Origin of the sequence: Kitasatospora sp. NPDC048540 (genome assembly GCF_040651175.1) — a bacterium.
Taxonomy (GTDB): Bacteria; Actinomycetota; Actinomycetes; order Streptomycetales; family Streptomycetaceae; genus Kitasatospora.
Window position 1 is genome coordinate 1 of sequence record NZ_JBEZIR010000072.1, and the last position, 43,091, is coordinate 43,091.

The 43,091-nt window shown below is 75.8% G+C and carries 37 protein-coding genes and 3 pseudogenes; 28 read left to right on the forward strand and 12 right to left on the reverse strand.

The annotated features are described in order from the left end of the window. Window positions 1-975 (reverse strand): annotated as a pseudogene (locus tag AB0D08_RS25245) (FUSC family protein); the annotation flags it as partial. Between the two features lie 222 nt (window positions 976-1,197). On the opposite strand from AB0D08_RS25245, the gene AB0D08_RS25250 reads away from it, so the two are divergent. Beyond that, window positions 1,198-2,055, forward strand: coding sequence for an MBL fold metallo-hydrolase (locus AB0D08_RS25250; RefSeq protein WP_033822328.1), 858 nt, complete (start codon window positions 1,198-1,200; stop codon window positions 2,053-2,055). 228 nt (window positions 2,056-2,283) lie between these two features. Beyond that, on the forward strand, window positions 2,284-3,204 hold the full coding sequence (locus tag AB0D08_RS25255) for a LysR substrate-binding domain-containing protein (RefSeq protein ID WP_082526781.1): 921 nt from the start codon (window positions 2,284-2,286) through the stop codon (window positions 3,202-3,204). Between the two features lie 63 nt (window positions 3,205-3,267). Here AB0D08_RS25255 and AB0D08_RS25260 read toward each other — a convergent pair whose 3' ends face one another. Both AB0D08_RS25260 and AB0D08_RS25265 read right to left on the reverse strand, forming a co-directional pair. Then, entirely contained in the window at window positions 3,268-3,732 is a 465-nt protein-coding gene (locus tag AB0D08_RS25260; RefSeq protein WP_359891856.1) for a hypothetical protein, read from the reverse strand. Window positions 3,733-3,945: 213 nt separating this feature from the next. Next, window positions 3,946-4,806: pseudogene (locus AB0D08_RS25265) on the reverse strand (amino acid decarboxylase); the annotation flags it as partial. Window positions 4,807-5,056: 250 nt separating this feature from the next. Between AB0D08_RS25265 and AB0D08_RS25270 the strand changes: the two are divergent. Next, on the forward strand, window positions 5,057-5,251 hold the full coding sequence (locus AB0D08_RS25270; RefSeq protein WP_233289167.1) for a LapA family protein: 195 nt from the start codon (window positions 5,057-5,059) through the stop codon (window positions 5,249-5,251). Window positions 5,252-5,389: 138 nt separating this feature from the next. Then, window positions 5,390-6,313: a hypothetical protein gene (locus tag AB0D08_RS25275; RefSeq protein ID WP_063794427.1), complete on the forward strand. Its 924-nt coding sequence runs from the start codon at window positions 5,390-5,392 to the stop codon at window positions 6,311-6,313. On the opposite strand, the gene AB0D08_RS25280 is transcribed toward AB0D08_RS25275, so the two are convergent. Further along, a complete protein-coding gene (locus AB0D08_RS25280; RefSeq protein WP_033822331.1) occupies window positions 6,297-6,908 on the reverse strand; it encodes a response regulator transcription factor in 612 nt (203 codons plus the stop codon). The two genes, AB0D08_RS25275 and AB0D08_RS25280, sit on opposite strands and share 17 nt — an antisense overlap. Before the next feature lie 410 nt (window positions 6,909-7,318). On the opposite strand from AB0D08_RS25280, the gene AB0D08_RS25285 reads away from it, so the two are divergent. From AB0D08_RS25285 to AB0D08_RS25315, 7 genes are all read left to right on the forward strand, one after another. Then, window positions 7,319-8,380, forward strand: coding sequence for a 3-oxoacyl-[acyl-carrier-protein] synthase III C-terminal domain-containing protein (locus AB0D08_RS25285; RefSeq protein WP_033822332.1), 1,062 nt, complete (start codon window positions 7,319-7,321; stop codon window positions 8,378-8,380). Window positions 8,381-8,383: 3 nt separating this feature from the next. Further along, window positions 8,384-9,322, forward strand: a complete 939-nt coding sequence (locus AB0D08_RS25290; RefSeq protein ID WP_033822333.1) for a hypothetical protein — start codon at window positions 8,384-8,386, stop codon at window positions 9,320-9,322. Then, complete coding sequence (locus tag AB0D08_RS25295; protein WP_359891799.1) at window positions 9,319-11,343, forward strand: fatty acid CoA ligase family protein; 2,025 nt, start codon at window positions 9,319-9,321, stop codon at window positions 11,341-11,343. The genes AB0D08_RS25290 and AB0D08_RS25295 overlap by 4 nt, the downstream gene beginning before the upstream one ends. Beyond that, window positions 11,340-12,383 carry an NAD-dependent epimerase/dehydratase family protein gene (locus AB0D08_RS25300; RefSeq protein ID WP_359891802.1) on the forward strand — a complete coding sequence of 348 codons (1,044 nt, stop codon included), beginning with the start codon at window positions 11,340-11,342 and terminating at the stop codon, window positions 12,381-12,383. The genes AB0D08_RS25295 and AB0D08_RS25300 overlap by 4 nt, the downstream gene beginning before the upstream one ends. Window positions 12,384-12,466: 83 nt before the next feature. Beyond that, a complete protein-coding gene (locus tag AB0D08_RS25305; RefSeq protein ID WP_359891805.1) occupies window positions 12,467-15,949 on the forward strand; it encodes a non-ribosomal peptide synthetase in 3,483 nt (1,160 codons plus the stop codon). Continuing rightward, entirely contained in the window at window positions 15,946-16,731 is a 786-nt protein-coding gene (locus AB0D08_RS25310) for a formyltransferase family protein (RefSeq protein WP_359891808.1), read from the forward strand. Before AB0D08_RS25305 ends, AB0D08_RS25310 begins: the two co-directional genes overlap by 4 nt. Before the next feature lie 22 nt (window positions 16,732-16,753). Continuing rightward, on the forward strand, window positions 16,754-17,587 hold the full coding sequence (locus AB0D08_RS25315; RefSeq protein ID WP_033823455.1) for an alpha/beta hydrolase: 834 nt from the start codon (window positions 16,754-16,756) through the stop codon (window positions 17,585-17,587). 104 nt (window positions 17,588-17,691) lie between these two features. On the opposite strand, the gene AB0D08_RS25320 is transcribed toward AB0D08_RS25315, so the two are convergent. After that, window positions 17,692-19,131, reverse strand: a complete 1,440-nt coding sequence (locus tag AB0D08_RS25320; protein WP_359891811.1) for an MFS transporter — start codon at window positions 19,129-19,131, stop codon at window positions 17,692-17,694. After that, on the reverse strand, window positions 19,128-19,838 hold the full coding sequence (locus AB0D08_RS25325; RefSeq protein WP_359891814.1) for a TetR/AcrR family transcriptional regulator: 711 nt from the start codon (window positions 19,836-19,838) through the stop codon (window positions 19,128-19,130). The genes AB0D08_RS25320 and AB0D08_RS25325 overlap by 4 nt, the downstream gene beginning before the upstream one ends. 68 nt (window positions 19,839-19,906) lie before the next feature. Here AB0D08_RS25325 and AB0D08_RS25330 point away from each other — a divergent pair, with 68 nt between their 5' ends. Then, entirely contained in the window at window positions 19,907-20,311 is a 405-nt protein-coding gene (locus AB0D08_RS25330; RefSeq protein WP_033823457.1) for a PPOX class F420-dependent oxidoreductase, read from the forward strand. 72 nt (window positions 20,312-20,383) lie between these two features. Beyond that, a complete protein-coding gene (locus tag AB0D08_RS25335) occupies window positions 20,384-21,142 on the forward strand; it encodes a Mut7-C RNAse domain-containing protein (RefSeq protein WP_359891818.1) in 759 nt (252 codons plus the stop codon). A 53-nt stretch (window positions 21,143-21,195) separates the two neighbouring features. Here the strand turns inward: AB0D08_RS25335 and AB0D08_RS25340 are convergent, their stop codons facing one another. Next, complete coding sequence (locus AB0D08_RS25340; protein WP_199520443.1) at window positions 21,196-22,203, reverse strand: NADP-dependent oxidoreductase; 1,008 nt, start codon at window positions 22,201-22,203, stop codon at window positions 21,196-21,198. A 295-nt stretch (window positions 22,204-22,498) separates the two neighbouring features. Here AB0D08_RS25340 and AB0D08_RS25345 point away from each other — a divergent pair, with 295 nt between their 5' ends. The 8 genes from AB0D08_RS25345 to AB0D08_RS25380 all read left to right on the forward strand — a co-directional run bounded on the left by AB0D08_RS25345 (window position 22,499) and on the right by AB0D08_RS25380 (window position 34,003). Next, complete coding sequence (locus AB0D08_RS25345) at window positions 22,499-23,806, forward strand: diacylglycerol kinase family protein (protein WP_033823459.1); 1,308 nt, start codon at window positions 22,499-22,501, stop codon at window positions 23,804-23,806. 101 nt (window positions 23,807-23,907) lie between these two features. Next, complete coding sequence (locus tag AB0D08_RS25350) at window positions 23,908-24,249, forward strand: hypothetical protein (RefSeq protein ID WP_033823460.1); 342 nt, start codon at window positions 23,908-23,910, stop codon at window positions 24,247-24,249. An 89-nt stretch (window positions 24,250-24,338) separates the two neighbouring features. Further along, window positions 24,339-25,961 (forward strand): NAD(P)/FAD-dependent oxidoreductase, encoded by a 1,623-nt coding sequence (locus tag AB0D08_RS25355; RefSeq protein WP_359891823.1) that lies wholly within the window; start codon window positions 24,339-24,341, stop codon window positions 25,959-25,961. A 120-nt stretch (window positions 25,962-26,081) separates the two neighbouring features. Then, window positions 26,082-27,272: an FAD-dependent monooxygenase gene (locus AB0D08_RS25360; protein WP_359891825.1), complete on the forward strand. Its 1,191-nt coding sequence runs from the start codon at window positions 26,082-26,084 to the stop codon at window positions 27,270-27,272. Between the two features lie 459 nt (window positions 27,273-27,731). Then, a complete protein-coding gene (gene fusA, locus AB0D08_RS25365; protein ID WP_359891828.1) occupies window positions 27,732-29,849 on the forward strand; it encodes an elongation factor G in 2,118 nt (705 codons plus the stop codon). 228 nt (window positions 29,850-30,077) lie between these two features. Continuing rightward, window positions 30,078-30,749, forward strand: a complete 672-nt coding sequence (locus tag AB0D08_RS25370; protein ID WP_033823463.1) for an enoyl-CoA hydratase-related protein — start codon at window positions 30,078-30,080, stop codon at window positions 30,747-30,749. A 269-nt stretch (window positions 30,750-31,018) separates the two neighbouring features. Further along, window positions 31,019-32,635, forward strand: a complete 1,617-nt coding sequence (locus tag AB0D08_RS25375; protein ID WP_359891831.1) for a SpoIIE family protein phosphatase — start codon at window positions 31,019-31,021, stop codon at window positions 32,633-32,635. Window positions 32,636-32,776: 141 nt separating this feature from the next. Then, window positions 32,777-34,003, forward strand: a complete 1,227-nt coding sequence (locus AB0D08_RS25380; RefSeq protein ID WP_359891834.1) for a cation:proton antiporter — start codon at window positions 32,777-32,779, stop codon at window positions 34,001-34,003. A 7-nt stretch (window positions 34,004-34,010) separates the two neighbouring features. On the opposite strand, the gene AB0D08_RS25385 is transcribed toward AB0D08_RS25380, so the two are convergent. Further along, window positions 34,011-34,691: a response regulator transcription factor gene (locus AB0D08_RS25385; protein WP_359891836.1), complete on the reverse strand. Its 681-nt coding sequence runs from the start codon at window positions 34,689-34,691 to the stop codon at window positions 34,011-34,013. Next, window positions 34,688-35,911: a histidine kinase gene (locus AB0D08_RS25390; protein WP_359891839.1), complete on the reverse strand. Its 1,224-nt coding sequence runs from the start codon at window positions 35,909-35,911 to the stop codon at window positions 34,688-34,690. Before AB0D08_RS25390 ends, AB0D08_RS25385 begins: the two co-directional genes overlap by 4 nt. Window positions 35,912-36,240: 329 nt before the next feature. On the opposite strand from AB0D08_RS25390, the gene AB0D08_RS25395 reads away from it, so the two are divergent. The 3 genes from AB0D08_RS25395 to AB0D08_RS25405 all read left to right on the forward strand — a co-directional run bounded on the left by AB0D08_RS25395 (window position 36,241) and on the right by AB0D08_RS25405 (window position 38,020). After that, complete coding sequence (locus AB0D08_RS25395) at window positions 36,241-36,927, forward strand: DUF2306 domain-containing protein (RefSeq protein WP_359891842.1); 687 nt, start codon at window positions 36,241-36,243, stop codon at window positions 36,925-36,927. 263 nt (window positions 36,928-37,190) lie between these two features. Further along, window positions 37,191-37,562: a hypothetical protein gene (locus tag AB0D08_RS25400; protein ID WP_033823467.1), complete on the forward strand. Its 372-nt coding sequence runs from the start codon at window positions 37,191-37,193 to the stop codon at window positions 37,560-37,562. Then, window positions 37,562-38,020 (forward strand): metalloregulator ArsR/SmtB family transcription factor, encoded by a 459-nt coding sequence (locus AB0D08_RS25405; RefSeq protein ID WP_082526926.1) that lies wholly within the window; start codon window positions 37,562-37,564, stop codon window positions 38,018-38,020. Before AB0D08_RS25400 ends, AB0D08_RS25405 begins: the two co-directional genes overlap by 1 nt. A 123-nt stretch (window positions 38,021-38,143) precedes the next feature. Here the strand turns inward: AB0D08_RS25405 and AB0D08_RS25410 are convergent, their stop codons facing one another. Together AB0D08_RS25410 and AB0D08_RS25415 are read right to left on the reverse strand one after the other, a co-directional pair. Beyond that, window positions 38,144-38,473 carry a putative quinol monooxygenase gene (locus AB0D08_RS25410; RefSeq protein ID WP_359891846.1) on the reverse strand — a complete coding sequence of 110 codons (330 nt, stop codon included), beginning with the start codon at window positions 38,471-38,473 and terminating at the stop codon, window positions 38,144-38,146. 483 nt (window positions 38,474-38,956) lie between these two features. Then, entirely contained in the window at window positions 38,957-39,700 is a 744-nt protein-coding gene (locus tag AB0D08_RS25415; RefSeq protein ID WP_359891849.1) for a hypothetical protein, read from the reverse strand. Between the two features lie 187 nt (window positions 39,701-39,887). Here AB0D08_RS25415 and AB0D08_RS25420 point away from each other — a divergent pair, with 187 nt between their 5' ends. Beyond that, entirely contained in the window at window positions 39,888-40,088 is a 201-nt protein-coding gene (locus AB0D08_RS25420) for a hypothetical protein (RefSeq protein WP_149038460.1), read from the forward strand. Window positions 40,089-40,127: 39 nt separating this feature from the next. Here AB0D08_RS25420 and AB0D08_RS25425 read toward each other — a convergent pair whose 3' ends face one another. Continuing rightward, window positions 40,128-40,547 carry a MarR family winged helix-turn-helix transcriptional regulator gene (locus tag AB0D08_RS25425; RefSeq protein WP_033823468.1) on the reverse strand — a complete coding sequence of 140 codons (420 nt, stop codon included), beginning with the start codon at window positions 40,545-40,547 and terminating at the stop codon, window positions 40,128-40,130. Between the two features lie 62 nt (window positions 40,548-40,609). Here AB0D08_RS25425 and AB0D08_RS25430 point away from each other — a divergent pair, with 62 nt between their 5' ends. From AB0D08_RS25430 to AB0D08_RS25440, 3 genes and pseudogenes are all read left to right on the forward strand, one after another. Then, a complete protein-coding gene (locus tag AB0D08_RS25430; protein WP_359891853.1) occupies window positions 40,610-41,410 on the forward strand; it encodes an alpha/beta fold hydrolase in 801 nt (266 codons plus the stop codon). Window positions 41,411-41,588: 178 nt separating this feature from the next. Further along, a complete protein-coding gene (locus tag AB0D08_RS25435) occupies window positions 41,589-42,848 on the forward strand; it encodes an SLC13 family permease (RefSeq protein WP_033823469.1) in 1,260 nt (419 codons plus the stop codon). Then, window positions 42,845-43,091, forward strand: a pseudogene (locus AB0D08_RS25440) (hypothetical protein); the annotation flags it as partial. The gene AB0D08_RS25435 and the pseudogene AB0D08_RS25440, both read left to right, overlap by 4 nt.

The window sequence follows — 43,091 nt, forward strand, 5'->3', positions numbered from 1 at the left end:
GTGCACTTCCGATCCGGCCCGGTCGGTCGCGGCGCCGACCGCGGCGAGCAGCTCGGCACCGGCGTCGGCGGTGGTGCCGGCTCCGGCGCCGCTACCGGTATCGCTATCGGCGTCGGCATCGGCGGTGGCGTCGGGGCGGCCCGGGTCGCCGGGCGGGGTCAGCGGGGGCATTTCGAGGAGGCGGGCCAGCAGGACGCGGGCCGCGCACCCGGCGTCGGCGAGGGCACGGGCCCGGACGCCCGGCGAGGCGGGGCGTTCGGCCTCCGGGGTGCGGGACGGGCGCAGGGCCTGGCCGGCCGAGGCGGCGGCCTCGCGGGTGTCGGCGGAGAGGGTGCAGAGTGCGGCGGTGAGTTCGCCGGTGCAGCGTCGGGCCAGGTCGGCGGCGTCGGCGATCAGGGCGGGGTAGCCGGGGCCGGTCGGGTCGGGCAGCAGCAGGGCCTCGGCGGCGATGAGCAGCAGCAGTCCGAGGGTGGCGCCGCCGAGGCGGTCGCCGAGGGTGTGCGGCTCGTACGGCGGGAAGCACGGGAGGATGTAGAGCAGTTGGAGGCCGGGGGCGGCTCCGGCCGGGCGGGGGCCGGCGGCCGCCGCGAACGCCAGGACGAAGCCGATCACCAGCATGCCGAGGACCGCGGCCCAGGTGCGGACCGCGAGCAGGGTGCCGAGGCTGATCAGCAGCCAACTGGCGGGCAGGATCCGCCAGATGACCGCGGCACGTTGCCGGCCGGTGCCCGGGATCCGGGACAGGCCGGCCAGTGCGACCGCGGCGAACAGCGCGTACGTGGCCGCCACCGGCAGGTCCAGCCCGTACAGGCACCCGTAGAACCCGGCGCAGGCGGCGGCGGTCACCCGTACGGCCCGGCGGGCCGCGGCCGGCAGCGGTGCGGTGCCGTGGCGCAGCTCTGCGGCGGCGGCCCGTAGGCGGCGGCGTACGGGTGTCCGGCCGGGCGGCGCGTCGCGGTCGGGGGCGGTGTTCATCTGCCCAGGGTCGGGGAGCGGCGGGCCGGCGTCCGTGAGGGGCAGGCCTACGGCGGCGAGTTCGCCCGTTCGGGCGCGGGGCGGGCCGGACCGGCGCCGGGACGGCGTCCGACGAGGGACGAGGGCTGCGCGGTGCGGCCGGGCACTGGACGGGACGGGTGGTCAGCCGGGACAGTGGGCCCCTACTCGCCGGTAGGCGTCCCAGGACCTGACGGAGGCGGCATGACCATCCATCACCTCGACTGCGCCGGGATGTGCCCGGCGGGCGGCCGGGCGCTGCTCGGCAGCGGCGGCGCACTGACCGCCCGGGTCGTCGGCCACTGCCTGCTGGTCGAGACCGGGGACGGGCTGGTGCTGGTCGACACCGGTTTCGGCACCGGCGACGTCGCGGACCCGGCCCGGCTGGGCCTCGCCTTCCGGGCGGCGATGCGGCCGCGTCTGTCGCCCGCCCGGACCGCCGTGCACCAGGTACGCGCCCTCGGGTACGACCCGCAGGACGTCCGGCACATCGTGGTCACCCACCTCGACCTCGACCACGCGGGCGGGCTGGGCGACTTCCCGCAGGCCGAGGTCCATGTGCTGGCCGAGGAACTGCGGGCGGCCCGGGCCAGGGCCACCCGCGGCGAGCGGGACCGGTACCGCCCCGCCCAGTGGGCGCACGGCCCGCGCTGGGTGGAGCACCGGGCGGACGGGGAGGCCTGGTACGGCTTCGCCGCGGCCCGGCCGCTTGCGGGGGCGGTCCCCGAGGTGGTGCTGGTCCCGCTGCCCGGGCACAGCCGTGGGCACTGCGGCGTGGCGGTCCGCCGCCCCGGCGGGGGCTGGCTGCTGCACTGCGGCGACGCCTACTTCTCGCACCGCGAGGTCTCCCCCACCGCCCCCGGTTGCCCACCGGGTCTGGCCGCCTTCCAGCGCCTGGTGGCGACCGACCACCGGGCCCGGCTCGCCAACCGGGACCGGCTGCGCGAACTCGCGCGGGGCCACGGCACGGAGATCGACCTGTTCGCGGCGCACGACCCGTACGACTTCGACCGCCTGCGCGGCGCCCACGACACGACGGCCGACGCGGGGCGGCCGCGCTGAGGTCGGCCCCGCCGGCGCCCCGGGCCGCACGGCTACGGGGGCGGGGTGGCGGTGGCGGCGCCGGTGGCGGCGTGTCCGCGGGCCGGGCGGGCGGTGTGCTGTCCTATGCTGCCGGAATCCTGCCCGCCCGGTGCGGTCGTCGTCCCCGCCCCGGGCCGGGCACGGCCCGGGCGACGGCGGGGCGCCCGGGCAGTCCTCCGTCGTCAGCCGCCCACAGCAAGGCCCGCCGTGCTCGAACTGCGCCACTTCCACGTCCTGCGGGCCATCGCCCGGGAGGGGTCGCTCGCCGCGGCCGCCAGGTCGCTGCGGCACAGCCAGCCCACCGTGACGCACCATCTCACCACCCTCGAGGCGCACTTCCGCACCCGCCTGGTCGACCGCGGGCCCCGCGGCGCCACCCTGACCGAGGCCGGCGAGGCGCTGCTGCCGCACGCCGAGGCCGTCCTCGCCCGGGTGGGGCAGGCCGAACAGGAGCTGCGCGGTCTCGTCGAACTGGGTTCGGTCACCCTGCGGGTCGGCACCTTCCCGACCGCCGGTGCGCTGCTGCTGCCGCCCGCCGTACGGCAGGTCCACGGCCACGGCGTGCGGATCTCGCTCACCGAGGGCGAGCTCCCCGCACTGCTCTCCGCGCTCCGTGACCGCGAACTCCACCTGTCGCTGGTGTTCTCCCAGCCCGGCGACCGGCTCGGCCTGGACGAGGACTTCGCCGTCCACCGGCTGCTGGACGATCCGCTGTTGCTGATCCTCCCGGCCGGCCATCCGCAGGCCGCAGCCGACCGCGTACCGCTGACCGCCCTGCGCGACGAGGGCTGGATCGTCGGTACCACCGACGCCGACCCGTGCGACCGGCTGCTCAGCCGTGCCTGCGCCCGCGAAGGTTTCGAGCCGCTGCACGCGCTGCGCACCGACGACTACGGGGTGATGCAGGGTTTCGTCGCGGCCGGTCTCGGGGTGGCCCTGGTCCCGAGGCTCGGGCTCGGGCGGCCGCGGGAGGACATCGTGGTGCGCGAGTTGGACGGTCTCGCGCTCACCCGCCAGATCGGTGTCGCGATACCGCGGTCCGGGGTGCTGGAGGCCGCCCGGACGCTGCTCGCCGCCCTTCAGGCGCAGGCTGCCGTACTGGACGCCGGGGCCGTGGCGGACCGCTGAGCCCGGAGCGCCGAGCCCGGAGCGCCGGGCCGAGGCCCGCCCTCCGGTACGGCCCCGCGGTGGTCAGTGGTGCCGACCGGGGTCCTCGGCGACGACCCGCAGTGTGGTGACGCCGGGGTCGGCGGCGCCGCGGACGTGGCCGCCGGGGGTGGCGGCGGTGTACTGGAGGAACTCGACCAGTTCGCGGGTGATCACCTCGCCGGGCAGCACGTTCGGGATGCCCGGCGGGTACGCGGCCAGGGTGTCGGCGCTGACCCGGCCGACCGCCCGCTGGGCGGCCACCGTGACGCTCGGCGCGAGGAACGCGTCCCTGGCCGTCAGCCTGACCGGCCCGGGCGCGGGCAGCCGGATCCCGGGCGCCGCGGGACCGCCGAAGGTGTCCGCGCCCGCGGGACCGGCCAGGGGCTCCGCAGGTACGAGCGGCGGCCCCGGCAGCGCGTGCAGGGCGGCCAGGAAGCGGCTCGGGTCGGGGGCGGAGCCGGCTCCCAGGACCGCGACGATCGCCGAGTCGGTGGCGACCTCGACCATGATCCGGTGCTCGGTCAGCAGGAGGCTGCGGGCGTGGTGGCCGGATATCCCGCCCCTGCGGGTGTCGATCGGCACCCGCAGCGGGTCGGCGGCCACGATGTCGGGGAACGCGCCGAACCCGTCGCTCACCACGGCGAACCGGCCGGCCGCCCGGACGCCGGCCCGGATCCGGTCGGCCGCCTCGACGGACTCGCCGATGGCCGGCCCGCCGGTCGCCAGGGCCCGCCGGGCGAGGTCGAGCGAGGCCAGCAGCAGGGCGCTCGCGCTGGTGGACTGGGTGAGGTGGAAGATCCGTTCCAGCTGCGGCTCGAGCCGGTCGGCGAACGGCCCCTCGCCGAGGTGCAGCATCGCTGACTGGGTCAGGCTGCCGCCCAGCTTGTGGGTGCTGGAGACGACCAGGTCGGCGCCGTGCGCCAGGGCACCGGCGGGCAGCGCCGGGTGGAAGCCGAAGTGTGAGCCCCAGGCCTAGTCGACGATCAGCGGGACGCCGGCCCGGTGCGCGGTCGCGGCCAGCGCCTCGACGTCGGCGACCGCGCCGAAGTAGCTGGGGGTCACCACGTACGCGGCGGCGGCGTCCGGGTGGGCGGCCAGCGCCTCGGCGAGGCCGGCGGCGGTGACGCCGTGCGCGATGCCCAGCCCGGGGTCGACCGAGGGGTGGACGAAGGCGGCCCGCAGCCCGGAGAGCACCAGCCCGTCGACCACGCTGGAGTGGACGCTGCGCTGCACCACCAGGGTGTCGCCGAGCGAGCGGGCCGCCAGGACGGCGATCCGGTTGCCCTGCGAGGCGCCGTTGGTGAGGAACCAGCTGCGGCGTGCTCCCCAGGCCTCGGCGGCGAGGGTGCGGGCCCGGTCCAGCGGGCTGTCGGGGCCCAGATCGATGCCGTCCACCAGTGGCGGCACGTCGAGGCGCAGCGGCGCCTCGCCGAGCAGGGCGGCGAGGCCGGAGGCGCGGGTGGCGTCGGCGCCGTGGCCGGGGACGTTGAGGCGCTGCCAGTCGGCGCCGGTGGTGGCGAGCAGGGCGTCCGCGTAGGGGGCGGTGTGCTGGGAGGGGCTGATGGTGCCGGAGTGTGTCACGCGGTCGAGGCTGGCAGCCGCCGGGGTGCGGCGGAACCAGGGAGTTCTCTGGGGAGGTCCAGCTTTTCTCTATAGCTCGGGATGATGGCTCGGGCCCGGGGCGGCGGCGGTGTCCGCCGGATCGCGGGCCCGGGACGGTGGCCGAGCCGGTGGCCGGGACCGATGGGACGGATCGGCCCATACTGGGAGCATGGCGCGGAAAACCTCTGAGTCGCACCCCCCGTCGACGCTGTCGGTCAAGGGGCGGGAAATGCGGCTCCGCACGATCGGTATCGGCGTTCTCACGGTGCTCGCCGTCTGGTTCATCGCGGTCAACACCGACTCGGTGTCGATCCGGCTGTGGGTGCCGACCGTCACCCTCCCGCTCTGGGTGGTGCTGACCGTCACCCTGCTGACCGGGCTGGTGATCGGCTGGTTCCTGGCCCGCCGGCGGGCGAGACGCTGAGCCGCGGCAGCCGGGCGGGCGAACCGCCCTGCCCCGCGCCGCTGACCCGTCCACCGCTGACCCGTCCACCGCAGACCCGTCCACCGCCGGTCGGCCGGCGGCCGCGTGCCGCCGTCGCGTCCGGGTAGAGGCACAGGCATGGGACTTCTCCGCAGGCGCTCCGGGCCGCCCGATCCTGACCCGTCCGATCCCTCCCCGACCGATCCCTCCCCGGCCGGCGCTTCCGGCCCGCCGCCCGCGGATGCCCTGGCCCCGCAGGCCGCGGCGGGCGAACTCGCCGCCCTCTCCACGGAGCTGGAGGAGGAGTCGGCCACCGCCCGCAAGCGCGGTGTACGGCGCACCGCCGACCTGGTGGCGAGCACGGCGCGGGCGCTCGGGCGCGGCGGGACGTCCGCCGCCAAGGGCGCGGGGTACGGCAGCCGGGCGCTGGCGGACCGGCTGCTGGTGCAGGCACCGCGGATCCCGATCCGCGATCTGGCGACGATTCGGGCGCAGCACCCGGGGGCGGACGGGCCGGAGGCGCTGGCCGACCTGCTGGTGACCGGTGCGCTGCGGGCCTCGGGTGCGGTGGGGGCGAGCATCGGGGCGGCCGCGATGCTGCCGGTGCCGCCCGCGATGCCGGTGGAGATCGCGGCGGAGACGCTGGTGGTGGCGGCGGTCGAGATCAAGCTGATCGCCGAGCTGCACCAGGTGTACGGGGTACCGGCCACCGGGACGGCGTCGCAGCGGACGGTCGCCTATGTGACCGCCTGGGCCGACCGGCGCGGGATCGACTCCTCCGCCCTGTCGCACCCGTCGGGGGCGGTGGCGCTGGCGGGCCTGGCGGTCGGTGCGGAGGTGCGGCAGAAGGTCCGCAAGCGGCTCACCCGCAGTACGCTGCGCAAGCTGCCGTCGATGATCCCGATGCTGGTGGGTGCGGGGATCGGGGCGATGCTGAACCGGCGGGACACCGGCCGGCTGGCCACCCGGGTGCGGGCGGACCTGCGGGCCAGGACGGCGTCGGATCCGGGCTACTGGGCGGCGGCCGATCCGGGGCGGGGCACGGTCAGCGGCCCGGGATGATGTCGTTGGCGATGGCGAACCGGGTGAGGTCGGCCCGGCGCCGGGAGCCGATCTTGTCGCGGAGCCGGTCGAGGTGCGAGTGCACGGTGTGTTCGCTGATGCCGAGGCGTTCGGCGATGCCGTGGTCGGTCTCGCCGTTGGCGAGCAGTTCGAGGATCTGCCGTTCACGTTCCGTCACCCGGCACACGGCCTGTGACCACGGGCGGACCGCGAGCACGGCCGACACGTACTCGCAGCCGTTGGCCACCAGCCGTACGGCGGCGAGGAGTTCGGGTTCGCCGGCCTGCCGGCTGAGGCAGCCGCGGGCGCCGGCCTGCATCGACGGCCCGATGGCGCCCTGTTCGTCGGAGCAGAGCACCAGGACGGCCGCGCCGCGTTCGGCGAGCCGGTGGACGACGGCCGCCAGGTAGGAGGGCCGTAGCTGGAGGTCCAGCAGCACCACGTCGCCGGGCATCAGCCGGTCCTCGGCCTCCTCGGCGCCGCGTGCGTCGACGGCGAGTTCCAGGTCCGCGGCGGAGTCGATCACCCCGGTCAGGCCGCACCGGTAGAGCGGGCAGTCGCCGACGACGGCGACCCGGATCGGTTCAGCACTCATGGGTGGGACCTCGGGACGGGCGGACCGCGCCGTGCCGGGCCGCCGCGGGGGCCGGCCGCCCTCGCACCTCCCAGTCTTCACCCGGCGCCCGGCCGCGGCACCCGGAGCGTCCGGCCCTCCCCTGCCCGCCCGCGCCTCACCGGCGTGCGCGCTGGCATGCGTGCTGGCATGTGCGCTTGTCATATCTGAGTGACAGTCATCACTGAATCACTTCTGGTTACCCGTCGGCAACATACCGTCAGGTAACGTTCCGTTGTGACCAGATGACCGGCCGCAGGGCCCGTCCGCCGTCGGCGTCGCCATCGACCCGACCCCGGGGCCCGCCCGGGCTGCGGACGCCTGCCCGGCGCCGCCGACGGGTCCGGTCCGAGCGGGGTTCCGCCGACCGTCGAGCAGATGAAAGAGGAAAGATGACCTCCGACGCACGGGGCAGTCGCTTCGAGGCCCTTGGCGCGTACATGCCACCCACGGTGCGGTCCACCGGGGAGCTGCTCGCCTCCGTGACCGCGATGCCGGACGTGGACCTGGAACGGATCACCGGCGTCGCCGAGCGCCGGGTCTACGACCCGCGGCCCGAGGCCGGCGAGGACTCGTTCGGGCTGGCCCTGAAGGCCGCCCGCGACGCGCTCGGCCACTCCCGCTACGACCCCGCCGACCTGGACGTGGTGGTCTCCGCCTCGATCACCCGGTTCAAGGACGGCGACGACTTCTACTTCGAACCCTCCTTCGCCGGGATGCTCGCCAAGGAGCTCGGGGCGCGCCGCGCGGTCCACTTCGACGTCTCCAACGCCTGCGCCGGGATGATGACCGGCGTCCACCTGCTCGACCGGATGATCCGCTCCGGCGCCGTCCGCACCGGCCTGGTGGTCAGCGGCGAGCAGGCCACCAGGGTGGCCGAGACGGCCGCCCGGGAGATCGCCGACTCCTACGACCCGCAGTTCGCCTCGCTGTCGGTCGGCGACTCGGCGGCGGCCGTGGTGCTGGACCGGGCCGTCGACGACGCGGACCGGATCCACTACATCGACCTGATGACCTGCGCCGAGTACGCGCACCTGTGCCTCGGCATGCCCAGCGACCGGACCGAGGGCATCGCGCTCTACACGGACAACCGGCAGATGCACAAGCAGGACCGGCTGCGCATGTGGCCGGCCTTCCACCGGGACCAACTCGCCAAGCTGGGACGGACGTTCGCGGACGAGGAGTTCGACTACATCGTCCAGCACCAGGTCGGCACCCGGTTCGTGGAGTACGCCAACCGCACCGGCGAGGCCGAGTTCGGCACCCCGATGCCGCACTCCCTCTCGGTGGTCGAGGAGTTCGGCAACACCGCGACGACCTCCCACTTCCTGGCACTGCAGCGGCACCTGAAGGCCGGCACCGCCCGCCGCGGCGCCCGCTACCTGCTGGTACCGGCCGCCTCCGGGCTGGTCACCGGCGCCCTGTCCGCGACCATCACCCATCTGGGGGTCTGAACGATGGCCATCGTCATCACCGCCGCCGCGGTCGTCGCACCGCCGCGCGCCTCGGCCGCCCGCGCCGTCCAGCTCGCCGGCGAGGCCTCCCTGGCCTGCCTGGCCGAGGCCCGGCTGTCGCCGGACGCCGTCGGCGTCCTGATCAACGTCGGCGTGTACCGCGAGCACAACACCTTCGAACCCGCCGTCGGCGCCCTGGTTCAGAAGGAGGCCGGGATCAACCTCGACTACCTGGCCCACCCGGTGCCGGGCGCCGCCTTCTCCTTCGACCTGATGAACGGCGCCTGCGGGGTGCTCAACGCCGTCCAGGTCGCCGAGTCCATGCTGGTCGCCGGGGGTGCCGAGCGGGTCCTGGTGACCGCCGCCGACGTCCACCCCGGCGGGCGCGGCGCACCGGACGCCGAACACCCCGACGATGACTACCCGTACGCCGACCTCGGTGCGGCCCTGCTGCTGGAGCGGTCGGCCACCGCCGACGGCTTCGGCCCGGTCCGCACGGGCGGGTCCGACGACCCCTCGGCGACCGCCGGATACCTGCCGACCGCCGGGATGCGCGCCGACGGCCGCAACCGGATCACCGTCCGGCGCGACCCCGGCTTCGCCACCCAACTGCTCGACCTGGCCGCCGACACCGCCCTCGGTTACGTCCGCGACGAGGGGCTCGACCTGCGGCGCACCCTGGTGATCGGGTCACGGCCGACCAGCGACTTCGGACTGCGGCTGGCCGGACGGCTCGGCCTGCCCGAGGACCGGGTGCTCACCCCCGACCCGCCGGGCGCCGGGGCCGGGCTCCCGCACACCGCCGCACCCATCCTCGGCTACCTGCGGGCCATCACCGGAGGCCTGCCCGAGGACGTGGACCAGCTGCTGTTCGTCGCCGTCGGCGCCGGCCCGAGCGCGGCCTGCGTCTCCTACCGCCCCCAGGAACGGTGGACCCGATGACCACCGTGCACCCGAACGCCACCGCGGCCACGCCGGGGCCGCAGTTGCTCACCGGCGCCCACGGTCTCGCCGAGCAACTGGCGCACAACGCCCGCACGTTCCCCGGCAAGACCGCGATCGTCCACCCGGACGGCCGGAACGCCGACGGATCCGTCCGCTACCGCGAACTGACCTACGGGCAACTGCAGGAACAGGTCGACGTGCTGGCCGATGCGTTCGCCGGGATCGGGATCGGCCACGGCACCCGGACCGTGCTGATGGCCGCCCCCGGACCGGACCTCTTCGTGCTGCTGTTCGCCCTGCTGCGGCGCGGCGCGGTACCGGTCGTGGTCGATCCGGGCATGGGGGTGCGGCGGATGCTGCACTGCTACCGCGCGGTCGGCGCCGAGGCGTTCGTCGGACCGCCGCTCGCCCACGCGGTCCGGGTGCTGGGCCGGCGCACGTTCTCCGGGGTCCGGGTGAAGGTGACCCTCGGCCGCCGCTGGGGCTGGGGCGGGCACACCCTCGCGGCGCTGCGCACCGGCGGCCCCGGCGGCCCGCCGGCGGAGCGGGCCGAGGTCGGCGGCGAGGACCTGATGATGATCGGGTTCACCACGGGCTCCACCGGTCCCGCCAAGGGCGTGGAGTACACCCACCGGATGGCGGCCGCGATGGCGGCCGCCGTCCGGGCCGCACACGACCGCGACCGCGGCGAGGTGTCACTGGTCACCCTGCCGCTCTACGGCGTGTTCGACCTGCTGTTCGGCTCCACGCTGGTGCTGGCGCCGCTCGCCCCCTCGAAGGTCGGCCGGGCCGACCCCGGGCCGCTGGTGGCGGCGATGCTCCGGTACCGCGTCTCGACCATGTTCGCCTCCCCCGCACTGCTGCGCCGCCTCGCCGACCACCTGGCCGCGCACGGCACCGAACTGCCGGACCTGCGCTGCGTGGTGTCCGGCGGCGCGCCCGTCCCCGCCGAGGTGGTGGGCACGCTCCGGCGCGTCCTGGACCCCGGGGCCGCGATCCACGTCAGCTACGGCGCCACCGAGGCGCTGCCGATCACCTCGATCGAGTCCGCGGAGATCCTGGCCCGGACCGCCGCCATGGGCCCGCTCGGCGCCGGCACCTGCTTCGGCCGCCCGGGCCCGGGCACCCGGGTCCGGATCGTCGAGATCTCGGACGGCCCGCAGCCGTCCTGGTACGACGGTCTGGAGGTGCCGGAGGGCACCGTCGGCGAGATCGTGGTGAGCGGCGGTCAGGTCAGCGCCCGCTACCACGCCGCACCCGCGGCCGACGCCGCGCACAAGATCCACGAGGAGGCCGACGGCACCCGCTGGCACCGCACCGGCGACCTCGGCCGGCTCGACGCCGAGGGCCGGCTGTGGTTCGCCGGGCGCCGTACCCAGCGGGTGCGCACCGCCGACGGCGACCTGTACACCGTGGCCTGCGAGGGCGTGTTCAACGCCCACCCGCTGGTCCGGCGCACGGCACTGGTCGGCGTCGGGGCCGCCGGCGCCCAGCGCCCGGTGGTGTGCGTGGAGACCGACCCCGGGCTGACCGACCGCCAATGGCTGCAACTGACGGCGGAGTTGCGGGATCTCGGGGCGGCCAGGCCGCAGACCGCGGGGCTGGACCTCTTCCTTCGGCACCCCGGGTTCCCGGTCGATGTCCGGCACAACGCCAAGATCGGACGGGAGCAGCTCGCCCGCTGGGCCGCCGGACGCCTGGACGGCTCCGGCCGGTGGCGCGGCCGGGCGCTGCGCGCGGTACCGCTGGCCGGCTGGGCCTACCTGGCGGCCGGGCTGCTGCACCCAGTCGACCAGCCCGTCCTGGCCGCGCTGTGGTGGATCGACGCCTTCCTGAGCGTCGTGGTGCACGCCGCGCAGATCCCCGCGGCGCTCCCCCGCGGGCGGGCGGCCGGGCACGGCCCGGCCGCGACCACCGCGCTCACCATGCTGTACGGCGCCACCTGGTGGCGGCGGCTGCCCGCCGCCGCCCGCCCGGTGGCACCCCTGGCGCCGGCCGACGCGCTGGAGGTCCGGTGAAGGTCCTGGTGACCGGCGCGTCCGGCTTCCTCGGCGGGCACCTGGTGGACGGCGCGCTGCGCGCCGGGCACGAGGTCCGCGCACTGGTGCGGCCCACCAGCGACCTGAGCAGGCTGCGGACCGTCCCCGGCCTGGAGCTGGCCCACGGCGACCTCGGGGACCCGCAGTCCCTGCGCCGCGCCGTCGAGGGCGTGGAGGTGGTGCACCACAGCGCGGCCCGGGTCGCCGACTTCGGCACCCGGGCGCAGTTCACGGCGGAGAACGTCACCGGCACCGAGCGGCTGCTGAGCGCCGCCCGGGAGGCGGGCGCCCGCCGGTTCGTCTTCATCAGCAGCCCCAGCGCGCTGATGGGACCGGACGACGGCGACCGCCTCGGCATCGACGAGAGCACCGCCTACCCGGAGCGCTGGCTCAACCTGTACTCGGAGACCAAGGCCGCCGCCGAGCGGCTGGTCCTCGCCGCCGACCGGCCAGGCTTCACCACCGTGGCGCTGCGCCCGCGCGGCATCTGGGGTCCGCGGGACCGCGCCGGATTCCTGCCGAAGCTGCTCGCCGGGATGCTGGCCGGACGGCTGCCCGACCTGTCCGGCGGCCGCCGGGTCCTGGTCTCGCTGTGCCACAGCGACAACGCGGTACTGGCCGCGCTGCTCGCCGCCGGGGCCCCGGCCGAACGCGTCGGCGGCCGGGCGTACTTCGTCGCCGACCGGGAGCAGACCGACCTGTGGGCCTTCCTCACCCGGCTGGCCGCGCTGTTCGGCGGCACCCCGCCGACCCGGCGGATCCCCCCGCCGCTCCGCGACGCCCTGGTGGCCTCGGTCGAACTGCTGTGGCGGGTACCGGCGTTGGCCGCCCGCCGGGAGCCGCCGGTGAGCCGCTACTCGGTCGCCCTGCTCACCCGGTCGACCACCTACTCCACGGCGGCCGCCGAACGGGACCTCGGGTACCGGGCGGTGACCGACCAGGAGACCGGCCTGCGACGGCTGCAGGAGTGGGTCGAATCGATCGGCGGGGCCGAGGAGTTCGTCCGCGCCGTCCGCTGACCGGCCGCCCCCAACCGCCCGGGCCGCCCGCACCGCCGACATTCCGAGCCCTCCGCCGGGCGACACGTCCAGAAAGCACCGCGATGACTCTGCACGACACCACGGCCGCCGACCGGGCGGCCGGGCCGGCCTTCCGCCGGCCGGTCTCCCCCACCGAGTGGCTGTACCTCGGCGCCCACCGTCTCGGCAGCGCGATGGCACTCCACCTCGTGGTCGAGGGCACCGGCACCCTCGACCCCGCCCGGCTCGCCGCCGCCGTGGCGGCCGCCGCCGAGGCCTGCCCGGGCTCCCGGCTGGTGCGCCGCGGCCGCGAGTGGATCGACTCCGGACGGCCGCCGCAGCTGCGGATCGCACCGCCGGGCAGCGTGCCCGACCCCGAGCTGCGGCAGGGCACGTCGCTGCTGGAGGAACCGATGGACCTGGTCCGCGGACCCGGGTGCGAAGTCCTGCTGCTGCCCGGCGCGGCGGGCGCCACCACCCTCGTGCTGCGTGCCTTCCACGGCGTGATGGACGGGCACGGCGCCCGGCTCTGGGCGGCAGAGGTGTTCCGGGCGCTGCGCGGCGAGGCCCCTCGGCCGGCCCGCTCCCCGCTCACCGACGCCGCGTTGCTGGCGCGGACCGGGGCCACCGGCCGCCGTCCCGTGCTCATGCTCGACCGGCCCTCGCCGCTGGCGCCACCCGCCGGTACCGCCGTGGGTACCGCCGTGCAGGACACGGGTGGCGGGCGCGGTGGAGCGGCCCGGACGCTCTGGCGCCGCCGTACCCTGCCGGGCCGGTACACCGCGCTCACCGCCAGGCTGGCGCAGGCGGTGGCGGACGCAACCGGTGCGCCGCACGCCCGGGTGATGGTGCCCGCCGACCTGCGGCGCCACCACGACGGCCCGCCCGCCACCGGCAATCTGACGCTGCCGCTCTTCCTCGACCTCGGCGCGGGCGAGCCGTGGCAGGGCGCCCAGTCTCAGCTGCTGCGGGCCCTGGCCGGGCACCGGGAGCTCGCCGACGGGTTCGAATCGGCGCTCGCCCGGCTGCCGCTGCCGGTCGTCGCTGCGCTGCTGCGTACGGGCCAGGGCGTCGCCCGGCGCCGGGACCGGCACCTGGCGTCGGCGGTCGTCTCGCACCTGGGCCGGATCGACCCGGCCGACTGGTCGGGCGGCGGCTTCACCGCCCGCACGGTGTACGCGCTGCCGGTGCACGCGCCGCTGGTGCCGGTGTCGTGCGTGGCGGTCGAACTGCCCGACCGCACCGAGCTGACCGTCGGTTTCCAGGGCGGCCCGCAGCTGGCCGAACAGGCCGAAGGGCTGATGGACCGGCTGGTGGCGGCCCTCGCGGGGACCGGGACCGCCGGCGGGGCTGCCGACGGGAGCAGCCGCAGGCCCACGGACGGCGGACCGATGGCGGCCGGCGTGGGAACCGCCGCGCCAGCGGACGGGCCGGCCGCCCCCGCGGGCGGGCCCGGTGCCCGCGCCGACGGCCCGGCCGACGCAGCCGAGCAGGCGGACGGGCCCGGATCCGCCGGCGGCTCCTTCCGGGTACCCGGCACCGCCGGGCCCGGCACCGCGACCGGACTCGGCGTCCGCCGGAGCGGGACCGGAACGGCCGCCCGAGCCGACAGGTCGTCCGCTGCCCGCGGCGCGGCACCGGCAGCGGCCGCCCCCGTGGACGGGTCCACGCGCGAGCCCGCCACCGTGGTGGAGCTGTTTCGCCGGCAGGCGGCCCGGACCCCGGATGCCGTCGCGCTGGACGGGCCGGCCGGGGCCGTCGGCTACGCCGAACTCGACCGCCGTTCGGACGCCGTCGCGGCGGAGCTGGTACGGCGGGGCGTGGGCCGCGAGGCGGTGGTGGGCCTGCTGGTGGGGCGTACGCCCGCCGGGGTGGCCGGGCTGTGGGGTGTGCTCAAGGCCGGGGCCGCGTACCTGCCGCTCGATCCGCAGCAGCCGGACGCGCGGATCGCCCAGCTGCTGCGGGAGTCGGGCGCGGCCGGGTGTGTGACGGAGCGCCGGCTGCTCGGCCGGGTGCCGCGGGGTTTCGCCCCGGACCTGGTGCTGACGCTCGACGACGTGCCCGGCCTGCCCGGTCCGGCCGACGCGCCCGGTTCGGCACAGGGCCCGGATCCGCTCGCCGGGGTCCGGCTGCCCGAGCCCGAGCCGGACGGGCTCGCCTACGTCATCCACACCTCGGGCTCGACCGGCCGTCCCAAGGGCGTCCAGATCGAGCACCGCAGCCTGCTCGCCTTCGTCCGGTGGGCGGGCGGGCTGTGCGGGGTGGACGGGCGGACCAGGTTCGCCTTCCTGTCCTCGCTCTCCTTCGACATCTCCTGCTTTCCGCTGTTCGTACCGCTGTTGGCGGGTGGTGCGGCGGTGCTGGTGCCGGGCGAGCCGACCGGTCCGGCGCTGCGGGAGGCACTGGAGCTCCACCGCGCGGACACCTTCGCGGTGACGCCGACCCACCTGGACCTGTTCGAGCGCTACGGCCTCGACCTGTCGGGGCTGCGGACGCTGCTGGTCGGCGGCGAGCGGTTCACCCGGGCGGCGGCCGTACGGGCGGCGCGGCGGGCGGGGCCCGCGACGCGGATCATCAACGGGTACGGGCCGACCGAGGCCGCCGTGGGCTGTCTGGCGCACGTGCTGGACGGCACCGAGACCGGGCCGGTGATCCCGATCGGGCGTCCGGCGCCGTCCGTCCGGGTCGAACTGGCCGGTCCCGACGGTGAACCGGTCACCGCGCCCGGGGCCGGTACGGTCGGCGAGATCCTGCTCTCCGGCGTCCAGTTGGCGCGCGGCTACCTGGGCCGGCCCGACCTGACGGCGGCCGGGTTCCCGGTCGGCGCGGACGGTGTCCGCCGCTACCGTACCGGTGACCTCGGCCGGCTGCTCCCGGACGGCTCGTTGGAGTTCGCCGGCCGGTGCGACGAGCAGGTGAAGATCGCCGGTCACCGGGTCGAGCCGGCCGAGGTGCAGGCCGCCCTGACCGGCCATCCGGCGGTGCTCGCCGCCGCGGTGACGGTCCGTGAGCGGCCGGGCGGCGGCAGTCCGGCGCTCTGCGCGTACGTGCTGGCCGCCGACGGCCGCGTGGACGACCCCGGCCTCGGTGCGGAGCTGCGCGGCCACCTCGCCGAGCGGCTGCCCGCCCACCTGGTTCCCGCGACCGTGGTCCCGGTGGCCGACTTCCCCCGGACGGTGAGCGGCAAGACGGACCTGGCGGCGCTGCCCGACCCCTGGGCGGCCTCCGGCGCCGCCCCGGCGGCCGGGCCGGTGCCGGGCCCGGTGGCGGAGGCCGACGAGGTCGAACAGCGGGTGGCCGCGCTCTGGGCCGACGTGCTCGGCGTCGACCGCGCCCTGATCGACCGCCGGTCCGGCTTCCAGCAGCTGGGCGGGGACTCGCTGGCGGTGCTGGAGATGCTCTCGGCGGTCGGCGACGGGCTGCTGCGGCCCGGCGAGGCGGACCGGCTGCTGGACGGGATCGGCGACTCGCTGGGCGAGTTGACCCTGGGACAGGTGGTCGCTGCCGTCCACCGGGCCCGCTCGCTCCGGGCCCGCCCGGTCCGAACCGGGGAGGTGGTGGCGTGATCTTCGTGGGACGCGGCGCCCTGCTCCGCCGGGCCGTCGCCCACGCCCTGGCCACCGGCCACCGGGTCGACCTGGTGGTCTCCGAGGACCCCGACGACCGCCCGCACGACCGGGCCGCCGACGGCCGCGCGGTGCCGTTCACGGCCACCTCGGACGTCAACGCCGTGGCGGACCGGCTGCTCGGCCACGCCACCGACGGCGTGGTGTGGTCGGTCAACAACCGGCTGATCTTCCGGGAGCCGCTGCTCGGCCGGGGCCTGCGGATCCACAACATCCACAACGGCCTGCTGCCGCAGCACCGCGGCCTGCCGTCCGCCGCCGTAGCGTACGCGCTGCTGAACGGCGACCGCGAGTACGGCGCGACGCTGCACGAGGTCGACGCGGGCGTGGACACCGGCCGGGTGCTCGCCGAACTCCCCTTCCCGCTCGCCGCCGACGCCCGCTTCCACCGGGTGCTGCTGCGCGGGATCCAGGCCTGCCAGCAGTTGTTCGAGCGGTCGCTGGACGCGGTGGCGGCCGGGCGGCCGATCGGCCCGCCCGCCGCCCGGGAGCCCCGGCCGGCCGGCTACCACGGCCTGCGGGCGCTGCGCGAACTGCCCTCGTACGCCGGGCATCCGGCCTATCGGCGGGCCACGGACGTGGGGGTGGCGGCGCCGTTCGTACCGGAGTTGGTGGAGGTGCTGCGGGCGGCGGCCGGGGCGGACCCCGGTTACGGGGGCGGGCTCCGGACGGCCGGGCGGACTATTGACGGAAGTTCTCACAACGGGGTGACCGATGGGTAACATCGGTCCTATCCTCGTCGCCATGGACCTTGTACACGAGCGCCGGGGCGACGGCCCGCCACTGCTTCTGCTGCACGGCATCGGGCACCGCTGGCAGGGCTGGAAGCCCGTACTGGACCTGCTCGCCCGCGAGCGGGAGGTGATCGCCGTCGACCTGCCGGGCTTCGGCGCCTCGCCGCCGCTGCCCGCCGGGATGCCGTACACCATCGCCAGCGCGGTGACGGTGCTCGGCGACTTCCTCCGGTCCATCGGCGTCGAACGGCCGCACGTGGCGGGCAATTCACTCGGCGGCCTGTTCGCCCTGCACGCCGCCCGGCAGGGCCTGGTCTCCTCGGCCACCGCGCTGTCACCGGCCGGGTTCTACCGCGCGGCCGGGTACCGCTACGCGTCCGGCGTGCTCAACCTGCACCGGATCGCCGCCCGCACCCCCGAACCGGTCCGGGCCCGGCTCGCCGAATCCGCGCAGGGGCGCAAGCTGATGTTCGGCATGATCTACGGCCGTCCCGAGCGGCTCGACCCGCGCGAACTGCTGCTCGACACCCGGGCGTTGCTCGACGCGCCGGGCTTCCGGCAGACCCTGCTGGCCGGCCGGGCCGAACAGGCGACCCGCTTCCCCGCCGACCTCCCGCCGGACGTCCCGGTCACCATCGCCTGGGGCACCCGCGACCGGCTGCTGCCGAACGTCCAGGGCCGCCGGGCCCGCCGACTCCTGCCGGGCGCCCGCTTCATCCCACTGGTCGACTGCGGCCACGTGCCGATGGGCGACAACCCGGAGCTGGTCGCCAGGATCCTGCTGGACGGCAGCAGTTCCCCCCTGCTCGGCGGCGGGTCCGCGGAGCGGGACGGCGCTCCCTGACCGGCCGAGGCGGGCCCGGGACGGCTTCGGGCCGGGAGGCCGTCGCCGACGACGGCGGGGCGGCGCGGGGCCGGTTCGCCCGGCGGCGGGGTCCCGACGGAGCGTCAGCAGGCCGCCGGTGCCCGCTCCGCGCGGTCGGCGGACGGCCCGTCGGCGCGCCGGCCGGGAGGCCCGACGACGGCCGGGGCGGCCGTCCGGCGGGGCAGCAGCAGGGCGGGTAGCAGGCCGGTGGCGGCCAGCGCGGCGAGGGCCAGGAAGGTGGGGGCCGTGGCCGCCGGGGTGGCGGGGTTCGGTGGAGTGGCCGTGACGGCAACGGCGATGCCGAGGGTCGGGCCGATGTTCATGGCCGTCTGCTTCAGTCCGCCGACCACCCCGGCGTAGCCGGGCGGCGCGTCGCCGACCACGGTGCCGGTGGCGGTGACCATCACGGTGGCGAAGCCCGCGCCGAGCAGGGCACAGGCGACGCCGACCACGGTCCACGGGCCGTCGGCACCGAGCCGGGCCAGGCCGGCCACGCCGAGTACCACCAGGACGGATCCGGCGGCGGCCGTACCGCGCGGGCCGAACCGGCGCAGCACGGCCCCTGCCACGGGCGCGCCGAGCACCATCAGGACGGTCAGCGGCAGCATCCGCAGCGCGCTCGCGAGCGGGTCGAGGCCGCGGACCTGTTGCAGGACGAAGGTGGCCGTGAACAGCGCGCCGAACAGGCCCGCACCGGTGACCAGCAGGAGCGCCATCGAGGCCGTGACCGGCACGGACCGGGCGACCGCGGGCGGCACCACCGGCTGTGCGCTGCGGCGTTCGTAGCGGGCCAGCAGGGCGGCGGCCGCGAGGGTGGCGCCCGCGCCGAGCAGGGTCTGCGGCGCGCCCCAGCCGTGTGCGGGGACCCCGACCAGGGTGTGGACCAGCAGCGCGAGGGTGCCGGCGAGCAGGGCGGAGCCGGTGAGGCCGGCCCGCCGCCGGGGTCCGGCGGTGACCGCCGGCCCGGGCGCCCGGACGATGAGGGTGAGCGCGGCGACGGCCAGGGTGACCGGGACGTTGGCCACGAACACCGCGCGCCAGCCGAGGTGGGCGACCATGACGCCCCCGATCAGCGGGCCGGCCGCCGCGGCCACGCCGATCGCGCTGGTCCGGACGGCGACCGCCCGGCCGATCCGGTCGGCGGGGTGGGCGAGCCGCAGCAGGGCGAGCGTGGCGGGCTGGAGGAGCGCGCCGAACACGCCCTGGACGGTACGCAGGGCGATCACCCAGCCGATCGAGGGTGCGAGCGCGATCCCGGCCGAGGCCGCGCCGAAGCCGAGCAGGCCGGTGGTGAGCAGCCGGGCGTGGCCGTGGTGGTCGCCGAGGCGTCCGGCGACCACCAGCAGGGCGGCGACCGCCAGCAGGTAGCCGGTGCTGGTCCACTGGACCTGGGCGACGCTCGCGCCGAGGTCGCTGCGCAGGCTGGGCTGGGCCATCGTCAGGACGGTTCCGTCGAGTGCGACGATCATCGCTGCGGCGGCGCTGACCAGCAGTGCGAGCTGCGGCCGTACGGTGCCGCTCATGCGTCCGCCGGGCCGAGGTGGGCGTCGAGGGCGGCGTCGAGCAGCCGGTCGAGCAGGGCGGACGGGTCGTCCGGCGCGGGTGCGCGGCCGGGCGGCGGCGCGGTGTCGAGGACCAGTTGCAGGCTGCCCCAGGTCCAGAGTTGGGCGATGCCGTGCAGGTTGGTCCACAGCGCGGCGGCGGCCAGGGCCGGGTCGGGGGCGCCGGGGCGGCCGGGTTGCCGTCCGGTGGCGGCCAGGTGGTCGGCGACCAGGGCGGTGAGCAGTGCGAACAGCGGCCGGGTGGACTCCCGCAGCGGCCGGTGGCCGTCGGCCGGGTCGGCGCCGGTGACCCGGCCCTGGCCGCCGTCGGGCGGGTCACCGGCGGGCACGTCACCGGCGAGCAGGTCGTGACGGAACATCAGCTCGAACATGCCGCGGTTGGCGAGCGCGTAGCCGACGTAGGTCCGTCCGGCCGCGCGCAGCCGGGCGCGCGGCGGGGCCGGGCGGTCGAGGGCGGCCGCGAACCGCGCGCCGAGTTCGGCGAAGCCGCGGCGGGCGATGGCGGACAGCAGCGCCTGGTGGGTGGGGAAGTACCGGCGCGGGGCGCCGTGCGACACCCCGGCCCGGCGGGCGATCTCGCGCAGGCCGAGCGAGCCGGCGCCCTCGGTCGTCACCAGGTCGACGCCGACGTCGATCAGCCGTTCGCGCAGGGAGCTCTCGGGTTCCATGGCGGTGTTTCTAGCAGAGCCTCGTAGACACTGTCTACGCGCGCCGGCCAGGGCCTAGACTTCGCGCCATGGACGCCACCCCGAACGACCGCCTGGAACGCCTGGTCCGCCTCGCCACCGGCAGCTACCTGCTCGTCACCACCTTCCGCAAGGACGGCACCCCGGTGCCCACCCCGGTCTGGGTGGTCCGGGACGGCGACGCACTCGGGATCTGGACGGTCACCGGCTCCTGGAAGGTCAAGCGGATCCGCAACCGGGCCGACGTGCTGGTCGGCCCGTGCGACGCGCGCGGCAACCCGACCGGCGAGCAGTACCCGGCGACCGCGGAGATCTGCACCCCGCAGCGCACGGCCGCCTACCGCACCCTGCTGCGCCAGAAGTACGGCCTGCTCGGCGTGGTGACCCTGCTGGGCAGCCGGCTGCGGCGCGGCGAGGACGGCACCACCGGCATCCGGATCACCCTGGCGGACTGACGGCCCGAAGGCCCGGCCTCTCCGCCCGGAATGCGCTGGCGGCGCCGCTCGGCGCGCTGGCATGCTGGGCCCGTGGAGAAACCGGAGATCTGGCTCGAATTCGCCCCTGAGCTGCACGTGTTCGTCGCGCCCCGGCACCGGGCGGGACGAGCCGCGGTACGCACCGACGGCGCGTCGACGCTCGGCCACCTGGTGGAGTCCCTCGGGGTACCGCTCACCGAGGTGGGCCGGTTCGTCCTGGACGCGGGCCCGGCGCAGCGCCGGGAGGTGCCCGCCGGCCACCTCCCCGGCCCCGGCGAGGAGATCTCCGTCCACCCCGTGACCAGGCCTCAGCACCTGCCGGGCCCGGCGCGGTTCCTGCTCGACGTCCATCTCGGCACGCTGGCGCGCCGGCTGCGGCTGCTCGGGGTGGACGCCGCGTACGAGAGCGTCGACATCGGCGACCCGGCGCTCGCCACCCGTTCCGCCGCCGAGCAGCGGGTGATGCTCTCGCGCGACCGGGGGCTGCTGCGCCGCCGCGAACTGTGGGCCGGCGCCTACGTCCACAGCCACCGCCCGGCCGAGCAGCTGCGGGACGTGCTGTCGCGGTTCGCGCCGCCGCTGGCGCCGTGGACCAGGTGCACGGCCTGCAACGGGCTGCTGCGCAGCGCGTCCAAGGAGGCGGTGCACGAGCACCTGGAGGACGGGACGGAGCGGTCCTTCGACGTCTTCGCGCAGTGCGGCGACTGCGCGAAGGTGTACTGGCGGGGCGCCCACCACGCCAGCCTGAACGCGATCGTCGAGGAGGCGCTGGCCGAGTTCGGCCAGGCCGGCGACGGCGCCCCGCACTGAGCAACCGGCCGGGTCCGGTGCGGATCACCGCGGCGGGCCCGGCCGGGCGCGGGTCAGGAGAGTTCCAGCACCAGTTTCCCGGTGTTCTCCCCGCGGAACAGCATCTGCAGGGTGGCCGGGAAGTCGTCCAGGGCGCCCGTCACCAGGTGTTCCTTCACCTTGATCCGGCCGTCGCCGATCCAGCCGGCCAGCTCGCGGGCGGCCTCCCCGTAGCGCTTCGCGTAGTCGAACACCACGAAGCCCTCCATCCTGGCCCGCCGCACCAGCAGCGACAGGTAGTTGGACGGGCCCTGCACGGCCGTCTCGTTGTTGTACTGGCTGATCGCGCCGCAGATCACCACCCGGGCGTGCATCGCCAGCCGGGTCAGCGCGGCGTCCAGGATCTCGCCGCCGACGTTGTCGAAGTACACGTCGATGCCGTCGGGCGCGTGGGTGCGCAGCGCCTTGCGGACGTCCTCGGCCCGGTAGTCGACGGCCGCGTCGAAGCCGAGCTCCTCGGTCAGCAGGGCGCACTTGTCGGGGCCGCCCGCGATGCCGATCACCCGGCAGCCCTTGGCCTTGGCGATCTGGCCGGCGACGCTGCCGACGGCGCCGGCCGCGCCGGACACCACGACCGTCTCGCCCTCCTTGAGCGCGCCGACGTCCAGCAGCCCGAAGTAGGCCGTCATGCCGGGCATCCCGAGCGCACCGAGGTAGGTCGGGAGCGGGGCGAGCGCCGGGTCGACCTTCAGCGTGCCCTTGCCGTCGGAGACCACGTACTCCTGGACGCCGAAGGTGCCGACCACGAAGTCGCCGGGCCGGTAGCCGGGGTGGTCGGACTCGGTCACCTCGATCACCGAGCCGGCCCGCATCACCTCGCCGATGCCGACCGGCGGCAGGTAGGAGGGGCGGTCGTCGAGCCAGCCGCGCATCGCCGGGTCCAGCGAGATGTAGCGGGTCCGCCCGGCGAACATGCCCGGTCCGGGGGCGGCGGCCGGCTCGGTGACGTGCTCCCAGTCCTCGGGCACGACCGCGCCCACCGGGCGGCGGGCGAGGCGGATCTGGCGGTTGGTTCCCGGCATGACGGCTCCTGGGGCTGACATCCGGCCGGCCGGTTCGGCCGGCGTCCGGCGGCGTTCGATTCGCTGCATTCTAAGCAAGCGCTTAGTCATCTGGCCAGGGGCCCGCCCGGTGGCCGGTCCGCTGTCCCACCCGACACGGCCCCGCCTGCTCGCCCCCGCGCCACCCGTTCGCGGATGCTGGAGACCGGTCGCGACGGCCTCGGCCGGGCCGGAACCCGCCCGGACGGGCGGGCATCGCGCTACCGTCCCTCGGGCGTGATCGATACGAAGGGCGGGGACAGTGAGGGAGCCGAGGATGAGCGGGCCGAAGGAAGCGGCGGGCCGGGCCCGGGTGCTGGCGCGGACCGCGCTGGGCTGCGGGGTGCTGGCGGTCCTGGTGCTGCTGGCGCTGGTGGTCCTGCGCGGGCCGGGCCTGGTACTGGCGGCGGCGGCCGGGCTGACGGCGGCGGCCGCCGGTGCCTGGTGGACGCTGGCGCACCGGGGGCTGGTCCGGGTGCTGGGCGCGGTACTGGTGCTGCTGGCGCTCGGGGCGCTGATGGCGTTCTTCGTCGGTACCGGCCTGTGGGCGCCCGCCGTGGCCGCGCTGGCGCTCTGGGTGGCCGCGCTCACCTGCGCGGACCGCGCGCTGCGACTCACCCGGCCGGTCGCCGACCTGCTCGCGCACGTAAGCCCGGCACCCCGCCGGGCCGTACTGATCATGAACCCGCGCTCGGGCGGCGGCAAGGTCGAACGCTTCGGCCTGGTGGCCCGCGCCGAGTCGCTGGGCGCCCGGGTCGTCCTGCTCGACACCTCGGTGACCCAGGACGTCGCCGCCATCGCCCGGCAGGCGGTCGCCGACGGCGCCGACCTGCTCGGGGTCGCGGGCGGCGACGGCACCCAGGCCCTGGTCGCGGAGGTCGCCGCCGAGCACGACCTGCCGTTCCTGGTGGTCTCCGCCGGGACCCGCAACCACTTCGCGATGGACCTCGGTCTCGACCGCACCGACCCCAGCCGCTGCCTGGACGCCCTGCTCCAGGGCGTGGAGCTGCGCGTGGACCTCGGCACGGTGGCCGGGCGGGCCTTCGTCAACACGGTCTCCTTCGGCGCGTACGCCGAGATCGTGCAGAGCCCCGCTTACCGCGACGCCAAGGCCGGCACCGCCCTGGAGGCACTGCCCGAGCTCCTCGCCGGCCAGGCCGGCGCCCGGCTCACCGCGGACGCGGACGGCGTCCGGCTGACCCACCCCCAGGCACTGCTGGTCAGCAACAACCCGTACGACACCCGGGACCGGCTCGGCGGCGGACGGCGGCCCAGGCTGGACACCGGGCGGCTCGGCGTGCTCGGCCTGCGGGTCGAGGGCGCGGCGCAGGCCGCCGCGGTGGCGCTCGGCGCCCAGTCCGCCGGGATCACCGAGCTGACCGCGACCGAGGTGGTGGTCACCGCCGACGCCCCGGAGATCCCGGTCGCCGTCGACGGCGAGTCGCTGATGCTGCCGGTGCCGGTGCGCTGCACGCTCCGCCCGGGCGCGCTCCGGGTCCGGGTGCCCAGGGACCGGCCCGGGAACCCGCGGACCGGCCTGCTGCGCAACTGGCACCGGCTGCGCGCCCTCGCCCTGCACCACTGAGCCCGGCGCCCGGCCGCCCACCTGGGCACTCCCGCACCCGCACCCGCAGCGATCACCCGTACGCGCAGCATCCGGGAGGCGTCCGCGTCGTTGCTCTGGTCATGAGCCATAGGAACCCGCTCCGCGCCCTGCACGCCGCACCGGCCTCGGCCCCGACCCCTGCGCCGGGCTCGTCGCCGGACCTGGCGCAGCAGTCCTGGGTCACCAGCGCCGCCGAGCAGGCGTCCGACGCGCTCACCGCGCTGCGGACGGTGGAGGTCCCGGTGGGCGCGCTGCGGGCCGCGCTGCTGATCCTGGCCGACCTGGTGGTCAGGCCCGGCGAGAGCGAGGAGATGCGGACCGCGGCGGGCGAGGTCTGCGCGGTGTTCGCAGCGCTCACCGACCTGCCGGTGGCACCGGCTGCCACCCGGGTGCCGCACGGGTCGCTGATGCCCGTGCACTGAGCGCGCCGGGACCTCGAAGGTGCGCCGAAGGTGCCGGGACGGCAGCGCGCACCCTGGTCAACCCGGGGCGGTCCTGATAGGACGGCTGGATGCAGCCCGATACCCCGGCCGGTGTCCCGGCCCGCTCCTCGTACGACGTCGTGGTGGTCGGCGGCGGCCACAACGGTCTGGTCGCCGCCGCCTACCTGGCCCGCGCCGGGCGCAGCGTGCTGCTGCTGGAGCGGCTCGGCAGAACCGGCGGGGCCGCGGTGTCGACCGAGGCGTTCGAGGGTGTCCCGGCCCGGCTGTCGCAGTACTCGTACCTGGTGAGCCTGCTGCCGCCAAAGATCGTCGCGGAGCTCGGCCTGAGCTTCGCGGTGCGCCGGCGGCGGATCTCCTCGTACACCCCGACCGTGCGCGACGGGCGGCCGACCGGGCTGCTGGTGGATGTCGCGGACCGGGCCAGGACCGCCCGGGCCTTCCGCGAACTGACCGGATCCGACCGGGAGTTCGAGGCGTGGCAGGAGTTCTACGGGATGACCGGGCGGATCGCGCAGCGGGTCTTCCCGACGCTCACCGAGCCGCTGCCGACCCGCGCCGAGCTGCGCCGGCAGGTGGCCGAACCCGAGGCCTGGGAGGCCCTGTTCGAGCGTCCGATCGGCGAGAGCGTCGAGCGGCACTTCGCCGACGACCTGGTGCGCGGGGTGGTGCTGACCGATGCCCTGGTCGGCACGTTCACCCACGCCCACGACCCGTCGCTGCGGCAGAACCGCTGCTTCCTGTACCACGTGATCGGCGGCGGCACCGGCGACTGGGACGTGCCCGTCGGCGGTATGGGCGCCTTCACCACCGCGCTGGCCGGGGCAGCCCGCGCGGCCGGCGCCGAACTGCGCACCGGCTGCGAGGTGACGGCCGTGGCGACGGACGGCGCCACCGCCGAGGTGACGTTCCGCACCGGCGACGGGGAGCACACCGTCGGCGCCCGCCAGGTGCTGTGCGGCGCCGCCCCCGCGGTCCTGGACCGCCTGATGGGGGAGCCCGCGGCGGACCCCGCACCCGAGGGCGCGCAGCTGAAGGTCAACATGCTGCTGCGGCGCCTGCCCAGGCTGCGCGACACCTCGGCGGACCCGCGGGAGGCCTTCGCCGGGACCTTCCACATCGCCGAGTCCTACCGCGAGTTGGAGGCCGCCTACCGGCAGGCCGCCGCGGGCGGACTGCCGGCCGCCGCACCCTCGGAGATCTACTGCCACTCGCTCACCGACCCGTCGATCCTCGGTCCGGAGCTGGCCGGGCAGGGCTACCACACGCTCACCCTGTTCGGTCTGCAGCTGCCGGCCCGGCTGTTCACCGGCGACCGCCCCGGGCAGGGGGACGCCGATGCCCTGCGGGAGGCGGCGCTGCGGGCGGTGCTCGGACCGCTGGAGGCCCACCTCGCCGAGCCGCTCGCCGACTGCCTGGCCGTGGACGGGCAGGGACGGCCGTGCATCGAGGCGAAGACACCGCCGGACCTGGAGCGCGAACTCGGCCTGCCGGGCGGCAACATCTTCCACCGGGAGCTGCAGTTCCCGTTCGGCGAGCCCGCCGAAGCCGTCGACCCCGGCTCCCCCGCCGCCCGTTGGGGTGTCGCCACCCGCCACCGCAACGTGCTGCTCTGCGGGGCCGGCGCCGTCCGGGGCGGCGGGGTCAGCGGCATCCCGGGCCACAACGCGGCGATGGCCGCACTCGGGCAGTAGGCAGCGGCCGCACTGCCGGGCCCGGCCGGGCCCGGTTCGCCCGTGCCGCCGGGCAGTTGGCGTTAGGGTCGGACCCGGACGTACTGGGACGCGGACGAACCGGACGGCGAGGGGGCCGAGTTGGCGAAGATCATGGTCATCGGTGGGGGGATCGCCGGTGCGGCGGCCGCGCTGGGCCTGCACCGGGCCGGCTTCGAGGTGGAGGTGTACGAGGCGCACCCCGACACCGGGGCGGACATCGGCGCCTTCCTCACCCTGGCGAGCAACGGCATGCGCGCGCTCGCCCAGCTCGACGCGGCCGCCGCGGTGGCCGAACTCGGCTTCCCGCTCACGACGATGGACGTCCTCGACGGCTCCGGCGAGGAGCTCGCCGCGATGCCGCTCGGCGAGAGCGGGCACCCGCTGACCCGCTACCGGTGCCTGCGCCGGGCGGACCTCGCCGCGACGCTGCGCCAGGAGGTCCTGCGCCGGGGCGTCCCGATCCGGCACTCGGCCCGGCTGGTGACCGTCACCGAGGACCGGGACGGTGTCACCGCGGCCTTCGCGGACGGCAGTTCGGCCCGCGCCGACCTGCTGGTCGGGGCGGACGGGCTGCACTCGGCGGTCCGCGGCCAGCTGGACGCCGCCGCGCCGCGGCCCGACTACGCGGGTCAGCAGGTCTTCTACGGTTACACCACCGGCTACACCGGCGAGGCCGTCCCGCCGTCGCAGGCCCGGTCGGAGCGGATCACCATGATCCGCGGCAGCGGCGCCGCGTTCGGCTACGCGCTGTCGCCCGCCGGGGAGACCTTCTGGTTCGCCCGGGTCCCCGGACCGCCGGCGGACGCCGAGGAACTGGCGGGTACCGGCGCCGACGGGTGGCGGGAGCGGCTGCTGCCGCTGCTGCGGCCGGACCGTACGGCGGCGGCGGAGATCGTCGCGGCGACGGCCGACCGGCTGATGGTCACCAACGCGCTGCACCTGGGCCCCGGCACCCGCTGGCGCGGCGAGCGCACCGTGCTGATCGGGGACGCCGCGCACGCCGCCTCCCCCGCCACCGGGCAGGGCGCGTCGATGGCGTTGGAGGACGCCGTGGTGCTGGCCAAGGCCCTGCGCGAGGGCGGCCCCGGCACCGCGGCGCTGGAGCACTACGAACGGTTGCGCCGGCCCAGGACGGAGCTGAACGCCGCGGTCAGCGCCAGGCTGACCGCAGGCGGCACCGGTCCCCGCACCCCGGTGGTGGCCGCCGACCGGCCGACCGGCACCACGGCGGTGGACGAGGAACTGCTCCGGCTGCTCGACTGGAACACCCCGCTGCCGACCGGCAGCTGACGCACCACCGGCCGATCGGCTCCGCTCCCCCGGACGCCGGGCGGCCCCGTCGCCGGGTGGCGGGAAAAAAGAAACCGGGTGCCCCGCGGCGCCCGGTCTCCCTACACTCGGCGACGAACCACCCGCCACGGGGAACGACCCGGCGGGTTCCGTGCCGAGTCGAGGGGAGAGTGGCCATGCGTCCGCGCGTCGCCGTCGTCCTCCCCCGGTCCCGGTACGAGGTGATCCTGGTGTCCTCGTCCGCCCGGTGCCCGCTGCGCGGCGGGTACCGGCTGTCCGTGACGAAGGTCTGAGACCCCGTCGGTCCAGTGCCGCGAGGCGTCCGCCGTGCCGCCACTGCGCCGCCGTCTGCCGCGCAGTACACCGTGCACCTTGCACCGTGCTCGCGCCCGTCGCCGCCACCGTTCGTCCGGGAAATCGCGCCGCCCCCAACAGGATCACCCTGAAAGGCCAACGGCCATGCGCACCGCGCTTCCCAGCACGACCACCCCCGCCACCCCCGCCACCGCCTTCGGCACCCTCCCCACCCAGGTCCGCAACCTGGGCATCCTCGCCCACGTGGACGCCGGCAAGACCACCGTCACCGAGCGGATCCTGTACCTGACCGGCGCCACCCACAAGCAGGGCGAGGTCCACCAGGGCACCACCGTCACCGACTTCGACCCGCAGGAGCGCGACCGCGGCATCACCATCTTCGCGGCGGCGGTCAGCTGCGCCTGGGACGGTCACCGCATCAACCTGATCGACACCCCCGGACACGTCGACTTCGCCGACGAGGTGGAGCGCTCGCTGCGGGTGCTGGACGGGGCGGTCGCGGTGTTCGACGCCGTCGCGGGTGTGGAGCCGCAGAGCGAGTCGGTGTGGCGGCAGGCCGACCGGCACGGGGTGCCGCGGATCGCCTTCGTCAACAAGCTCGACCGGGCCGGCGCCGACCTCGACACCGCGGTCGCCTCGATCCGGGCACGGCTGCACCCGCGCCCGCTGGTGGTCCAGCTGCCGATCGGCCGCGAGGGCGGTTTCACCGGCGTCGTCGACCTGGTCCGGATGCGGGCGCTGCACTGGCCGGACGGGCCGGGCCGGTACCGGGCCGGCGAGGTGCCGCCGGATCTGCGGGCCGAGGCCGGGCGGCGGCGCCGGCTGCTGGAGGAGTCGGTGGCCGAGCTCCACCCGGCGGCGCTGGAGGAGTTCTGTGCGACCTCCGCGCTGTCCGACGCCACCCTGGCCGCGGCGCTGCGCGAGCTGACCCGCACCGGCGAGGGCGTCGTGGTGCTGTGCGGTTCGGCGTACCGCAACCGCGGGATCGAGCCGTTGCTGGAGGCCGTGGTGGCCTACCTGCCGGCGCCGCCGGACGTCCCGGCGGTGCGCGGCACCCTCGACGGCCGGCCGGACGGTCCGGTGCAGGAGCGGGCCGCCGATCCGGCGGCGCCGTTCGCGGGGCTGGTGTTCAAGGTGAACGCCACCGGCACGGGCCGGCTGACCTATCTGCGGGTGTACTCGGGCACGATCGGGAAGGGGGACACGGTGCTGGACGCGGGCGCGGGGCGCAGCGAGCGGATCGGTCGGATCCTGCGGGTGCAGGCGGACCGGCACGAGGAGTTGGAGCGGGCGGTGGCCGGGGACATCGTGGCGGTGATCGGGCTGAAGTCGGCCCGCGCCGGGGCGACCCTGTGCGCGCCGTCGGCGCCGCTGGTGCTCGAGCCGCCCACGGCGGCCGAGCCGGTGGTCTCGGTCGCGGTGGAGGCCCGCCGGGGTACCGACACCGGCCGGCTGGCGTCGGCGCTGGCCCGGCTGGTGGAGGAGGACCCGTCGCTGACGGTGCACACCGACGCCGAGTCCGGGCAGACCGTGCTGTCCGGGATGGGCGAGCTGCACCTGGAGGTCGCGGTGGAGAAGATCCGTCTGCTCCACGGGCTGGAGGTGGCCGTCGGGCGGCCGCAGGTGGCCTACCGGGAGACGGTGTCCCGCGGGGTGTCCGGTCTGGTCCACCGGCACGTCAAGCAGGACGGCGGCGCGGGCCAGTTCGCCCACATCGTGCTCGACGTGGAGCCGTTGGCGGCGGCCGACGGCGAGGGCGGTTCGGCGCTGTTCGAGTTCCGGTCGGCGGTCACCGGCGGCCGGGTGCCGCGGGAGTGGGTGCAGGCCGTGGAGTCGGGCTGCCGGGACGCCCTGGCCGAGGGCCCGCTCGCCGGCCATCCGGTCACCGGGCTGCGGGTGACGCTGACCGACGGCGCCACCCACGTCAAGGACTCCTCGGAGCAGGCGTTCCGGACGGCGGGGCGCCAGGGCCTGCGGGCGGCGCTGCGGGCCTGTGCGATGACGCTGCTGGAGCCGGTGGTGGAGGTCACCGCGACGGTGCCGCCGGAGGCGGTGGGCGGGGTGCTCGGTGATCTGGCGGCGCGCCGCGGCCGGGTCACCGGCTCGGCCGCGCGGGGCGGTTCGGCGCAGGTCACCGCGGTCGTGCCGCTGGCCGAGCTGTTCGGCTACGCGACCCGGCTGCGCAGCCGCACCCAGGGCCGCGGCAGTTTCACCACCCGGGCCGCCGGTTACGCCCCGGCGCCGGCCGGGCCGGCCGGCTGAGGCCGGGCGCCGGGCCCCCCGCCGTTCCCGGGATGCCGTTCCTGGGATCCCGTTCACGGGCGGGGCCCGGCGCCGCCGGTCGGGGCGGGCGCTGTGCGGGTACCCGCGGGTGGCAGACAGGTCGGCCGCCCGCGGGTACGATGCGAGCCACCTAGTTACTCGCCGGTAACGTGCGTGCCCGCGCCGCTCCCGGCGGTCTCCTGCGCCCGACCCCGTGAAGGAGCAACGATGCCCACCCTCGACCGCCAGGACAGCGTCTTCGTCCTCGACATCGGCGACACCGAGAACCGCTTCCACCCCGACTGGATCGCCGCCGTCAACGGGCTGCTGGACGAGGTGGAGCAGGCCGAGGGCCCGCGCGCGCTGGTGACCGCGGCGAGCGGCAAGTTCTTCTCCAACGGCCTCGACCTGGACTGGCTGTTCGCCCACACCGACCGGGCCGCCGAGTACGTCACCTCGGTCCAGGAACTGCTCGCGCGGCTGCTGACGCTGCCGGTGGTCACGGTGGCGGCGCTGCAGGGGCACACCTTCGCCGCGGGCGCGATGCTCTCGCTGGCCCACGACTTCCGGGTGATGCGCGGCGACCGCGGCTTCTGGTGCCTGCCGGAGGCCGAGATCAACATCCCGTTCACGGCCGGCATGTCGGCGCTGATCCAGGCCCGGCTCGCCCCGCAGACCGCCCACGAGGCGATGACCACGGCCCGCCGCTACGGCGGTCACGACGCCCTCGCCGCCGCGGTGGTCGACCGCACCGCGGACGAGGACGCGGTGCGCTCGACGGCCGTCGCCCTCGCCGCCGGGCACGCCGCCAAGGCGGGCCCGACGCTCGGCACCATCAAGGCCCGGATGTACGCCGGCGTCCTGGAGGCGCTGCGCGAGAAGGACATCCCGCTCGGCTGACCCCCTTCCGCCGGCCCGCGCCCGAACCGCTCCGGCCACGCGGGCCGGCACTCCGGCGAACGACCGCACCGGTGATCCGGTGATCCGGTGATCCGCGATCCGGCAGCGGGGAGTCCACTTCCCGCCCCGCGGGTGTCACGGCGGCACGGCCAACGGATCGGTTCCGGCCAAATCCGGCCGATTGCCGACATCGGCCGACCCGTCCCGGGCCCACGCGCTCGAATATCCCCTTCGATCGTCTCGAACGGCGACCCGAATCAGGGGTGGACATGGCTGTAATCGACGGACACGCACGGCCCGGGACTCCGGCCGCGCCGCTCGGAGCTCCCTGCCCGCGCTGCGGTGCGGCCGACGGTCCGGGGCCGCGCCCGGGCGGTGCCGAGGAGCGCTTCCGGGGGCTGCTGGAGGCGGCGCCGGACGCCATGGTGATCGTGGACGACGGCGGCATCATCCGGCTGGTCAACGCCCAGACCGAGGCGCTGTTCGGTTACGCCCGTGCGGAGTTGCTCGGCCGGCCGGTCGAGGTGCTGGTGCCCGGGAGGTTCCGGACCGGCCACGCGGCGCACCGGGCCGGCTACACCGCCAACCGCCAGGTCCGGCCGATGGGGGCCGGGCTGGAACTGCACGGCGTGCGCCGCGACGGCACCGAGTTCCCGGTCGAGATCAGCCTCAGCCCGCTGGAGACCGCCGACGGCCTGCTGATCTCCGCGGCCGTCCGGGACGTCAGCGAACGCAAGGCCGCCGAGGCCGAGCTGACCACCCTGTACGAACAGCAGCGGCACGCCGCCCTCACCCTGCAGCGCAGCCTGATGGGCACCCCGCCGGCCGTGCCGGGGCTGGCGACGGCCAGCCGCTACCTGCCCGCCACCCAGGGGCTCGGCGTCGGCGGGGACTGGTTCGACCTGGTGCCGCTGGGGGCCGGCCGGGTCGGCGTGCTGGTGGGCGACGTGATGGGGCGCGGCCTGGAGGCGGCCGCGATCATGGGTCAGATCCGCTCGGCGGCACACGCCCTGGCCAAGACCGGCATGCAGCCGCGCGAGCTGATGCGGGCGCTGGAGGCGGTGGTGGCCGACCTGGCCGGCCCCGACCAGCTGGTCACCTGCTGCTACCTGGTCATCGCACCGGACGTCGGCGAGGTCACCATCTGCTCGGCCGGACACCTGCCCGCCCTGCTCGCCGTGCCCGGCCAGGGCGTCCGGGCGCTGGCGGCCCCGGTGAGCGTCCCGCTCGGGGTCGGTGACGTGCTGCACCGGCAGACCTCGATCGCGGTCCCGCCCGGCGCGACCCTGGTGCTCTACACCGACGGGCTGATCGAGACCCCGGTCAGCGACATCGAGGAACGGCTGGCCTTCCTGGTCGGAACGCTGGACGACGCGTTCTCCCGGGCCTCCGGTCTGGAGGAGGCCGCCGACCTGGTGCTGGCGGAACTGCTGCCCGACAGCGGCGGGAACGACGACGTCACCCTGCTGCTCGCCCGGCTCCCGGCCGCCCCGCTGGCCAGCGACGCGTGCGACTACCCGGCCAGCGCGGCCACGGTGCCCGAGGGCCGGGCGTTCCTCACCAAGGCGCTGCTCTCCTGGGGGCTCGACGACCTGGTCGACAACGCTCGGCTGCTGGTCTCCGAAGTGCTCACCAACGCCGTCAGGCACGGCCGGGGACCGGTCCGGCTGCAGATCCGCCGGACCACCCGGGAGGTCACGGTCGAGGTGGTCGACGACTGCCCGACCCTGCCGCAGCCCCGGATGGCCGCCGACGACGAGGAGTCGGGTCGCGGGCTGCTGCTGGTCGACTCGCTCGCCGACGACTGGGGGGTCCGGCCCACCGACGAGGGGAAGACCACCTGGTTCACCTTCGGCCTGCGGCCCGTCGGCGGCGCCGGGGCATGAGGCGGCGGGGCGCGGGCGCCGGGTACGGGCGGCGCTCCCGGACACTGGCCGCGCCTGCACGCTGCCGGGGTCCGGCGCCGCCTACCATCGTGAGCACTCGGACACCGTCCGGTCACGCACCGGGGGAAGACAGGTGCGCGCGTGATCGCGCTGGTCATCAGCATGGGGACGCTGTTCGCCTGGGCCCTGGTGGCCGGCCGGCTGGCCCGGTGGAGCATCACCGCACCGGTCGCCATGACGGCCGCGGGCGTGGTGCTGACGGTCGGTCCGCACCCGCTGGTACAGATCGGGCTGACCACCTCGGACGCCGAACGCGCCGTGGAGATCATCCTCGCCGTGCTGCTGTTCACGGACGCCACCCACGTACCGCCCGGGGTGGTGCACGCGCAGCGCCGGCTGCTGGTCCGGCTGCTGCTGCTGGCACTGCCGCTGACCTTCGCCGCCGGGGTGCTGACGGGCGGTCTGCTGTTCCCCGCGGGCCACTGGTGGCTGGTGGCGCTGTTCGCCGCGGTGACCGTGCCGGTCGACCTCGCCCCGGCCGCCGAACTGATCGGCGACACCCGGCTGCCGTCCTGGCTGCGCGGGGTGCTGACGGTCGAGAGCGGACTCAACGACGGCCTGCTCGCACCGGTCTTCCTGCTCTGCCTCGCCGGGACCGAGGCGCACGGGGAGAGCCTGGCACCCGACGCCTCCTCGCTCGGGGACGCGGTCGCCGCGCTGCTGTGGGCGGTGGTCGCCGGGGCCGTGGTCGGCAAGCCGGGCGGGGTGCTGCTGCGACGCGCCTGGCTGGCGGGGTGGACCAGGCCCACCGCCGTCCGGCTCGGGATCCTCGCGCTGCCGCTGATGGCGTACGCCCTGGCGATCGTGCTGGACGGCAACGGGTTCGTGGCGGCGTTCGTGGCCGGGCTGCTGTTCACCCCGGAGTCCCGGGCGCTGCCCGCGCCCGCCCTGCACCTGCTCGAGGACACCGGGACGCTGCTCTCACTGGCGCTGTGGTTCGTCTTCGGCAAGGTCGTCACGCAGGCGTTCGCGGGCGACTTCGACCCCCGGGTGGTCGCCTACGCGGCGCTGTCGCTGACGGTGGTGCGGATCGTCCCGGTGCTGATCTGCCTGGTGGGCAGCGGCCTGGACCGGGCCGACCGGCTGCTGCTGGCCTGGCTTGGGCCGCGCGGCCTGGCGTCCATCGTCTTCGGCCTGCTCGCCTTCATCTCGCTCGCCCCGGCCGACCCGCACGCGGCCGACCTGATCGGCCAGGTGATGACGATGACCGTCCTGATGAGCCTGGTGCTGCACGGGCTGACGTACGGTCCGCTGGCCGAGCGCTACGCGCGGGCCCGCCGGCGGGCGACCGGCGCCGACGCAAACTGATGTCTCATCAGATGTCGTGCGGCGGGGATGCCATCAGGCCGCCGCGGTAGGCGAGGGCGACCGCCTGGGAGCGGTCGCGGACGTCCAGCTTGGCGAGGATCCGCTTGACGTGCGTCTTGACGGTGGACTCGGCCAGCAGCAGCACCGCCGCGATGTCCGCGTTGGGCCGGCCCTCGGCAGCGAGCCGGAGCACCTCGCGCTCGCGGTCGGTGAGCCGGGCCAGCCTCCCGTCGGGCGGCGCGGCGGCCCGGGGCGGCTGCCGGGCGACCAGGTGGCCCAGCAGGTCACGGGTGACGGCCGGGTCCAGCACCGCGTCCCCGCCGGCCACCGCCCGCACGGCGTCGATCAGTCGCTCCGGCGAGGCCCGCTTGAGCAGGAACCCGGCGGCCCCGGCGCGCAGCGCCCCCCACACGTACTCGTCGTGGTGGAAGGTGGTCAGCACCAGGACCCGGGTGGGCAGGTGGGAGGCGACGATCCGCCGGGTCGCCTCGACCCCGTCGACGCCGGGCATCCGGACGTCCATCAGGACCACGTCGGGCGTCAGCCCGCGGCACAGCGCGACGGCCTCCAGGCCGTCCGCGGCCTGCCCGATCACCTCGATCCCGCTGCCGTCGGCCGTGGAGAGCACCAGGGCGAGACCGGCGCGCAGCAGCGCGTCGTCGTCGGCGAGCACCACCCGGATCGTCATGGCAGCGGGAGCACCACGTGCAGTCGGAAGCCGCCCCGATCGCCCGCGCCGTGCTCCACCCGGCCGGCCAGCGGCGCGACGCGTTCGGCGATGCCGAGCAGCCCCCGGCCGGGCGTGTACCCGGCGGCGGCGCCCCGCCCGTCGTCGCTGACCAGGATGGACAGCCCACGTCCGTCCCGGTCGACCGTGACCTCGGCGGCCGTGGCCCGGGCGTGCTTGACGGTATTGGTCAGGGCCTCCTGGACGATCCGGTACGCACAGCGGTCGACCGCGCTCGGTACGTGCAGCGCGGCCGGGTCGAGGCGGGTGGTGACCCGGATCCCGGCCTGTTCCATCCGGGCGAGCAGCCGGGGCAGGTCGGCGAGTCCGGGCTCGGCCCCGGCGGGGGCCGGGTGGCCGGGGGCGGGGCCGCCGGGGTGCGGGTGACCTGGGGTCGGGCCGCCGGGGTGCGGGTCGGCCGGTCGGGTGTGGCGCAACAGGCCCAGGACCCGGTCGAGTTCACCGAGCGCCTCGCGGCCGGTGTCCTCCAGGCCGTGCAGCAGCTCACGGGTGTGGTCCGGGTCGCGGTCGAGCAGCCGCCGGGCGGCGCCGGCCTGGACCAGCATCAGGTTGAGCGTGTGGCCCAGCAGATCGTGGACGTCGCGGGCGACCCGGGCGCGTTCCTCGGCGAGGGCGCGCTCGCGGGCGGCCCGGCGCTCGCCCTCCCGCTCCTCCTGACGGCGGGCGGTGCCGTAGCCGAGGGCCCAGGCCGCCAGCCACAGCCCGAGCACGCCGACCGGGATGACCGGGTAGGTGTGGGCGAGGCCGGAGAAGTAGGCGGCCATGCCGACCACCACGACCGGCGGCCCCCACCGGGCCCGCCCCCGGGTCGCGTAGAGGCCGAGGGCGTGCAGCCCGACCAGGTTGGCGTACGGGGACACCACGCCGGGCTGGACGAACAGCGCCTCCGCCGACAGGGCGGCGGTGCCCACGAGGTACCCGGTGAGCGGTGCGAGACGGCGCACGGCCAGCGCCGCCGCGACCACCACTCCGAGCACGACCGCGGCCGGCATCCGCTCACCGATCTCGCCTGCCGCACGGGCCCGTTCGAGCAGCATCGCGGCGAGGAAGCCGAGCGCAAGCAGTCCGTCGAGGAGCAGCGCGCGCCGCGACGGCCGGGCCGGCCGGGACGCGGCCTCGGTCGCGGGACCGGCGGCGGGCTCGGCGGGGGCTCGCGACACGGCTCGGGACACGGCTCGGGACGGCTGTCGGCGCGGGAGCGTACTGGCGTCCGGCACCGGACCGGCCTCCCTCCGACGGTCACCGCGCACCCCGGGCGGCGGCGGCTCCCTGGAGGGTAGCGAGCGGGCCCGGGTGCGCGCATCGCCCCTCGGGGGTACGCCCGGTGTACCCCCGCTGGGGTAGCCCCCGGACGTCCTCCCGGTGGGGTGGCCCCGCCGACCCCCCGGAGGGGACGCGTGGCCGGCGGTCCGCTTCCTAGCGTGCTCGGCATGGAACTCCGCACTCCCGCCTCCGCCCCCTGCGGGCCCACCGTCAGGACCGGCCACCGATGACCACGACACCGACGACGGCACCGACGGCACCCACGACGACGCTGCGGCGGCGGGTCGGCTGGGGCACCGTCACCGTCCTGGCGACCGGCATCGCCCTGATCTCCGCCCGCTACCTCACCCTGGACCCGGACACCTTCCTCCAGGAGCAACGCGCCACCTATCTGGCCCATCTGACGCCGCTGGTCCTGCACGTGGCGGGCGGCATCGTGGCCCTGGTGCTCGGCCCGTGGCAGTTCCCGCCGCGGCTGCGGGCCCGCCGGCCGGCCGTCCACCGGTGGGTGGGCCGGCTGTACCTGACCGCGGTGGCGGCGACCGGCGTCGGCGGCCTGCTGCTGGCACCGCACGGGCTGTTCGCCCCCGCTGCCCCGCTGGGCTTCGCGGTCCTGGCCGTCCTGCTGCTGGCGACCTCGGCGGCGGCCCTGGTGACGATCCGCCGGGGTGCGGTGGAGCGGCACCGCCGCTGGATGGTCAGGTCCTACGCCCTGATCTTCACGGGCGTCACGTTCCGGCTGTGGCTGATGGTGCTGGGCTCGGTGGGGGTGCCGTTCGACCAGGCCTATGTGAGCGGCGCCTGGGGTGCCCTCCTGCTCGACCTGGCCGTGGCGGAGCGGGTTCTCGCCGGGGGCCGGGAGCACCGGCCGGTCCGCTCCCGCCGTCCACGGTCGCCCGGCGCCGACAGCTGAAGCCGCCACCCCTGCCGGGTACACGTCACGCGCAGTCACGCCACCCCGCCCCCGAACCTCACGGACGGTCAACCACCGGCCACGGAAGCCCTGGTGGACCGGGCATCGATCCACCCCGGCACCCTCCTCCGACCAGTCACCTAACGTGACGACTTCGTCGCGGACGATGACGGAGGGCGTAATCTACCGCACCCGGACAGTGCAGTTGCAGAATTCTTCAATTCCCGAGTCGCAGCTACCCGGAGATGCCTAACGTCGCATTCATGGCAACCACTGATGTCGCATTGAAGGAAGCAATGATGATCGAGGGCGCGCTCGGCGTCGCCCTCGTCGACTACGGCAGCGGGATGGCCCTGGGCACCCTCGGCGGCGGGCCGGAGCTGGACCTCTCGGTCGCCGCCGCGGGCAACACGGACCTGGTCCGGGCGAAGATGCGCACGATGGAGATGCTGGGTCTGACCGGCGCCATCGAGGACATCCTGGTCACCCTCACCAGCCAGTACCACGTCATCCGGCCGCTGACCTCGCGCACCGGAAAGGGACTGTTCCTGTACCTCGCACTGGACCGCAAGCGCGCCAACCTGGCGATGGCCAGGCGCCGGCTGGAGCAGGTGGAGAACGAGCTGGAGCTCTGATGCACCTTCCGCTCTACCAGGTGAAGGCCGAGTTCTTCCGGATGCTCGGCCACCCCGTACGGATCCGGGTGCTCGAACTGCTCCAGGGCGGTCCGCTGCCGGTGCGCGACCTGCTGGCCGACATCGGCATCGAGCCGTCCAGCCTGTCCCAGCAGCTCGCGGTGCTCAAACGCTCGGGCATCGTGGTCTCCACCCGCGAGTCGGGCAACGTGCTCTACGCGCTGGCCGGCGCCGACGTCTCCGACCTGCTCAGATCGGCGCGCCGGATCCTGACCGTGCTGCTGACCGACCGGGAGGCCGTCCTCGAGCAGCTCCGCCGCGCGGACGACCCGGCCGACGACCTCCCGCTGCCGCTCCCCCGGAACATCCCGGATCCCCCGGCGGACCCGGAGGCGCTCCTGGACCCGGACGCCGGCTCCGATGCCGACCTGCACGGCGCGGCGCACTTCCCACGCTGAGCCGCGCCGAGGCCGCACCCGCTCCGAGCCGAGCCGAGCCGCAGCAGCAGGTCCGTCCCACGACGACGGCGGGCGCACCCCGGCCCGGGTGCGCCCGCCGTCCCGTTCCGGGCCGGGGGCCGGTCAGCCCTCGGTGGGGGTGAGTTCGGCCATCTCGGACCAGCCGTCCACCGGTGCGTCGACGTAGATGATCTGCGGCTTGGTGGCGATCCGGGCCGGGAGTTCGGCCATCGCGGCCTTGAAGTGCTCGGAGTTCACGTGCACCGCGCCGGCCTCGGCCGACTCGAAGGCCTCCAGCAGGACGTACTGATCCGGGTTGTCGACGCTGCGGGACCACTCGAAGAAGATGTTTCCGGGCTCCGCCCGGGTGGCCAGGGTGAACTCCTCGACCAGCGACACCCATCGGTCGCTGAACTCGGGCCTGGCGGTGAACTTGACGTTGATCAGGATCATGCTTGCTCCTCGGAAGTCGACGGCCGTGCCCAGCCTGCCCGAACCACGCCCGTCCCCCAAACCCGGCTCATTCCCGGCTCCGCTTGCGGTTGATGGCCTGTCCAGGGTGGAGGGGGCCCCGCCGTAGAAGTGCTCCCACAGCTTCGCCGTCGCCTCGTCGACCGTCCAGGGCGGCGGTCCGCAGGTCGCCCAGCGGCCCGTGGTCGGCGACCGGGGGATGGCGGTCCATCGACGTCCAAATCGCAGCGCGTCCCCCGCGTCCCACTATCCGTCACGTGGTGTGACGGCCGGGAGCAACTCGCCGGGGCCCGCCACACCGACGCCCGCCGTGGTGGACGTACCCGTCGGCCGGACCGCACCGGCGTCGAGCGCCGACCCTCCTCAGTGGCCGCGGACGATCAGGTCGACCCTGGTCTGCGGCCAGGTCGTGGACAGGTAGTGGTCCTCGGCGGCGCGCCACCGCAGTATCCACTCCTCGGGGTTCTAGCCACGCGCCCGCACCCGCTGCAGACAGAGGTCCCGTGGAACCTCGACGTACGAGGTGACGTCGTACCAGGGGGCGAGCTCCGGGCGGGCGGAGTACACCCCTTCGACGATCACCACACCTCCCGGGGCGGTCTCGCGCCACTCGCCGAGCCGCCCGGTGCTCCAGTCGTAGATCCGGTACCGGGCGGCCCGGCCGTCCCGGAGCGGGGCCAGGACCTGGTCCCGGAGACGTTCCCAGTCGAAGTAGCGGTGGTAGCCCTGCTCCGCGTCGAGCCGCTCGCGTTCCCGGTCGGACATGGGGCGGTAGAAGTCGTCCACGTGCACCACGACCGAGCCGTCGAGTCGCGCGCACACCGCGGCAGCCAGCGTCGTCTTGCCCGACCCGCCGGGGCCGTCGATGGCGGCGATCCTGGTGCTCCCCCGCGTGCGGGCGGACCGGAGGAGAGCGTCGGCGATGTCCTTCGCCCGCTCGGTGACGTCCACGAGGCGCTGAGGTCCAGGCAGTTCGACGGTCCGCGCGGCGCTCTCCAGCACGGCGTCCCTGGCCTCCCCGAGCGGGCCGCCGCCCAGCAGCTTCCGCATGACGAGGATCGCGTCCAGGACCCCGGTCCCGGAGTCCCGAAGCAGCCGCTGGACCTGTTCCATGCCTCGCTCCTGGGTGAGCAGCGGCTCGCACTGCCCGACCAGGGCGGCGAGCCGGGCGGCCCGGTCCGGTGCGGGACCCTGCGCGTCTTCGGACACGAGAACTCCCGTTGGTGAGGTGGAGTGCGGCGACAACCTACGGTCCGGCCCGCCCGGGGCGCCACCCGTTTCCGGCCTGCGGGAGGAGGGAGGGCTACCCATCGGCGATTGAGTACGGACACTCAGGCGGCGGCCGGCCGGTGTTCATGATCATGGTGGCAACGGTCGACCGAAGGGGACGGGACGTATGAGTCAGATGTGGGCGGAGCAGTGGGCGCGGCCGCGGCCGAGGAGGGACTCCAGGAGCCGACGGCGGCCCCCGATGTCCCTGGGGGCGAAGTTCGGTGTTGCCGCGCTGGCCGTGGTCGGGATCGCGCTTGTCCTCCTCGCCGCGTGGGTGGGGGTCATCGCCGTCAGCCTGTCGCACCTGGCGGACGCCCCGCCGTGAGGTCCGGGACGGCCCGGCGTCCGCGGCGGCCCGCCGCGCTCAGGTGTCGTCGTCGGCGACCAGGCGCCGGAGCAGTCCGAGCAGGGTGGCGCGGTCGTCGGCGGACAGGGCGGCGAAGCAGTCGGCGAGTACTTCGTCGGCGACCCGGTGGCCGGCCTCCAGGGTCCGCTCGCCGTCGGCGGTGAGGTGGTGTTCGATCCGGCGGCCGTGGCCGGGGCGGCGGTCGACCAGGCCCTGGGCGACCAGTCGGCCGGCCAGCGTTCCGAAGGCCTGTTCGCTCTGGAAGGTCGCGGCTGCGAGGTCCCGGGCCGATGCGCCGGGCGTCCGGCCGATCGCCCGGAGGGCGTCCCACTGGGCCAGCGTGGTGCCCACGGCCGCGAGGGCGGTGTCCAGCGCCCGGTGCTGACGGTACTGGGCCTGCTTGACCGCTCTTCCGAGGACTTGCAGCTCTCCTTGCACGGACCGAAGTCTACGCCATGACCAAACTAGCTTAACTAAGCATCTTTAGTTATCGTGGAGCCATGTTCACCGACCACACCGTCGCCCTGTCCGACGACCTCTCCATCACCCTCTCCGAGTCCGGCACCGGCCGGCCCGTCCTCGTTCTGCACGGCGGAGGCGGCCGCGCCACCGTCGCGCCGCTGGTCGCGCACCTCGCCGGGACGGCCCGCACCCTCACCCCGGTGCATCCCGGCTGGGACGGCACCCACCGCCCGGACCGGCTGGCCGACGTCGGCGCGCTCGCCGAGACCTACCTGCACCTCCTGCGGGTGCGCGGCCTCAGCGACGTCCTCCTCGTCGGCTCCTCGCTCGGCGGCTGGATCGCCGCCGAGATGGCCGTCCGGGACACCACCGGCGCCGTCGGCGGCCTGGTGCTGATCGACGCCGTCGGCGTCCGGGTCGAGGGCGAGCCGATCCGCGACTTCTTCGCCCTCGACGCCCGCGGCATCGCCGAGTACGCCTGGCACGACCCGGACCGCGGGTACCTCGACCCCGCGACCCTCCCGGCCGACCGGCTCGCCGCCCGTCAGGCCGACATGCGTACCCTGCGGATCCTCGCGGGCGAGTCCGGCATGCAGGACCCCGAGTTGCTCGGCCGGCTGGGCCGGGTCAGCCGGCCCGCCCTGCTGGTCTGGGGTGCGAGCGACCGCATCGTCACCCCCGCCTACGGCGCCGCGTACGCCGCGGCCTTCACCGACGGGCACCTGGTGGTGATCCCCGAGGCGGGCCACCTGCCGCAGCTCGAACAGCCCGCGGCCACCTTCGCCGCGCTCGACACCTTCCTCGCGCGCACCGGCCCCGGGACCGCACCGGGCGTCTGACCCACGACCCACGACCCACGACCTGCGACCCACGACCTGCGATCGGCACGCGGGCGGGACCGGCCCGGCGACCCGGGCGGTGTCGGCCGGGGGGCCGGCACTGCGGCAGGATACCGGGGGCGGTGACTCCGGTTCGGACGCCGCCGTCGTCGTGTGAACTTCCCGGAAGGAGCCTGTCCTGAGCGCGGGGTCTGCGGAAGCGTTGTCGGCCGTCCTGCTGGTCGTCGTCCTGGTGTGCGCGGTGGCCCGGCCATGGGGCCTGCCGGAGGCGGTGGCGGCGGTCCCGGCCGCCGGGATCCTGCTGGCCACCGGCGCGATCGGACCCGACGCCGCCCGCGCGGAGGCCGAGCGGCTGGGGCCGGTGATCGGCTTCCTGGCGGCCGTGCTGGTACTGGCCCAGCTCTGCGCCGACGAGGGGCTGTTCACCTGGTGCGGGGCGTGGATGGCGCGGCGCTCGCGCGGGCGGCCGCGGCGGCTGCTGGGCCAGGTGTTCGCCGTGGCGTCTGTGGTCACGGCGGTGCTGAGCCTGGACGCGACGGTGGTGCTGCTGACGCCGGTGGTGTTCGCCACCGCGGCCCGGCTCGGGGCCCGGCCCAAACCGCACGTCTACGCCTGCACCCACCTCTCGAACACCGCCTCGCTGCTGCTGCCGGTCTCCAACCTGACCAACCTGCTGGCCTTCGCGGCCGCCGGGGTCGGCTTCGTGCACTTCGCCGGGCTGATGGTGCTGCCGTGGCTGGCCGCGATCGGCGTCGAGTACCTGGTGCTGCGCCGCTTCTTCGCCGCCGACCTGGACGCCGGCGCGGGTCCGGCGCAGGCCGGGCCGGTGCCGCCGCTGCCGCGGTTCGCGCTGGTCACCGTCGCGGCCACGCTGGGCGGCTTCGTGCTCACCTCCGCGCTGGGCGTGGACCCGGCCTGGGCGGCGGCGGCCGGCGCGCTCGCCCTCGCGGTCCGGGCGCTGCTGCGGCGCACCGCGACCCCGGTTGCGGTGGTCCGCTCGGCCGCGCTGCCGTTCCTGGCGTTCGTGCTGGCGCTGGGGGTGGTGGTGCGTGCGGTGGTCGACAACGGCCTCGGCTCGGCGCTCGCCCGGTTGGTGCCGGGTGGCACCGGCCTGCCGGCGCTGCTCGGGGTGGCCGCGCTCGCCGCGGTGCTGGCCAACGTGATCAACAACCTGCCGGCCGTCCTGGTCATGCTGCCGCTGGCGGCGCCGGCCGGGACCGGCCCGGTGCTGGCCGTCCTGCTGGGCGTCAACATCGGCCCCAACCTGACCTACGCCGGCTCCCTGGCCACCCTGCTGTGGCGGCGCATCGTGCGCGAGCACGACAGCGATGTCGGCCTCGGCGAGTTCACCCGGCTCGGGCTGCTCACGGTGCCCGCCGCGCTGGTGCTCTCCGTGGTAGCACTGTGGGTGTCGCTCACTGTGCTCCCGGGAGGCTGACCGTGCGAGTCCTGGTCTGGATCACCGAAGGAACCTGGCCCGCCACGGTGGACGCCGCCCGCGCCCACACCCCGGACCGCGCCGGGGTCACACTCCTGCACGTCACCGGCACCGAGGTGGCCGCCACCGCGCACGGGGCCTTCGCCGGCCTGCTCGGCCGCGCCCACCCGAGCGGCCGCCGGGCCTCCGACGGCCGGCCCGCCGAAGGGCCGGACGCCCACGGCTGGGGCAGCGATCCGGCCG

Bases quoted from the DNA above. Each gene is read 5' to 3' on its own strand.
- AB0D08_RS25250 (WP_033822328.1), top strand. From the start codon at position 1,198: ATGACCATCCATCACCTCGACTGCGCCGGGATGTGCCCGGCGGGCGGC.
- AB0D08_RS25260 (WP_359891856.1), bottom strand. From the start codon at position 3,732: ATGGTCGAGGTCGCCACCGACTCGGCGATCGTCGCGGTCCTGGGAGCC.
- AB0D08_RS25270 (WP_233289167.1), top strand. From the start codon at position 5,057: ATGCGGCTCCGCACGATCGGTATCGGCGTTCTCACGGTGCTCGCCGTC.
- AB0D08_RS25275 (WP_063794427.1), top strand. From the start codon at position 5,390: ATGGGACTTCTCCGCAGGCGCTCCGGGCCGCCCGATCCTGACCCGTCC.
- AB0D08_RS25280 (WP_033822331.1), bottom strand. From the start codon at position 6,908: ATGAGTGCTGAACCGATCCGGGTCGCCGTCGTCGGCGACTGCCCGCTC.
- AB0D08_RS25285 (WP_033822332.1), top strand. From the start codon at position 7,319: ATGACCTCCGACGCACGGGGCAGTCGCTTCGAGGCCCTTGGCGCGTAC.
- AB0D08_RS25290 (WP_033822333.1), top strand. From the start codon at position 8,384: ATGGCCATCGTCATCACCGCCGCCGCGGTCGTCGCACCGCCGCGCGCC.
- AB0D08_RS25295 (WP_359891799.1), top strand. From the start codon at position 9,319: ATGACCACCGTGCACCCGAACGCCACCGCGGCCACGCCGGGGCCGCAG.
- AB0D08_RS25305 (WP_359891805.1), top strand. From the start codon at position 12,467: ATGACTCTGCACGACACCACGGCCGCCGACCGGGCGGCCGGGCCGGCC.
- AB0D08_RS25315 (WP_033823455.1), top strand. From the start codon at position 16,754: ATGGACCTTGTACACGAGCGCCGGGGCGACGGCCCGCCACTGCTTCTG.
- AB0D08_RS25320 (WP_359891811.1), bottom strand. From the start codon at position 19,131: ATGAGCGGCACCGTACGGCCGCAGCTCGCACTGCTGGTCAGCGCCGCC.
- AB0D08_RS25325 (WP_359891814.1), bottom strand. From the start codon at position 19,838: ATGGAACCCGAGAGCTCCCTGCGCGAACGGCTGATCGACGTCGGCGTC.
- AB0D08_RS25330 (WP_033823457.1), top strand. From the start codon at position 19,907: ATGGACGCCACCCCGAACGACCGCCTGGAACGCCTGGTCCGCCTCGCC.
- AB0D08_RS25340 (WP_199520443.1), bottom strand. From the start codon at position 22,203: ATGCCGGGAACCAACCGCCAGATCCGCCTCGCCCGCCGCCCGGTGGGC.
- AB0D08_RS25345 (WP_033823459.1), top strand. From the start codon at position 22,499: ATGAGCGGGCCGAAGGAAGCGGCGGGCCGGGCCCGGGTGCTGGCGCGG.
- AB0D08_RS25350 (WP_033823460.1), top strand. From the start codon at position 23,908: ATGAGCCATAGGAACCCGCTCCGCGCCCTGCACGCCGCACCGGCCTCG.
- AB0D08_RS25355 (WP_359891823.1), top strand. From the start codon at position 24,339: ATGCAGCCCGATACCCCGGCCGGTGTCCCGGCCCGCTCCTCGTACGAC.
- fusA (WP_359891828.1), top strand. From the start codon at position 27,732: ATGCGCACCGCGCTTCCCAGCACGACCACCCCCGCCACCCCCGCCACC.
- AB0D08_RS25370 (WP_033823463.1), top strand. From the start codon at position 30,078: ATGCCCACCCTCGACCGCCAGGACAGCGTCTTCGTCCTCGACATCGGC.
- AB0D08_RS25375 (WP_359891831.1), top strand. From the start codon at position 31,019: ATGGCTGTAATCGACGGACACGCACGGCCCGGGACTCCGGCCGCGCCG.
- AB0D08_RS25385 (WP_359891836.1), bottom strand. From the start codon at position 34,691: ATGACGATCCGGGTGGTGCTCGCCGACGACGACGCGCTGCTGCGCGCC.
- AB0D08_RS25395 (WP_359891842.1), top strand. From the start codon at position 36,241: ATGACCACGACACCGACGACGGCACCGACGGCACCCACGACGACGCTG.
- AB0D08_RS25400 (WP_033823467.1), top strand. From the start codon at position 37,191: ATGGCAACCACTGATGTCGCATTGAAGGAAGCAATGATGATCGAGGGC.
- AB0D08_RS25405 (WP_082526926.1), top strand. From the start codon at position 37,562: ATGCACCTTCCGCTCTACCAGGTGAAGGCCGAGTTCTTCCGGATGCTC.
- AB0D08_RS25410 (WP_359891846.1), bottom strand. From the start codon at position 38,473: ATGATCCTGATCAACGTCAAGTTCACCGCCAGGCCCGAGTTCAGCGAC.
- AB0D08_RS25420 (WP_149038460.1), top strand. From the start codon at position 39,888: ATGAGTCAGATGTGGGCGGAGCAGTGGGCGCGGCCGCGGCCGAGGAGG.
- AB0D08_RS25430 (WP_359891853.1), top strand. From the start codon at position 40,610: ATGTTCACCGACCACACCGTCGCCCTGTCCGACGACCTCTCCATCACC.